The 55,253-nt window shown below is 62.6% G+C and carries 54 protein-coding genes and 2 tRNA genes (2 of these 56 cut by a window edge); 29 read left to right on the forward strand and 27 right to left on the reverse strand.

What is annotated here, in order from left to right; genetic code table 11:
• On the reverse strand, positions 1-357 hold the start of the coding sequence (locus ACT2BZ_RS03790; protein ID WP_457939398.1) for a hypothetical protein. It extends 849 nt beyond the left edge of the window; the window shows 357 of its 1,206 coding nt (coding positions 1-357); the start codon lies at positions 355-357; the stop codon falls past the left edge of the window.
• Positions 358-619: 262 nt separating this feature from the next.
• On the opposite strand from ACT2BZ_RS03790, the gene ACT2BZ_RS03795 reads away from it, so the two are divergent.
• From ACT2BZ_RS03795 to ACT2BZ_RS03810, 4 genes are all read left to right on the forward strand, one after another.
• Complete coding sequence (locus tag ACT2BZ_RS03795; RefSeq protein WP_457939399.1) at positions 620-1,162, forward strand: hypothetical protein; 543 nt, start codon at positions 620-622, stop codon at positions 1,160-1,162.
• A 499-nt stretch (positions 1,163-1,661) separates the two neighbouring features.
• Positions 1,662-3,128 carry a pilus assembly protein TadG-related protein gene (locus ACT2BZ_RS03800; RefSeq protein ID WP_457939400.1) on the forward strand — a complete coding sequence of 489 codons (1,467 nt, stop codon included), beginning with the start codon at positions 1,662-1,664 and terminating at the stop codon, positions 3,126-3,128.
• A 131-nt stretch (positions 3,129-3,259) separates the two neighbouring features.
• Positions 3,260-4,453 (forward strand): EAL domain-containing response regulator, encoded by a 1,194-nt coding sequence (locus ACT2BZ_RS03805; protein WP_457939401.1) that lies wholly within the window; start codon positions 3,260-3,262, stop codon positions 4,451-4,453.
• 1 nt (position 4,454) lies between these two features.
• Positions 4,455-5,798 (forward strand): TadE/TadG family type IV pilus assembly protein, encoded by a 1,344-nt coding sequence (locus tag ACT2BZ_RS03810; protein WP_457939402.1) that lies wholly within the window; start codon positions 4,455-4,457, stop codon positions 5,796-5,798.
• A 91-nt stretch (positions 5,799-5,889) separates the two neighbouring features.
• Here the strand turns inward: ACT2BZ_RS03810 and ACT2BZ_RS03815 are convergent, their stop codons facing one another.
• Positions 5,890-7,212, reverse strand: a complete 1,323-nt coding sequence (locus tag ACT2BZ_RS03815; RefSeq protein WP_457939404.1) for an outer membrane protein — start codon at positions 7,210-7,212, stop codon at positions 5,890-5,892.
• A gap of 879 nt (positions 7,213-8,091) precedes the next feature.
• On the opposite strand from ACT2BZ_RS03815, the gene ACT2BZ_RS03820 reads away from it, so the two are divergent.
• The 3 genes from ACT2BZ_RS03820 to ACT2BZ_RS03830 are packed head-to-tail and all read left to right on the forward strand — an operon-like array spanning position 8,092 to position 10,642.
• Positions 8,092-8,412, forward strand: coding sequence for a DUF3489 domain-containing protein (locus tag ACT2BZ_RS03820; protein ID WP_457939405.1), 321 nt, complete (start codon positions 8,092-8,094; stop codon positions 8,410-8,412).
• Entirely contained in the window at positions 8,409-8,894 is a 486-nt protein-coding gene (locus ACT2BZ_RS03825; RefSeq protein WP_457939407.1) for a DUF2924 domain-containing protein, read from the forward strand. The genes ACT2BZ_RS03820 and ACT2BZ_RS03825 overlap by 4 nt, the downstream gene beginning before the upstream one ends.
• Positions 8,891-10,642: a recombinase family protein gene (locus ACT2BZ_RS03830; RefSeq protein ID WP_457939409.1), complete on the forward strand. Its 1,752-nt coding sequence runs from the start codon at positions 8,891-8,893 to the stop codon at positions 10,640-10,642. The genes ACT2BZ_RS03825 and ACT2BZ_RS03830 overlap by 4 nt, the downstream gene beginning before the upstream one ends.
• A gap of 281 nt (positions 10,643-10,923) precedes the next feature.
• Here the strand turns inward: ACT2BZ_RS03830 and ACT2BZ_RS03835 are convergent.
• Positions 10,924-10,999, reverse strand: a tRNA-Ala gene (locus ACT2BZ_RS03835).
• 118 nt (positions 11,000-11,117) lie between these two features.
• Between ACT2BZ_RS03835 and ACT2BZ_RS03840 the strand changes: the two genes are divergently transcribed.
• Genes ACT2BZ_RS03840 through ACT2BZ_RS03850 form a run of 3 tightly spaced genes read left to right on the forward strand, consistent with a single transcriptional unit; the run spans position 11,118 to position 12,388 of the window.
• On the forward strand, positions 11,118-11,411 hold the full coding sequence (locus ACT2BZ_RS03840) for a YggT family protein (protein ID WP_457939411.1): 294 nt from the start codon (positions 11,118-11,120) through the stop codon (positions 11,409-11,411).
• A gap of 5 nt (positions 11,412-11,416) precedes the next feature.
• Positions 11,417-11,758 carry a DUF167 family protein gene (locus ACT2BZ_RS03845; protein ID WP_457939412.1) on the forward strand — a complete coding sequence of 114 codons (342 nt, stop codon included), beginning with the start codon at positions 11,417-11,419 and terminating at the stop codon, positions 11,756-11,758.
• Positions 11,759-11,791: 33 nt separating this feature from the next.
• Complete coding sequence (locus tag ACT2BZ_RS03850) at positions 11,792-12,388, forward strand: hypothetical protein (protein ID WP_457939413.1); 597 nt, start codon at positions 11,792-11,794, stop codon at positions 12,386-12,388.
• 10 nt (positions 12,389-12,398) lie between these two features.
• Here ACT2BZ_RS03850 and ppa read toward each other — a convergent pair whose 3' ends face one another.
• The 5 genes from ppa to ACT2BZ_RS03875 all read right to left on the reverse strand — a co-directional run bounded on the left by ppa (position 12,399) and on the right by ACT2BZ_RS03875 (position 15,732).
• Positions 12,399-12,932, reverse strand: coding sequence for an inorganic diphosphatase (gene ppa / locus ACT2BZ_RS03855; RefSeq protein WP_457939415.1), 534 nt, complete (start codon positions 12,930-12,932; stop codon positions 12,399-12,401).
• Between the two features lie 72 nt (positions 12,933-13,004).
• The gene (locus ACT2BZ_RS03860; RefSeq protein ID WP_457939417.1) at positions 13,005-13,511 is read right to left on the reverse strand and encodes an N-acetyltransferase family protein; all 507 of its coding nucleotides are present in this window, start codon (positions 13,509-13,511) and stop codon (positions 13,005-13,007) included.
• Positions 13,512-13,598: 87 nt separating this feature from the next.
• The gene (locus ACT2BZ_RS03865) at positions 13,599-14,234 is read right to left on the reverse strand and encodes a TPM domain-containing protein (protein ID WP_457939418.1); all 636 of its coding nucleotides are present in this window, start codon (positions 14,232-14,234) and stop codon (positions 13,599-13,601) included.
• The gene (locus ACT2BZ_RS03870) at positions 14,235-15,026 is read right to left on the reverse strand and encodes a TPM domain-containing protein (RefSeq protein ID WP_457941212.1); all 792 of its coding nucleotides are present in this window, start codon (positions 15,024-15,026) and stop codon (positions 14,235-14,237) included.
• Positions 15,027-15,108: 82 nt separating this feature from the next.
• Positions 15,109-15,732: a LemA family protein gene (locus ACT2BZ_RS03875; protein ID WP_457939420.1), complete on the reverse strand. Its 624-nt coding sequence runs from the start codon at positions 15,730-15,732 to the stop codon at positions 15,109-15,111.
• Positions 15,733-15,896: 164 nt separating this feature from the next.
• Here ACT2BZ_RS03875 and ACT2BZ_RS03880 point away from each other — a divergent pair, with 164 nt between their 5' ends.
• Both ACT2BZ_RS03880 and pdxY read left to right on the forward strand, forming a co-directional pair.
• Positions 15,897-16,154 carry a hypothetical protein gene (locus ACT2BZ_RS03880; RefSeq protein ID WP_457939422.1) on the forward strand — a complete coding sequence of 86 codons (258 nt, stop codon included), beginning with the start codon at positions 15,897-15,899 and terminating at the stop codon, positions 16,152-16,154.
• Between the two features lie 3 nt (positions 16,155-16,157).
• Complete coding sequence (gene pdxY / locus ACT2BZ_RS03885) at positions 16,158-17,042, forward strand: pyridoxal kinase PdxY (protein ID WP_457939424.1); 885 nt, start codon at positions 16,158-16,160, stop codon at positions 17,040-17,042.
• Positions 17,043-17,049: 7 nt separating this feature from the next.
• On the opposite strand, the gene ACT2BZ_RS03890 is transcribed toward pdxY, so the two are convergent.
• The 4 genes from ACT2BZ_RS03890 to ACT2BZ_RS03905 form a co-directional block, all read right to left on the reverse strand.
• Entirely contained in the window at positions 17,050-18,654 is a 1,605-nt protein-coding gene (locus tag ACT2BZ_RS03890; RefSeq protein WP_457939425.1) for a CHASE domain-containing protein, read from the reverse strand.
• Positions 18,655-18,862: 208 nt separating this feature from the next.
• A complete protein-coding gene (locus ACT2BZ_RS03895; protein ID WP_457939426.1) occupies positions 18,863-19,642 on the reverse strand; it encodes an ATP-binding cassette domain-containing protein in 780 nt (259 codons plus the stop codon).
• A 10-nt stretch (positions 19,643-19,652) separates the two neighbouring features.
• Entirely contained in the window at positions 19,653-21,053 is a 1,401-nt protein-coding gene (locus ACT2BZ_RS03900; RefSeq protein ID WP_457939428.1) for a sugar ABC transporter permease, read from the reverse strand.
• Between the two features lie 142 nt (positions 21,054-21,195).
• Positions 21,196-22,239, reverse strand: a complete 1,044-nt coding sequence (locus ACT2BZ_RS03905) for a substrate-binding domain-containing protein (RefSeq protein ID WP_457939429.1) — start codon at positions 22,237-22,239, stop codon at positions 21,196-21,198.
• A 254-nt stretch (positions 22,240-22,493) separates the two neighbouring features.
• Between ACT2BZ_RS03905 and ACT2BZ_RS03910 the strand changes: the two genes are divergently transcribed.
• The 3 genes from ACT2BZ_RS03910 to ACT2BZ_RS03920 are packed head-to-tail and all read left to right on the forward strand — an operon-like array spanning position 22,494 to position 26,832.
• Positions 22,494-23,741 carry an ROK family protein gene (locus tag ACT2BZ_RS03910; RefSeq protein WP_457939430.1) on the forward strand — a complete coding sequence of 416 codons (1,248 nt, stop codon included), beginning with the start codon at positions 22,494-22,496 and terminating at the stop codon, positions 23,739-23,741.
• Positions 23,742-23,767: 26 nt separating this feature from the next.
• The gene (locus tag ACT2BZ_RS03915) at positions 23,768-25,180 is read left to right on the forward strand and encodes a di-heme oxidoredictase family protein (RefSeq protein ID WP_457939432.1); all 1,413 of its coding nucleotides are present in this window, start codon (positions 23,768-23,770) and stop codon (positions 25,178-25,180) included.
• 14 nt (positions 25,181-25,194) lie between these two features.
• On the forward strand, positions 25,195-26,832 hold the full coding sequence (locus ACT2BZ_RS03920) for an FG-GAP repeat domain-containing protein (RefSeq protein WP_457941213.1): 1,638 nt from the start codon (positions 25,195-25,197) through the stop codon (positions 26,830-26,832).
• A 5-nt stretch (positions 26,833-26,837) separates the two neighbouring features.
• Here ACT2BZ_RS03920 and phoB read toward each other — a convergent pair whose 3' ends face one another.
• From phoB to ACT2BZ_RS03960, 8 genes are all read right to left on the reverse strand, one after another.
• Complete coding sequence (gene phoB / locus ACT2BZ_RS03925) at positions 26,838-27,527, reverse strand: phosphate regulon transcriptional regulator PhoB (RefSeq protein WP_457939433.1); 690 nt, start codon at positions 27,525-27,527, stop codon at positions 26,838-26,840.
• Between the two features lie 24 nt (positions 27,528-27,551).
• Entirely contained in the window at positions 27,552-28,259 is a 708-nt protein-coding gene (phoU, locus tag ACT2BZ_RS03930) for a phosphate signaling complex protein PhoU (protein ID WP_457939434.1), read from the reverse strand.
• Positions 28,260-28,299: 40 nt separating this feature from the next.
• Positions 28,300-29,115 carry a phosphate ABC transporter ATP-binding protein PstB gene (gene pstB, locus ACT2BZ_RS03935; RefSeq protein ID WP_457939436.1) on the reverse strand — a complete coding sequence of 272 codons (816 nt, stop codon included), beginning with the start codon at positions 29,113-29,115 and terminating at the stop codon, positions 28,300-28,302.
• 14 nt (positions 29,116-29,129) lie between these two features.
• On the reverse strand, positions 29,130-30,443 hold the full coding sequence (gene pstA, locus ACT2BZ_RS03940; protein ID WP_457939437.1) for a phosphate ABC transporter permease PstA: 1,314 nt from the start codon (positions 30,441-30,443) through the stop codon (positions 29,130-29,132).
• The gene (gene pstC / locus ACT2BZ_RS03945; RefSeq protein WP_457939439.1) at positions 30,440-31,906 is read right to left on the reverse strand and encodes a phosphate ABC transporter permease subunit PstC; all 1,467 of its coding nucleotides are present in this window, start codon (positions 31,904-31,906) and stop codon (positions 30,440-30,442) included. The genes pstA and pstC overlap by 4 nt, the downstream gene beginning before the upstream one ends.
• 96 nt (positions 31,907-32,002) lie before the next feature.
• Entirely contained in the window at positions 32,003-33,040 is a 1,038-nt protein-coding gene (locus ACT2BZ_RS03950) for a PstS family phosphate ABC transporter substrate-binding protein (protein ID WP_457939441.1), read from the reverse strand.
• Between the two features lie 296 nt (positions 33,041-33,336).
• A complete protein-coding gene (locus ACT2BZ_RS03955; protein WP_457939442.1) occupies positions 33,337-37,161 on the reverse strand; it encodes a PAS-domain containing protein in 3,825 nt (1,274 codons plus the stop codon).
• 33 nt (positions 37,162-37,194) lie between these two features.
• Entirely contained in the window at positions 37,195-37,494 is a 300-nt protein-coding gene (locus tag ACT2BZ_RS03960) for a hypothetical protein (RefSeq protein ID WP_457939443.1), read from the reverse strand.
• Positions 37,495-37,707: 213 nt separating this feature from the next.
• Here ACT2BZ_RS03960 and ACT2BZ_RS03965 point away from each other — a divergent pair, with 213 nt between their 5' ends.
• On the forward strand, positions 37,708-38,007 hold the full coding sequence (locus tag ACT2BZ_RS03965; protein ID WP_457939445.1) for a hypothetical protein: 300 nt from the start codon (positions 37,708-37,710) through the stop codon (positions 38,005-38,007).
• Positions 38,008-38,056: 49 nt separating this feature from the next.
• On the forward strand, positions 38,057-38,458 hold the full coding sequence (locus tag ACT2BZ_RS03970; RefSeq protein WP_457939446.1) for a hypothetical protein: 402 nt from the start codon (positions 38,057-38,059) through the stop codon (positions 38,456-38,458).
• Positions 38,459-38,538: 80 nt separating this feature from the next.
• Here ACT2BZ_RS03970 and ACT2BZ_RS03975 read toward each other — a convergent pair whose 3' ends face one another.
• The gene (locus ACT2BZ_RS03975; protein ID WP_457939448.1) at positions 38,539-38,835 is read right to left on the reverse strand and encodes a hypothetical protein; all 297 of its coding nucleotides are present in this window, start codon (positions 38,833-38,835) and stop codon (positions 38,539-38,541) included.
• Between the two features lie 225 nt (positions 38,836-39,060).
• Between ACT2BZ_RS03975 and ACT2BZ_RS03980 the strand changes: the two genes are divergently transcribed.
• On the forward strand, positions 39,061-39,684 hold the full coding sequence (locus tag ACT2BZ_RS03980) for a hypothetical protein (RefSeq protein WP_457939449.1): 624 nt from the start codon (positions 39,061-39,063) through the stop codon (positions 39,682-39,684).
• Positions 39,685-39,699: 15 nt separating this feature from the next.
• On the opposite strand, the gene ACT2BZ_RS03985 is transcribed toward ACT2BZ_RS03980, so the two are convergent.
• Both ACT2BZ_RS03985 and ACT2BZ_RS03990 read right to left on the reverse strand, forming a co-directional pair.
• On the reverse strand, positions 39,700-40,977 hold the full coding sequence (locus ACT2BZ_RS03985) for a glycosyltransferase (protein ID WP_457939450.1): 1,278 nt from the start codon (positions 40,975-40,977) through the stop codon (positions 39,700-39,702).
• 10 nt (positions 40,978-40,987) lie between these two features.
• Positions 40,988-41,929, reverse strand: a complete 942-nt coding sequence (locus tag ACT2BZ_RS03990) for a GntR family transcriptional regulator (RefSeq protein ID WP_457939451.1) — start codon at positions 41,927-41,929, stop codon at positions 40,988-40,990.
• On the opposite strand from ACT2BZ_RS03990, the gene ACT2BZ_RS03995 reads away from it, so the two are divergent.
• From ACT2BZ_RS03995 to ACT2BZ_RS04035, 9 genes are all read left to right on the forward strand, one after another.
• On the forward strand, positions 41,879-43,195 hold the full coding sequence (locus tag ACT2BZ_RS03995) for a polyamine ABC transporter substrate-binding protein (RefSeq protein WP_457939453.1): 1,317 nt from the start codon (positions 41,879-41,881) through the stop codon (positions 43,193-43,195). The two genes, ACT2BZ_RS03990 and ACT2BZ_RS03995, sit on opposite strands and share 51 nt — an antisense overlap.
• Positions 43,196-43,291: 96 nt before the next feature.
• On the forward strand, positions 43,292-44,137 hold the full coding sequence (locus tag ACT2BZ_RS04000) for an ABC transporter permease (RefSeq protein WP_457941214.1): 846 nt from the start codon (positions 43,292-43,294) through the stop codon (positions 44,135-44,137).
• Positions 44,130-44,921 (forward strand): ABC transporter permease, encoded by a 792-nt coding sequence (locus ACT2BZ_RS04005; protein WP_457939454.1) that lies wholly within the window; start codon positions 44,130-44,132, stop codon positions 44,919-44,921. The genes ACT2BZ_RS04000 and ACT2BZ_RS04005 overlap by 8 nt, the downstream gene beginning before the upstream one ends.
• Positions 44,918-45,991, forward strand: coding sequence for an ABC transporter ATP-binding protein (locus tag ACT2BZ_RS04010; RefSeq protein ID WP_457939456.1), 1,074 nt, complete (start codon positions 44,918-44,920; stop codon positions 45,989-45,991). Before ACT2BZ_RS04005 ends, ACT2BZ_RS04010 begins: the two co-directional genes overlap by 4 nt.
• A gap of 11 nt (positions 45,992-46,002) precedes the next feature.
• A complete protein-coding gene (locus tag ACT2BZ_RS04015; protein WP_457939457.1) occupies positions 46,003-47,283 on the forward strand; it encodes a nucleotide disphospho-sugar-binding domain-containing protein in 1,281 nt (426 codons plus the stop codon).
• Positions 47,280-47,636 (forward strand): cupin domain-containing protein, encoded by a 357-nt coding sequence (locus ACT2BZ_RS04020; protein ID WP_457939459.1) that lies wholly within the window; start codon positions 47,280-47,282, stop codon positions 47,634-47,636. The genes ACT2BZ_RS04015 and ACT2BZ_RS04020 overlap by 4 nt, the downstream gene beginning before the upstream one ends.
• Positions 47,637-47,665: 29 nt before the next feature.
• The gene (locus tag ACT2BZ_RS04025) at positions 47,666-48,010 is read left to right on the forward strand and encodes a cupin domain-containing protein (RefSeq protein ID WP_457939460.1); all 345 of its coding nucleotides are present in this window, start codon (positions 47,666-47,668) and stop codon (positions 48,008-48,010) included.
• 41 nt (positions 48,011-48,051) lie between these two features.
• The gene (locus tag ACT2BZ_RS04030; RefSeq protein ID WP_457939461.1) at positions 48,052-49,560 is read left to right on the forward strand and encodes an aldehyde dehydrogenase family protein; all 1,509 of its coding nucleotides are present in this window, start codon (positions 48,052-48,054) and stop codon (positions 49,558-49,560) included.
• Positions 49,561-49,577: 17 nt separating this feature from the next.
• Positions 49,578-50,921 (forward strand): glutamine synthetase family protein, encoded by a 1,344-nt coding sequence (locus ACT2BZ_RS04035; protein WP_457939463.1) that lies wholly within the window; start codon positions 49,578-49,580, stop codon positions 50,919-50,921.
• A 175-nt stretch (positions 50,922-51,096) separates the two neighbouring features.
• Here ACT2BZ_RS04035 and ACT2BZ_RS04040 read toward each other — a convergent pair.
• From ACT2BZ_RS04040 to ACT2BZ_RS04050, 3 genes are all read right to left on the reverse strand, one after another.
• A tRNA-Glu gene (locus ACT2BZ_RS04040) sits at positions 51,097-51,171 on the reverse strand.
• A 174-nt stretch (positions 51,172-51,345) separates the two neighbouring features.
• A complete protein-coding gene (locus tag ACT2BZ_RS04045; protein ID WP_457939465.1) occupies positions 51,346-51,771 on the reverse strand; it encodes a VOC family protein in 426 nt (141 codons plus the stop codon).
• On the reverse strand, positions 51,768-52,145 hold the full coding sequence (locus ACT2BZ_RS04050; RefSeq protein ID WP_457941215.1) for a fimbrial protein: 378 nt from the start codon (positions 52,143-52,145) through the stop codon (positions 51,768-51,770). The genes ACT2BZ_RS04045 and ACT2BZ_RS04050 overlap by 4 nt, the downstream gene beginning before the upstream one ends.
• A gap of 23 nt (positions 52,146-52,168) precedes the next feature.
• On the opposite strand from ACT2BZ_RS04050, the gene ACT2BZ_RS04055 reads away from it, so the two are divergent.
• The gene (locus tag ACT2BZ_RS04055; protein WP_457939467.1) at positions 52,169-53,197 is read left to right on the forward strand and encodes an RluA family pseudouridine synthase; all 1,029 of its coding nucleotides are present in this window, start codon (positions 52,169-52,171) and stop codon (positions 53,195-53,197) included.
• A gap of 186 nt (positions 53,198-53,383) precedes the next feature.
• A complete protein-coding gene (rpoH, locus tag ACT2BZ_RS04060; RefSeq protein WP_457939468.1) occupies positions 53,384-54,295 on the forward strand; it encodes an RNA polymerase sigma factor RpoH in 912 nt (303 codons plus the stop codon).
• Between the two features lie 76 nt (positions 54,296-54,371).
• Here rpoH and ACT2BZ_RS04065 read toward each other — a convergent pair whose 3' ends face one another.
• Positions 54,372-55,253, reverse strand: partial view of a glycosyltransferase gene (locus tag ACT2BZ_RS04065; RefSeq protein ID WP_457939469.1) — the 3' portion only. Its footprint extends 699 nt past the window's final position; the window shows 882 of its 1,581 coding nt (coding positions 700-1,581); its start codon lies off the right edge, out of view; it ends in the stop codon at positions 54,372-54,374.

The raw sequence follows: 55,253 nt of genomic DNA on the forward strand, positions 1-55,253 counted from the left end.
GGCCTGCCAGACATCGCGATTGCCGTAGACGGCGCGCGTCTCATGGATGTCGCGTGTCTCGATCACGTCCCGGTCCTCGTAGATGTCCTCGGTGCCGACAACCTCGCGCTCCTCAAAAGTATCCTCGGTGCGGGAGAGCGCGCGTGCCTCATAGACGTCCCGCTCGACGGAGCGGGACTGCGTCTCGTAAATCGGCCTGTATTGCCCGCTGATTGTGCCTGGCCGGATGCCGAGCCGGGAACTCGCCTGCTGATTGGACAGGCTGGCGAGGCTGGCGCCGGCCGAGGGCTGGTCCTTTGTGTCGCCGCGGCTGCCGAGAATGTTCAGTATGGCTGAACCGGTCTTATCGATCTGCATATGCCCGAGGCTCCTGCATTCAAGTCGGTCGATTCCGTTGGGAAGACAGTAACAACGCGATCTTGAGACGGGTCTAAGCGCCTTCGCGGCATTTGCCGAGCCGGCTTAACGAGTGGTCAAGCATGCTTGGACCGCCAGCAAGAGACGAAGGCTCCTATCGGCGCCCAAAAATCTCCTTGAAAAGACCCCGATCAAGGCAGGAACGGACGTGGAGCCGGGGTGTTGTCGGTGCCGAGGGACAACTCTGAAAGGGAATACCCCTATGAAACGCAATAGCCTTATCACCACGACCGCACTCATCGCTGGCCTGATTTCCGCTCCTGCATTTGCACTCGACATAAACGCCGGCGGTAACGTCGACGCCGGTGCTCAGTTGGGTGGAGCCGGAGCCAACATCGACGCTGGCGCCAACGTTGATGCCGGCGCAAACGCTGGAACCGGCGCTGGCACTGGAGCCCAGTTCAACACTGACCTCGGCACGACCGCCAGCACGTCTTCGGACGCCAATTTCGGCATGCTGATCTCGTCGCTGAACGCGAGCGCGAAGACTGCTGCTGACATCAAGGCGATGACTGATGTCTCCGAAGTGACGGTGGTAAAGGTCAGCGACCTGGAAGCCGGCGCGAATGCTGCCGCCATCGGCAATGCCATGTCCAAGAACGCAGAGGCGCGGGCTGATCTTCAGGCGGCTATCGAAGCCAACACTGACCTGAAAGCCGAGCTGGAAAACCAGTCGGTCGACGTGTCGTCGGTCGTCGCAGCCAACATCGGAGCCGGTGGTTCGCTGACCGTCTTCGTTCAGTAATGCATACCGGCGTCACACAGCGCCCCCCGCCCCACGTGACGCCAGAAGGAGAGGTTGGCCCCCACCGACCTCTCCTTCACTCATATGGTTCTGCGGCCTACAACGTAGAATGCCTGACCCAGCGTCCACTATGGAGCGAGGCGATCTAGCACTCGGACCAACCCGTCCGCGTTAGCCCGACGCCGCTGACAGAGTCGGATGCTGCGGATGGAAACAAAGCAAGTGTGACCATCCGCTAATGGTGGGGGTGTCCACCCTCACCATGCTTGAGTTGCCCAGGATCAACAGCAGACAGGCTTCCGACACGGGGCGCTGTAGTTCGGATGCCGCATAAGGAGTGGCATTTGGCCGCGGAAATATCGGTCCAGTCGTCAAAGGAAGATGGTCGGGATCCCGCATATAAATCAGTTATTTACCCTCCTTCAGAACTGACCCGCTCGGCAAGGAACTAGCAATCAATCGAGAGGCTTATTGAGTTGGCTAATGTGGAGTGATCTCAATGCGCATCTTCGGTCGTTTCCTGCATGACGCGGCGGGGAATATTGGCGTTCTCATGGGAATCCTGGCCCTCCCACTGCTGCTCTCGATCGGCCTTGCAAGTGACTACGCTCGAGGGGTGTCGGCCAGATCCCACCTACAGGAACTGGCCGATGCCACGGCGCTAGCCTTGGCTGCGTCTGGAGAAAAGGAACACCAGAAGCTTAAGGAACTGGCTGAGAAGTTCGTTCCCTCCAATCAGTCGCAGAGCCGTGTCGATACCGTTTCGATAGCCGACCTGAAAACCTCCGACAAATCGATCGATATTCTGCTGAAAGGTCAGATCGCGACAAACTTCATGGGACTGGCCGGCATCAAGCACGTAGACGTCAGAGCTTCGGCATTGGCAGAGCGGGCGGTAACCGGCAGCGTCGAGGTTGTTCTGGTGCTGGACAACACCTGGTCGATGTCGGCTCCGGGTTCGACGGGATTGCCCAAGATTGCGACACTCAAGACAGCGGCTGCTTCCCTCGCCACGGAACTGCTCCTTAACAAGGACGCCTCTGTTCGGATTGGGTTGGTCCCCTATGCCGACTATGTCAACGTCGGGACCAAGTACCGAAACGCCAGCTGGCTCGATATCCCGGACGATTACACTATTCCGGCGACGGCTCAGACGTGCACAACCTCCACGACAAAAAGCGTCTGCGTCCAGACAGCGCCGACCTATGCCTGCACGAAGACCGTTGATGGAGTGGTGGAGCCGGCCACTTGCGGTGGCGGCTGTACGAAGTCGGTGACCCAAACCGTGCCACCTTATCAGTCCTGCTCCGGCGGCAGCAGCAAGCAGACCTACAAGTGGTATGGTTGTGTCGGATCACGAAAGAACAGTAATTCGCGTCTTCATGACGAGAAGCCTGCGGACAGATACCCGGGTTACGTGGAGACGAGCCAAAAGTGTCTCAACCCGATCGTTCCACTTACCGATGATCTGAAAGCGCTGCTTGCCGGCATCAATGGGATGATCATCAACATTGGCTCGTACAAGCCCTACACCTATATCCCGGCCGGATTGATATGGGGGCAGAACCTGCTCTCACCCGCTGAACCATTCAGCCAGGGTGCGGCTTATGATCCGAGCAACAAGAAGCCGCGCAAAGTGGCGGTACTGATGACCGACGGGGAGAACACGCTGCGCTTCCGCAACAGTGACGGACGTCACGTGCTGCCAAGTTCCAATGCGACGACGGCGAAGGGCGAGCTCAAGAAGACCGACGAGGACACCAAGGCGATCTGTGACTACATGAAATCGCACGAGATCGAGCTTTATACCGTCGCCTTCATGGTCACCAACCCTGATGCCAAGAAGCTTCTGGAAGACTGCGCGACAGATTCGGCGCATTATTTTGACGCGTCAGACCCGGCAAAGCTTCTCGCCGCCTTCTCCGGAATTGCCCAGTCGCTCGCTCAGGTCCGACTGGCTAGGTAGCTAAACATTGGCAATCAGCGCCCTCGAGCGAGGAATGGGCCGGTGAAAGCGGGGTTACCGACAAGTTTTCCGCCGAGGTGCACCCTTCCTTGAGACATTTCAGGGAAAGATTCGGCTTTAAGGAGCAAGCTATGAGCAAGGCGCTTCGGTTCTTATTGGTCGATGATGACCAGATCTGCCTAGCGGTGACGCAGAGCATCTTGGCTTTCCTTGGCTATGATCACGTTGCAGTCGCCGCCGACGGCGATGAGGGATTATCCGCGCTCGAAGAGTCTTCGGAAGCATTTGACGTCATCATTTTGGACCTCAACATGCCGAAGTTGGATGGGCTCGCCTTCTTGAGGCTGGCCGCCGGGCTTGGCTTCCAGGGTTGCATCGTTCTGTTGAGCGGTGAGGATCAGAAAATAATTCGCACCGCCGAAATGATGGGCCAGTTGCTTGGGATCAGGCTGCTTGGCGCCCTCCGCAAACCGCTTGACATCGCCAAGTTAACCGAAGTCCTGGTGGCAGTATCTAGTCCCAACCCAGCGAGTTCGGTGGCCGCCTCTCCGCAAAGCCCTAGTCTCGATCGCTTGAAACTCATTCCATACTATCAGCCTCAGCACCATGCAGTAGACGGGACAATTGCCGGACTGGAGGCATTGATTAGAGTGCGAACCCCTTCGGGCGAGATTCTAGGTCCGGGCAAGTTCTTCAGCATGATTCCCGATTACGAGCAGTTCCGTTCTTACACATTGGCAATGACCGCAAAGGTGCTGGACGATGTCGAGAACTGGCAACGTGAAGGCATCGCTTGTCGGACATCAATCAATCTGGATTCCAAGGTTCTTGAAGATCCAATTGTGGCTCCGGCCATTTTAGATATGCTCAAAGCCCGTGGCATATCTTCCCAGTTGATATGCCTAGAACTGACAGAGACGACATTACCTCAAGACATGACATGTCTGATGGAGGTGCTTGCCCGCCTGCGGATGTCCGGGTTTCACATTTCCCTGGACGACTACGGCACAGGGAGTTCGAACTTCGAACTGCTACGCTTGTGCCCCTTCACTGAAGTCAAGATCGACGGCTCCATCATTCGCTCCGCGGCCAGCGAACCGATCGCCTCCAACTTCCTGAGTTCAACAGCATCGATGGCGACCCAGCTTTCAATCGATGTAATCGCCGAAGGTGTTGAGAACGCTTCGGAGCTGGCTTTGTGTCGGCGTGTAGGCATTGAGGTCATTCAGGGCTTTTTGTTTTCGATCCCTGTTTCAGGTGAAGATATTGTGCCGCAACTCCGAGATCGACCGACGACAGCACCGGGGGGCAGAACGGCGGCATAGCATGACAGCGATCCCGTCTGTTTTCAAAGCATTTGCGATAAGCAGGCAAGGGAACTTTGCCCTGATCACTGCACTGCTGGCTCCAGTGTTGATTGGGCTGGTCGGGGGCGCGATCGATCTGCTTCTGCTTCAAAACCACCGTAGTGAACTGCAGGAGGTTGCAGATTCCGCTGTACTAGCGGCCGCATCGGAATCGACCATCAAGGGTTGGTCGTCCAAGGCCGCTAAGGAGGCGACTGAAGCATTCGTAGCCGTCAATCTCAAGAACCGGTTCAGTGACGTGACCTTCTCCTACAAAATTGACGTTGTGGAAAAGGAACGAATGATCAAGCTTAGCCTGTCTCAGGACCACTATGCATACTTCGTTGCAGGTTATTTTACCGGCCATCCCCAGATTCAAGTGACGGCGGCTGCTCGAGCAGTCGGACAGTCAACTCTGTGCGTTGTCGTTCTATCTCCGAAAAAAAAGGAGGCCTTCAAAGTCAGTGGAAAATCGAGGGTCACTGCCTCGGAATGTTCAGCGTATTCAAACTCCGTTACCAGACAAGGCATATCGGTGAGGGATGAATCTCGGCTGACAACGGAATTGTCCTGTAGCGCGGGTGGATACAACGGAGGTTCTTGGAACTATTCACCAATCCCCATTACGGACTGTCCTCAGATCGTGGATCCGTTGAAGGCGCGGGGCCAACTGATCGTCGAAACTGTGCCTAGCAGTCGTTGTGATTTCACTGACCTTGAGATCAAGGTTGCAAACAGGGTGCTCCGGCCTGGGACGTATTGCGGCGACCTTGAAATCACCGATGCAGCGACGGTGCTACTTCGTCCCGGCATCTACGTGATAAAGGATGGAACCCTGAAGGTTGACAAGAATGCCATGCTGATAGGCAAGAACGTCGGCTTGGTATTCGTCGGTTCCAAGGCAGAACTGGAACTCAAGAACGATTCTACGCTTTCTTTGTCCGCACCCGAGACCGGTCTTATGGCGGGAATCTTGATGTACGCGCCACCCGTGGCCGGAAAAGAGCGCGAGTTCAAGATCGAGAGCAGACACGCCGAGGAACTGATCGGGACGGTATACATGCCGGCCGACAAGCTGACAGTAGGCGGTGATAAGAACGGCAACGGGATATGTGATGATCTCGAATTGCCCGGTCCCATTGGCGTTGGCAGCGGATGCATCACGGATGTAGGAACGTCATCCGAATGGACCGCCATAGTCAGCAACTTGCTGGATATAACGAGCGGCGTAAATCTTGTTCTGAATGCGGATTATTCCGGGTCGAGCATTCCCGTTCCCAATGGTATCGGACCAAACAGCGTACAGATCACACTTACTAAGTGATTGTTGCCTCCGTACGGAACATGCGCGAAAGGCCGTCGTGTCTGCTCTTAGTTCGGAGCGCCGGATGTTCGACGCCTACCTCGAAACGCAGCTAGAAGTGGAAGATCGTGGAGATGCGAGCGGTCGCGACCGTTGTGTCGATGGTGCCCATTGTTTCAGGATCTCCGTAGTCCTCATAGGAGACGAGTCCGTATTCTCCGCGCAGGGTAAGCTTGTCGGTGATCCAGGTTTCCACACCCCCGCCAAATTCGACAGCGTCGATGTTCATGCTCTCGCGCATGCTATCGGCGCCCTCGGTCATTCTGACGAACATTCGCTGGCGGCTTATGCCGCCATAGCCGTAGATCAGAGTCCCAGGATTAGCGAGCACGCCGAGACGGAGTCGAGCTCCGTAGGATGACGAGGTGCCAATTTCCAGCGAACCAGAGTCGCCGCCAAGGCTGGCCGAGATCGTATTGCTGATGCTTGACGCATTGATGCCGGCTTCGACGCCGGCGACGATGTGTGAACCGAATTGCCTATTGTAGCCGCCAACGACACCAATCGCGTAGCCGTCGGATCCAAACCCGTCAAAATCGAACCCTGCCCCGCCTGCGCCGATCGGATCGCCGTCCGTCAAGGTGAACTCGCTGACGCCTACGTCCTGGCCACCGCTGATGCCGGCGTAGAAGCCACTCCAGGTGTCTGGTGCATTGACGAACTGCGCGCTTGTGGAACGCGGCTCGCCGAAACCATAGATAAGTCCGATCTTGGCTGTTCCGATGAGGGGAGTAACCTCTAGGCCAGCACCGTCAAAGTCGAGGGTTTGTGTGTTCAGATAGCTGGCAATGTATTCGAAGCGCGCGCGGACGCGACCGCTGAGAACAGTTTCGACGCCAAGCGCGCCGAAAGCGACGCCATAGAATAACTCCTTGTCTGAATCGGAATCGGAATCGCCGGAAATATCGTAAGCGTAGCTGCCCACACCATGAGCGACAGTCGCGCCAAGCGAACCGTAGACAAGCGTGTCGGGATTGACGAGATAACCGGCCCGCGCCGACACGGTTGCGAACCAGTCCGTCTTCAGTTCGCCGTATCCAAAACCGCCCGCGCCATCGGAAATCGAGACCGATGCATTGATGTCACTGACGTGACCGCCGATCTGAGCACCGATCAGAAACCCGTTGTCGTAGAGATAGTCGTAGCCAACAAACCCGCCAATCGACCCACCGCGCCCGCCAAAGCCATCGAGTGTGATGTGCTCGGGGCCCTCGCGGACAGACACCTCGCTGTTGGACATGCTGTAGGCAACTTCGGTGCCGATGTAGAAGCCACCGAAATTAGTCTCGGCGAAGGCCTCGGCGACAACGTCGTCTGCTGCCATCGCGCAGGAGGCGGAGAGGACGGCAGCAGCCGTCAGCAGAAGAACCTTCATACAATCCCCCGATCAATTCGCATTTTGCGTGTCTTACGTGGAATTGTAGTCGGTATGGTGCCGCAGGGCTGTGATTAATCGGCAACACACACTGACTATCGGGTTTTGGGGAGTCGCTAGTGCGAGGGTTTCCGGGCGCCGCCGACCATGCGCAAGCGATTGGCAATTCTTGTGCATGTGCGATCCGCTTTTCGCAGCGAACGGCTCGGTCCCTGCCGACCGCTGAAGCCTCCGACGCACGCTCCACACTAAATGTGGCCCCGTTGACCAATCCCGGTCCCTCAATCAAAATTGCAGTCTGCATAGAAGTAACAGTGGCCCGGCAGGTGTTGGGACACCGCCGGGTTGCAGCTCATCGGAACGTAAGGAGGGAACCGGGTGAGCTGACAATATTCTACCCCTGCCAACAGAACAGCACAATCACATGCCGATTGGGCAGCGAACTGCTGCCGCGCTGGATGTCCCGCTTCCGGCCCTCCTGCCCGGAACAACGAGTCGGATCGCTCAGTGTCTTGGTTTTCGGAACGCAGGAAGATGGCTTGGAAAAGAGTCGGCCCCAGCTGCCCTGAGGGATCGTCCGCTTTGAGAGCAAGGCCAAGTTTGGCTGAGTGACCGCCATGAGGCGCAAAGCCGACGGTCGCGTCGCGGCAAATGTAGGTCGGGTTTAAGTCTAAACCCGTCATCTTCGGCAAGTGGCCGGCGGCGGTTACGCGCACAGCAGACAACTTTGATTTCGGGACTGGACTTTCAAACAGAAGCACGCATTGGTGCGTTCGTTGCCGCGTTTGGCAGCTCATGTTCCCTGCCTGCCTCAACTGAGTGTGGGCTCTCCTCAGTACAAGGTTACGGATTGTCCGCAGCCATGCTGAGGAACGCGATATGACCAACATCTCAAAATCAGAATCCGCCAACCGGAGCCTGGATTGCGCTGGGCTTTCTGCTTCCGGCAAGGCTGCTCGCTCGAAGCCGGATGCCGCTGGGCCATCCAAGACCGATCTGGTGCTGAAGAAGCTGCGCTCGGCAAAGGGCGCGACAATCGCGCAGCTCACTGAGGTGACAGCCTGGCAGGCTCACTCGGTCCGCGGGTTTCTGTCAGCGACAGTGAAGAAGAAGCTCGGGCTCAACCTGGTCAGCGAGGTCGGCAAGGTTGGCGTCCGTCGCTACCGGGTGACCGCCGACGCGGATGGCGCCGCATCATGAGGCGGTCGCACCTCGATGTCGCCGACCAGGTCACGGCCTTGGCGTCATTGGCTCGTGATGAACTTCTGGTCCGGTGGCAGAAGGCTCATGGCAGCCCGCAACCTAAGGGCATCCGGCACGAGCTCCTGGTGCGCTCGGCTGCCTGGCATCTGCAGGCCAAGCACTTCGGCGGGCTGTCGCCTGCCACGCGGCGGGCATTAAAGGCGGCAATGGCCGAGGTCGAGCGAGGGATGGCCAAACCACCCTCCCCGTCGGTCAGCCATTGCGGTTTAACAGCTTCTGCTGAGGTGCCTGGCCATCGTCGCCGCAGTCAATGTTCGCCCGGAGCAAGGCTGCTGCGCGACTGGAATGGCAAAACCCATGTGGTGGACGTGATCGAGGAGGGCTTCGTCTTCCAGGCCAAGGTCTACAGGTCCCTCACAGCCATCGCGCTCCAGATCACCTGCGCACATTGGTCAGGCCCGAAATTCTTTGGGCTATGAGTGTCGGCGCAAAACTCCGATGTGCCGTCTACACCCGCAAATCGAGCGAGGAGGGGCTGGATCAGGAGTTCAACTCGCTCGATGCGCAGCGCGAGGCATGTGCCGCATTCATCGCATCGCAGGTCGGACTTGGCTGGAAACTGGTCAACGAGCACTATGATGATGGCGGCATATCGGGCGGCACGATGGAACGTCCGGCACTGCAGCGGCTGTTGCAGGATATCCGTGATCGCAAGATCGATGTGGTCGTCGTCTACAAGATTGACCGTCTGACACGATCGCTGACCGACTTTGCCAGGATCGTCGAGGTGTTCGACAAGAGTGACATCTCCTTCGTCTCAGTCACCCAGCAGTTCAACACCACAACTTCCATGGGCCGGTTGACTCTCAACGTCCTGCTCTCCTTCGCCCAGTTCGAGCGAGAGGTCACGGCAGAGCGTATACGGGACAAGATCGCTGCATCGAAGAAGAAGGGAATGTGGATGGGCGGGACTGTACCACTCGGCTACCGGGTCGAGAGCCGCAAGCTGCTCGTCAAGGAACCCGAAGCCGGCTTTGTACGCGGCCTTTTTGACCGATACCTTGAACTGCGCTCTGTCCCGGCACTTGCCGCTGAAGTGACAAGGCAAGCCGTCGCAGCCGAGCAACACGAACACCTGCCCGACGAGCCCGATGCCAACTCCGTTGCCCCTACCCGATATGTCCGTCGTGTCGGGAGCGGCATGCTCTACAAGCTGCTCGCCAATCCGCTCTACATCGGCAAGTTGAAGCACCGTCAGAACGTCTACGATGGTGAACACCAGGCAATCGTCAATCCCGATCGGTTTGCTCAGGTTCAGGAGTTGCTTGTCGCGCAAGCTGCAACCCCACGTGGATCATGCACACATCCGGATGCGCAGTTGCTGACCGGCCTTCTCTACGATGACAGCGGCGACCGTATGAGTCCGACGCATGCCAGGGCACGCGGCAAACGCTTCCACTATTACATCTCCAGTCGCATCAAGGGCACGAAACGAACAGACAGCACGGCCTGGCGCATCCCGGCACCAGCGATTGATGCCCTCGTCGTGAAGTTCATGATCCGTCTTCTCGGCGATCGTGTTCAGCTATCGGAGTGGATCAGGACCTATGCGCCAGCATCAAGCGTCCAGGCCGCGATTGACAGAGCCAAGTCTGTTGCTAGCACGCTTGCGGACGTCACGATGTCAGAGCGGCGCAACATCATTGAAACGCTATTTCCTAAGATCGTTCTCGGGATCGAAACGATTACCTTCAAAGTCGATGCTGCAGCGCTGGCCCGATTGCTATCGCCGGCGGAGGGCACACCGATCTCAGCATGCCAGCCCGCCATGCAAGAAGAACAGCATCACCAGGACGGCCCGCATCAACCAATCGTCGAAATCAATCTTCCGATCAGATTGAAACGGCGCGGCAATGAGATGCGCCTGGTGATCGAGGGTGAGAACCAGAGCCATAATCCCGATCCGCATCTGGTCAGGATGGTCGCAAGTGCGCATATCTATCTCGAACGAATGATCGAGAATCCCGAACTCGGGACCAGCGGTGTCGCCGAACAGTTCGGCATCCATCGCGTTGATGTCGGACGGGTGTTGCCCCTGGCATTCCTGGCACCGCGCCTGATCGATCAGATCCTGAGTGGTAATCAATCCGCCGATCTATCGGCCCGCCAGCTTGCTCGTCAGGACCTTCCGCTTCTGTGGTCGGAGCAACTCGCCGCCCTGTCCTGAAACCAGTCGATGATAGGTCAATCGAGTCGACCGCTCGATCTTGCCGGCACCCAGGTATCGAACCCACCATCTCGCTAGCATCAGCCCGATCATCCAAGCATCGTTCGTCCGAAACTGTGGTCTTCGTGGACAGCGGCTAGAGACGCTCTGGTCCGAATGGCCCCAAAGCCGGCATTGTGCGTCTCTCACTGCGGAATTGGCCACACCGCAATCCGCTAAGCCACGGAAATGACAACAGTATTCCGAGTACTTCTTGTGGTGAGGTGTTTGGCGAATTCCGCTGGTGGAGCTGAGGAGGATCGAACTCCTGACCTCGTCATTGCGAACGACGCGCTCTCCCAGCTGAGCTACAGCCCCGTCCAGCGGATGGCGCATTTATCGGCGGCTGGCTCTGCCTGTCAAGCTTCCGGAACGGCCCGGCACTTGCCGCATCGCCTGCCAGTGGCTACATGTCGCGAACAACACGGAGAACGGCATGCTAGCCCTCATTCAGACCGTCGTCCTGGCGCTCGACCTCTACTGGTGGATCATCATCGCGTCGGCCATCTTCTCCTGGCTCTACGCCTTCAACGTGGTCAACCCGCGCAACCAGTTCGTCGGCACGATCGGCAACATGCTGTTTCGCCTGACCGAGCCGGCCCTGCGGCCCATCCGGCGCCTGATGCCCGACCTCGGCGGCATCGATATCTCGCCGATCATCCTGCTGCTGCTGCTGTTCTTCGTGCGCCAGTTCATCGTCACCACCGTGGCGCCTGCACTGCTCGCCTGACCGGCTTGCCGACCGGCTGCTGCTTCAGGACACGGTCTGACGGCCTGGACCTTTTCGTCAGGCTGACGCCAAGATCGTCGCGCGACGCCATTGAAGGCGTCGGGCAAGCATCGGACGGCAGCACCCATCTCGTTGCGCGCGTTCGCGCCCTGCCGGAAAGCGGCGCCGCCAACGCGGCGCTGGAAAAGCTGTTGTCGAAATGGCTGAACGTTCCAAAGCAGAGCATCTCGATTGTCTCCGGCTCGACCGCCCGCATGAAGACGGTTCGCCTTACGGGTGAGCCGGGGATCCTCTCGCACGCCATCGAAAGCGCCCTCGGCCTAGGCTCATCCCCGAAATCGCGCTAGGCTGGCATACTTCGAGAAGGCAGGAGTGTTGCGATGAACCGGTTCATTCCGTCCGCATTCGTCTTTGCCGCTTTGAGTGCCCCGTCAATTGCCGGCGAAATCTCAAGCGCCTATTCCGATCTCGACACGGGGAAGGATTGCACGGTCTTTGCCGCGGCCGAGGAAGGTGACGGCGAATGGGCCAATCTGGTCTGCTCCGGCCTTCGCGGCTACCCTGTGTTTCTGTATGCCGGAGACCTCAGGGAAACGCTGTTCTACGGCTTTCCGCCCGCAGGCGACATGGCGCCGGCCTGGGAGAGTTTTTCAGCCTTCAACGCGGCCGGCACCAAGATCGAGTGGCGGTTGGAAACGTCGAGCGGGCGGGCAATTCCCTTCGCGACGATCCATCGACGTAAGGTCTCCAACAGCGTCGAGAGCGACAGTTCCACCGAGGTCCTCGTCGTCTCGAAGGTAGGCCAGCCGCATGCCCGCGATGGTTGCGTTGTCGGGCTCGTCCTGGCAAGCGGCAATCCCGATGCCAACCGGCAAGCCCGCGAGGTCGCCGACGCAAAGGCGCGGGGATTTGCCTGCGGTGCCGACCGGCCCGTCTCGGTCGGCGGGCCGATGCCGGATTTCCGGCGCGGCAACTAGAGGCTGGGAGCTAGCTGGCCTTAGCCGCACGCTCGATTGCTTCGAAAATCATCCGCTTGGCGGTCGCGGCATCGTACCAGCCGCCGATCTTGACCCACTTGCCGGGCTCCAGATCCTTGTAGTGCTCGAAGAAGTGCTGCACCTGCTGGCGGGTGATGTCGGGAAGCTGCGTGTATTCCGTCACCGATTCATAGCGCAGCGTCAGCTTTGGCGATGGCACTGCGATGATCTTCTCGTCCTCTCCGGCATTGTCTTCCATGACCAGCACGCCGATCGGCCGTACGTTGATCACGCAGCCCGGCACGAGGGCGCGCGTGTTGCACACCAGAACGTCGATCGGGTCGCCATCGCCCGACAGCGTGTGCGGCACGAAGCCGTAATTGCCCGGATAGCGCATCGAGGTGTGCAGGAAGCGGTCGACGAAGAGCGTGCCGGCGTCCTTGTCCATCTCGTACTTGATCGGCTCGCCGCCGATCGGCACCTCGACGATGACATTGACGTCTTCTGGCGGGTTCTTGCCGACGGGAATGGCTTCAATGCGCATGGGCTGGACGTCCTCTGATTGTCCCCGAGCGATAGCGGCAGGAGACGCCGGGCGCAATGCGTCAGTTAGCGCTCAATCCCAAACGAAGGCGACTTTCTTGACGGCCTTGTGGTCGAAAATCTCGACCCCCTCGGCGATGTCGCGCCCGCCCGCGCCCTCGTAGAAGGACAGCGCGCCGACATTTTCTTCAAGCGCCCAGACGACGAGGCCGGCCAGTCCGGACTCTGCGAGGCGTTGACGTGCAGCGGCAAACAGCCGGCTGCCGAGACCGATGCCCTGGTATTCGGGCCGTAGGTAGAGTTCGTAGATTTCGCCCTGCTGGCTGAGCTCGCGGGCGCGATTCCGGCCAATCGTGGCATAGCCGGCAACGCTCCCGCCAATCTCCACCACCAGAACTGTGGCGGCACGGCGTATGGCGTTTGCCCACCACTGCGTACCGCGGCGGTTGATCATGCCATTAAGCGCGCGATGCGGGATGATGCCGCTGTATGCGCCGCGCCAGGCCTGCTGATGGACGTCGGCTATCGCCTCCGCATCCTGCGGTTCAGCCTTCCTGATGCCGATCGTCATTGTGTTCATGATTTGTTAACCATACCCGCCAGTCTGACTCTCTGGCAAGCATGTATTGGCAGACTTGGCCGGTGGCCCACAGGCTGCCGGAAACTGTCAGATCTCTACGAGATGGTCGTCCAGTTCGTTGACATTGCCCGGCCGTGGCGGAAAATGCGCCGCCAGCAGGGTCCCGGCGCGCTCGATCGCCAGCACCAGGCCGTCGGCGAGTTCGTCGCTGCGCGCTTTCGCGATAAGTCCGGCCACCAGTTCGTCCCATTCCGCCTGTGGTACCTTGGCGTTGATCCCCGCATCGGCGACGATTTCGGCATATCGCTCGGCGAGCGAGACGAAGATGAGCACGCCGGTTCGTTCACTCGTAAGGTGAACGTTTCGGGCAAGAAACTGCCGCAGCGCATTGTCGTGCGCCTGCATGAACTGCCAGCGGCGCGGCGCAAGTCTTAGCCGGAGGGCCGGTACAAAGTAGAGCAGGCCGAGCGCCGCGCCCGTGGCGACGAGTTGCGCAGCGACGAAGGCCGGCACACCGATGGCGAACCACCAGGCGTCGAGCAGAAACGCGACGCCGAGGCTGACGACGAGGATGGCAGCCAGAACGCTGAGTGCCGCCGAAAAGAAGTAGGTGTCGCTGGCACGTGCGACGACGCAGAAGATCTCGCCGGCCGTGCCCGTCTCGGCCTTGCGGATCGCATCGGTGATACGCTGGTGTTCCTGATCCGTAACCCTTTTAGCCATCTACCAGCTTCCCGAAGAACCGCCGCCGCCAGACGAACCGCCGCCGCCCGAGAAGCCGCCGCCTGACGACCCGCCGGACCATCCGGACGAGCTGCCCGAAGACCAGCCCCTGCCTGACGAGCCCGATCCGTTGTTATAGCGGAATGTCATGCCCAGCCACTCATAGCGCCCCGGCCCCAGCTTTCGGCCAAAGATGCGCGGCAGGATCGCGAAGGCGAAGCCGCCGAAGAACAGCAGCGCCCAGACGGTGATGAACAGCACCACGGCGATGTCGTCGCCCGTCACGCCCGTATCCTGGTTGCGTCGCGCGCGCGCCTCGAGTTCCGCAGCGTTGCCCTCGAGCACGAGGATGATGTCGTCCACGGCCCGCGTGATGCCGCCGGCGTAGTCGCCGGCGCGGAAGGCCGGAACCATCGTGTTCTCGATGATCAGCTTGGAGTGCAGGTCGGTCAGCGTGCCTTCGAGGCCGTAGCCCACCTCGATGCGCATCCTGCGGTCGTTCGGCGCGACAATCAGCAGGATGCCGTTGTCCTCGCCGGCCTGTCCAAGACCCCAGGCGCGGAACAGCCGGTTCGCATAGGGTTCGATCGCCTCGCCCTCGAGGCTCGGGATCGTGGCGACGACGATCTGGTCCGATGATTTTTTCTCGAAAGCCTCGAGCTTCTGCACCAGCGCTGCCTCGCTGGCCGCATCGATCACGCCGGCAGTGTCGACCATCCTGCCTGTCAGTGTGGGCAGCGAAGCGGCGAGGGCAATGAGCGGGAGGAGAAGAAACACCATGCCCGCGAGCATGAGTGCCACTCGCGCTGGGCCCGGCGCGCAGTCCGCTCGGCCTATGCTTGGACGCTTTGCCATGGTCCGCCGGGGCGCGGCATCAGTTGAAGTTGACCTTCGGCGGCTCGCTCGCCCCTTCCGACGCCGTGAAGTTCTCGAACGGCTTGTTGCCGGTGAACCAGAGCGTCGCCCACAGCACCGAGGGGAAGGTCCGAAGCGCAGTGTTGTAGACGCGAACCGCCTCGATGTAGTCGCGACGCGCTACCGCAATCCGGTTCTCGGTTCCTTCGAGCTGCGCCTGCAGCGCCAGGAAATTCTGGTTTGCCTTCAGGTCGGGATAGTTCTCGACCACCGCGAGCAGTCGCGAAAGTGCGCTCGTCAGCCCCGCCTGCCCCTCCTGGAAGGCCTTGAAAGCCTCCGGGTTGGTGAGCGCGTCGGCCGGCAAGGTCACCTGCGTCGCCTTGGCCCTCGCCTCGACGACGCCCTCGAGCACTTCCTTCTCGTGCGCGGCATAGCCCTTCACGGTCTCCACCAGGTTGGGGATCAGGTCGGCGCGCCGCTGGTACTGGTTCAGAACCTCGCTCCACGCGGCCTTTGCCTGCTCCTCGGCCGTCGGTATCGTGTTGTAGCCGCATGCCGAAAGCAGCGGCAGCGCCAGCAAGAGAGCAGCGAAAGCGCGAATCAGACGGGCTGTGGATGGCTGGATGAGGCGCAGGGCAGTCATTGAAAATCCCTCAATTTGCGTGCGAAGCGACGCAATGCTTACCATATTCCGCGAATGGGGGAACGGCGATCCCCCGAAAGCGGTGGGAGATCACAGGGCGGCCTTGTTTGCGGCCCGGCGAAGCCGTTAGATTTGCCGTCGAGACTTGGGAAACCCCACTGGACATGCCGGACGACAGGCAGGACGCAAGACAGCGCGAATCGCGGCGCATTATCGAGCGCGTGGCGCGCGAAGCCGAAAGCGGTTCTCGCTCGGTGGTCGACCGCGTCGCACGGCGGGCGCACGATCACGTCACTGCCGCGGATGTGGACCCTGAGGACGGGATAGAATATTGGGGCACGCGGATCGGCCGCATCCTTGGTGTCTTCCTGGCAGTCGGCCTGATCATCTGGCTGATCATTTTCGTCGTACGGGACGCGTAGCGCATGAACATAGCGAACGGTGAAACGCCGAGGGCGGTTATCGTCATTTCAAGCCACGTTGCGCGCGGCTCCGTCGGCAACCGCGCCGCGGTTTTCGCGCTTGAGACGCTTGGGCATCCGGTATGGGCCGTGCCGACCGTGATCCTCCCCTGGCATCCCGGACATGGTCCGGCCACCCGCATCGTTCCGGAGCCGGAACAGTTCTGGTCCTTCATGCAGGATTTGCAGCGGGCGCCATGGCTCGGCGAGGTCGCCGCCGTCTTGTCGGGCTATCTCGGCGATGCCGCGCAGGCGGCCGACGTCGCAGCGCTGGTCGGCGCCGTAAAGGCCCGCAATCCCGACGCCCTCTACGTCTGCGATCCTGTCATGGGCGATGCCGGTGGGCTCTACGTGCCCCAGCCCGTGGCCGAGGCGATGCGCGACACGCTGCTGCCGGTCGCCGATATCGCGACGCCCAACCGATATGAGCTCGAATGGATGACCGGCGAGAAGCTTGTCGACCTGGAGGCCACGATTTCCGCGGCGCGCAATGCAGGCCCCGCTCGCATGCTCGTCACCTCTGCCCCGGCAATGATCGCCGGAGGCATCGGCAATCTTCTGGTCACCCCCTTCGAAGTGATGCTGGCAGAACACCGCGCGATCGCCGGGCCGCCGAACGGCCTTGGCGATCTCACTGCGGCGGTTTTCCTCGCCCGGTTGCTGGCTGGCCAGACGGACGCCAAGGCGTTGCAGTCGACGACGGCTTCCGTCTACGAGATTCTGGCGCGCACAGCAAAGCGGGGCGCCGACGAGTTGCAGCTCGAAACCGATGCGCGCAGCCTGTCCCAGCCGATGGCGATGGTGCAGTTCCGCAACCTGACGCCACCCGGAAAAGACAAGCGGGCGTGAGGCCGGCTCAGGCTTCGCCGCGCAGCGGAATCGAGATCTCGATCTCCAGGCCGTCTTCGCGGTAGCCGCGCTCGATCGTCCCGCCAAGCTCGCGCGTGATGTTCATGTCGATCAGCTTGGTGCCGAAGCCGGTCTTCTCAGGCACTGCGATCGGCGTTGAACTGGCTTCCCGCCAATGCAGCACGAGCCGCTTCTCGCGCCCGTTGCGCAGCACCTTCCAGTCGACCTTCAGCGTTTCCGTCGAGTTGCCAACCTCGCCGTATTTCAGCGCGTTGGTGGCCAGCTCATGGAAGGTCAGACCCAATGCCTGCGTCATCGCTTCCGAAAGCAATACCCTCGGACCATCGAGCATACCTTCGGGCAGTTCCTTTCCGAACGCCTGGGCAAGCTCAATCTGCAGCAACTCGCCAAGATCGGCCTTCTGCCAGCGCGACCGGGTCAGCATGTCCTGCGAGGCGGCCATAGCCTGCAGGCGCGCGGAAAAGGATTTCGAGAACGTGTCGATGTCCTCTGCCGTTCCGGCGGTCTGGCGTGCGATGGCAAGCACGCGCGAAATCGAATTCTTGATCCGGTGCTTCATCTCCTGAAGCATCAGGTCCTTTTCCTGCAGGCTTGTTTCGGAAGCTTCCCTGAGCTGCGACATCGCATCGTAGGCCCGCCCCTGGTAGCGCTGGACCAGCGCGATGGCGACGGCGAGCAGGAGGCCGAAGATGCCGAGCAGGATCGGAACGGCGCGCGAAGACGGGCGAGAGAAATCGGCTGTCGGGTGGAACTGGATGGTCCAGGGCACGCCGGCGACTAGCATCTGGCGTGTCGCCACCAGATCGCCGCCCGCCGCGGCCGGTTCCTTCGACGCAAACAGCCGGTTCGAAAGCGTCGGCTCGCCGTGGAACACTTCGGCATGGACCGGCAGGACCGGGAATTTTTCGAGGGCGGCCTTGAAGAGGTCCTGTGTCCTGAACGACGCAAACAGGATGCCTGCCGGGGTGCCGTCGCCCGATTGCACCGTTTCGACGCTCGAAAACAGCAGAAACCCGGGCCTCACCTCGGCGCCAACCGGCGCGCCAAGCTCGACCCGCCCGGTCGCCCTAGGCTCGCCCGTTTCCAGCGCCGCGAGAATGGCATCGCGACGCAGCGGGTCGGAAAACATGTCGTAACCAATGCCCTTGGTGTCGCCGCCGTCATTGACTTCGTACAGCAGGACGGGCGTCCGCCAGTCGCCCTCCGAAGCGGTCGGGAATATCGGTTTGGGCGCGCCCTGCAGTTCGGTCAGCCGGGCCTCGAGGCGCGCGTCCTGGCCGGCGCGGGCCAGCCCCAGGAAGCCGAGCCCGCGCAGGCCCTCGAACTTCTTGGGGACATCGAGCGCCTCGAAATATGCCCGGAACTCGGCGGCGGAAACGTCGGCCGACTGGCTGACGAACATCGCATGCGTGGTGTGCAGCAGCGAAACATGCAGGTCGATGCGACCCTCGATCCGGTTGATCGCATCGTCGGCTATAGCCTCGAACTTGATGCGCGTCGCATCCTCGGCCGCGACATAGGCGAAAGTGGCCATTGCAACGCTTGCGATGGCAACGGCAACGAAGGCGACGAGGGGAAAATGCTTCTTCAACTGGCGGTCCGGCTTGCGGCGCTACCCGCTTCGGGTACCGGATCAAGCCCGGATTTGCGCAACGACAGGGAAGAAGCGGCCTGCATGCCTCAAGGCACGGGCCGCTCCGGGGAGGCCCTTTATCGACGCTCCTACGAGGGCATTCAATTCAATTCGGCGTCCGTGCGCCACATGCCGCCACAAGATGTGTTTTTTGTGGTCGCCCCCTTCAGGCGGCCATGTCCATCGCGCCCGGACCCGGTACCGCGCCCGGCGGGCACTTGCCCAGGATGATCATGCCGAGCACCTCATCCTTGGTCACGTCGCTCGTCCTGGCGGTACCCACCACCTGGCCATTCTTCATCACGCAGACACGGTCAGCGAGATCGAAAACGTCATGGATGTCGTGGCTGATCAGGAAGATTCCGATACCATCGGCCTTCAGTTGCTTGATCAGTTCGCCAACCTGCGCCGTCTCCTGCGGCCCAAGCGCTGCTGTCGGCTCGTCCATGATCAGGATGCGCGCCTCGAACAGGATCGCGCGCGCGATCGCCACCGATTGCCGCTGGCCGCCGGACAGCGACTTCACCGGCTCCTTGAAGCGCCGGAAGTTCGGGTTCAGCCGGCCCATCACCTCGCGGGCCTTCGCCTCCATGGCCGCATCGTCGAGCGTTCCCCAGCCCGTCATGATCTCGCGACCGAGGAACAGGTTGGCCGCCGCATCCACATTGTCGGCAAGCGCCAGCGTCTGGTAGATCGTCTCGATGCCGTAGTCCTTGGCGTCGCGCGGGTTCTGGATATCGGCTTCCTCGCCGTTGACGAAGATCTTGCCCTGGTCGCGACGATAGGCTCCCGACAGGATCTTGATCAGCGTCGACTTGCCGGCGCCATTGTGGCCCAGCAGGCCCATCACCTCGCCCGGGTGGACTTCCACGGAGGCATGATCGACCGCCTTGATGCCACCGAAGGCGATGGAGATGTCGCGCATTTCAACGAGTGGAGTTGTCATTTCTGTCTCCTCACTTCACGCGGCGGCGATAGAACTGGTCTACGAACACGGCAAAGACCAGCACGGTGCCGACGACGATGTTCTGGAAGGCGGCCGGCAGGTTCAGGAGCGCCATGCCGGACTGAATCGACTGCATCATCAGCGCGCCGATAAGGGCGCCGTAGATGGTTCCGATGCCGCCGGCCAGCGACGTGCCGCCGATGACGGCCGCTGCAATCACGAAGAGCTCGTTCAACTGTCCAAGCGCATTGGTTGCCGCGTCGAGGCGCGCCGAGGCGATGACCGACGAAATGCCGACGAGGAAACCCATCAGCGCGAAGACCTTCACCGTCATCATCTTGGTGTTGATGCCGGCAAGCTCCGCCGCCTCCGGATTGCCGCCGATGGCGTAGACGTAGCGGCCGAACTTGGTCCGCGTTGCGATGAACGTCATTGCAACGCCGACAGCGATTGCGACCAGCACCGGCGCGGCGTATCCGGTGTAGTAGATCAGGCCCTCGGTGCACCGGACGATCTTTTCGCCGGCCATGCAGATGGCATCGCCGTCCGCATTCTCCACCCCGGCCGGGATCGGTATATTGTTGTCGGCGGCATACTGCCGGATCAGGCCGAACGGCCACGGATAGGCAGTGAGCACGGCGGTCGCGCCCAGGACCGCGGCACTGCCAAGCGCCGCAAGCGCAGCTTCCGCCCAGATTGGCCGGAGCTGGAACCCGAACCGCTTTCTCTGCCTTCGGCCGAAAGCGACCGCCAGGACGATGAGAACGCAGGCTGCAATCGCAAGCGCCCAGCTCCATGTCGGGCCGAGCCAGGATTCCGGAATGCCGCCGCCGATGATCTTGTAGGTCTTGTCCATCGGCGCAACGGTCACGCCGCTGGCTAGCAGGAAGGCCACGCCGCTATAGGCGATGAGACCGCCGAGCGTGACGATGAAGGCGGGAATCTTTGCATAGGCGGTCAGGAAGCCGTTCAGCGCGCCGATGAGCGTGCCCAGAACCAGGCAGGCCGCGATGGCTGCAATCCAGATCACCGGGTGACCGACACCGATTGCCGGGCCGAGGATGAATACCTGAAGCACCGCTCCGGCGACAGCGACGAGGCTGAGCATCGAGCCGACAGAAAGGTCGATGTGGCGCATGACGATGATCAGGACCATGCCGGTCGTCATCACCGCGATCGATGAGGTCTGGACAAGAAGTGTCCAGAGGTTGCGGGGCGTCAGGAAGGCCCCTCCGAACAGGCCCGTGTTCGGGCGCTGGAAGCCGCTGTAGATGTCGAATGCGCACCAGATGGCAAACAGCGCGGCGACCATCCCGAGCATGCGGGTGTCGAGCTCCGTGGCAGAGAGAAAGCGCTTCAGGAATGATGGTGGCGGCGCCGCAGTGGGCACGCTGGCATTCTGCTTGGACATGTCCCCTCCCAGTCAACATGCGCGGCGGATGCTATGCGCTCGCCACTTATCATTATCGTGCAAATCAAGCGGAAAGAGAACCGCGCCACCGACGGGCGATGGCGCGGTTCCGGTCAGTCTAGCCTTGTCCGCTGCAAGCGTATTAGTCGCAGGCGGCCACGGTGCCGGCCTTCACGCCAGCGCAGGCCTCTTCCTTGGTGATGTGGCCAGCTTCGATGGCAACATTGATGTTGTCCTTGGTGATCGGGGTCGGTGCGAGCAGGATGGAATCCATCTCGACGCCGTTCTTGCCGCCGCTGAACTTGGCGACACCCTCGATGCTGGAAACTTCATCGCCATTGGCAAGCGCGATAGCGGCAGCAGCCGCCACGTTGCCGAGGTCGGTGGAGTTCTTCCAGACAGACACCGTCTGCGTGCCAAGCGCCACGCGGTTGATGGCGGCCTTGTCGCCATCCTGGCCTGTCACCGGCACGGAACCGGCAAGGCCCTGTGCTTCGAGCGCGGCAACCACGCCTGATGCCATGCCGTCATTTTCCGACAGGACGGCATCGACCTTGTTGTCGGTGGACGTCAGGCACTGCTCCATGTTCCGCTGGGCATTGTCCGGCTTCCAGCCATCAGTGAAGGTCTCGCAGACATTCTTGATCTTGCCGGAATCCAGCGACGGCTTCAGAACTTCCATCATGCCCTGGAACAGGAAGGTCGCGTTCGGATCGCCCTTGTCGCCCTTGATGAAGGCATAGCTGCCTTCCGGCTGAACCTTGAGGATCTCCTGCGCCATGATGCGGCCGACGCCGATATTGTCGAAGGTGATGTAGAGCGCGTTCGGATCCTCGAACTGCACGTCATATGCGATGGCCTTGATGCCGGCGTCGTTGATCGCCTTGATCGAGGGCAGGATCGCGTCCGAGTCGAAAGCAACGACGAGGATGACGTCGACCTTCTGCGAGATCAGCCCTTCGATGTCGGCGGCCTGCTTCTGGGCCGAACCCTGGGCATCGGTTGCGATGTACGTGTCGCCGGCGGCTTCGACTGCCGATTTGATGGCGGCTTCGTCGGTCTTCCAGCGTTCTTCCTGGAATGTCTTCCACGATACTGCGATCGTCTTGCCGGCAGCTTCGGCGACAGTGCTCAGTGCCATAGACATGGCTACGCCCGCCAAAATGGCGGTTGCAAACTTCTTCATGATTTCCTCCCATGCGCCGCAAGTGGCGCAACTGCTCCAACCCGTGACGAAACTCTTTTTTTCGAGCTTCGAAAAAAAGAGTGGCCCAACCCGGCACCGCTGTCAACATCGATTCAGCCGCCGACTCATTTTTTCGATCTCCGAAAAAATGCATGACTCACCTATCGGCTTCTGGCACTATTTGGCCAGATGCCGCCGAAGGTCCCGCCACAAGACGGATCGATAGCGGTGTCCGGGAGGAAGTATCTGGAATCATGTCGGTCGGAATCCGCCACGACGATTTGCGGCGCCGCAACCGCGCGATGGTCATCGCTGCGGTGCGCCGTACGGGTCAGCCCTCCCGCACCGAGATTGCCGCGACGACGGGGCTCAGCCACTCGACCATTTCGGCGATTTCCTCGGACCTGATCGCCGAGGGGTACCTGGTTCAGGACAAGGGCGGCGAAACGCCGTCCCTGAAGCGCGGGCGTCCGCAAGTCGCGCTCACCCTCAATCCTGATGCCGCCACCATCATTGTCGCGGGACTGTCGCTCAATTTTCTGTCCGCGGCGATCGTCGATTATACCGGCAGCGTCGTCGCCGAGCAGCGTCGCAAGCCGTGCACCGCCAATCTGTCCCAGGCGGATCTCGTTGGCGAACTCATCGCCACCATCCGTCAGCTGATGGCCGGCCAGGCCGGCACCCGGCGCCCGCTGCGCATCATCCTGTCTGTTCAGGGCACCACCGATGCCGGCGCGCGCACCATGCTCTGGTCGCCGATCACCCCCCATCTCGACATTCCCTTCGCCGACGTGCTCGAACGCGAGTTCGCGATACCGGCGACGGTCGAGAACGACTGCAACATGATGGCCGTGGCGCTTCGCTGGCGCGACCCGCAGCGCTACCGCGACAATTTCATCGCCATCCTGCTCTCGCACGGCATCGGCATGGGCCTCGTCCTGAAGGGCGAACTGTTCACCGGCACGCGCTCTTCCGGCGGCGAATTCGGCCACATGACGCACCAGCCCGACGGCGCCCTGTGCCGCTGCGGACAGCGCGGCTGCGTCGAGGCCTATGCCGGCAACTATGCGATCTGGCGCAATGCCCGTCGCAATCCCGAGGATTCCGCACCGCAGGACGGCATCGAGGAGACCGACATGCGGGCCCTGGCGGCACGCGCGCGCGCAGCAGACGGGCCGGAGCGCGAAGCCTATCGGCAAGCTGGTTCGGCGATTGGCTTCGGACTGGGCAGCCTGTTCGCGCTGATCGATCCGGCCCCGGTGGCTTTTGTCGGCGGCGGCGCGGCGGCCTTCGACATTCTCGAGCCGGATATCCGTGCCGCGATCGCGCGCACCGCTGGCGGGCGGCATGCGGACGCCATTTCCTTCGACACCGTGTCCGATGAGCTGCCGCTCATCCGCCAGGGTTGCACGATGCGCGCCCTGACTTTCGTGGATCAGGAGATTTTCGCCTCGGGAACTGCCTCCGCACAGGGAGAATCCATCGGAAAGGATGTCGCATGAAAGCGCGTTGCTGCAGTCGCGCAAGTTTGGCGGCCCTCATCGCCGCCATCCTCGCCAGCCCCGTCCTCGCGGTCGCCAGCCCCTGGTCGGAAAAGGTCATCCACGAACATGTCGATCAGTCGACGATCAACGGCACCCTGTCGCTTGAGGCCCTTGAGGCGCTCCGCAGCAAGGGTGAGATTCTGTTCACCGGCCGCTTCACCGAAGCCGATGGCGTGGGCCGGCCGTTCGCCACCCAGGCGATCATTCCGACGAAACGCAAGCGGGCTCCCGAAAGCCCCTTCTTCCGCACCGCGGGCATGGATTCCAATGCCTGTTCAGGCTGTCACAACCAGCCGGTGGTCGGCGGAGCAGGCGATTTCGTCACCAATGTCTTCGTCTCCGAGGGTTTTGAGAGCGCCGACTTCGACAGCCTCGACCCGCAGTTCTCGAACGAGCGCGGGTCGAACCATCTTTTCGGCGCCGGCCTGATAGAACTCCTGGCGCGAGAAATGACGGCAGAGCTGCGCACCATCCGCAGCCAGGCTGCAGCAGAGGCACGCAGGACCGGCGAACCGGTCACGGCATCTCTCGCAGCAAAAGGCGTCGACTTCGGCACGATCGTCGCTGCACCGGACGGCGTCATCGACCTCGGCGGCGTCGAGGGCGTCGACGCCGACCTCGTCATCCGCCCCTTCAGCCAGAAGGGCGTCATGACATCGCTGCGCCAGTTCACCGACAATGCACTCAATCACCACCACGGCATGCAGGCATCGGAACGCTTCGGCGAGCGCTGGACAGGCACGCGCGACCATGACGGCGACGGCCACGAGGACGAGATCTCGGTAGGCGACATCTCGGCACTGGTGGCCTGGCAGGCGACGCTGCCGCCGCCGACGGTCCTGCGGCCGACTGATCCTGCATGGCAGGCCGCCGCGACAAACGGCAGCGCGACCTTCGAGGCCATCGGTTGCGCCGAATGCCACAGGTCGTCCCTGCCGCTCGCCTCGCTGAAATTCGTCGATCCCGGCCCCTCGGACATGGCGGGCACGCTGCGCACCGCCGAAGTAGCGGATCCTGCAGTCTACGATCTCTCGCTCTATGCCTGGGCCAGGGCCCTGCCCCGCAACGAGAAAGGTGACGTCCTGGTGCCGCTGTTTGGCGACCTGAAACGCCACGTGATCGCCGACGAACAGGTGGCGGCGCTCGGCAACGAACTGCTGGCCCAGCGTTTCGTCGAGCGCAACGTCTTCATGACCAGCGAACTATGGGGCGTCGGCTCGACCGATCCCTACGGACACCGCAACGACCTTCCCACGCTCGACGGGGTCATACGGGCTCATGGCGGCGAAGGAAGGAAAGCCCGCGACGGCTACATCGCGCTTTCCGATGCAGAGCGCGACGGCTTGATTGCCTTCCTGAGGACGCTGGTCATCGACCCGGCGGCGGTGGCCCGGTGAGCGCGCGCCGCAACATGCTGGCGACCCTCCTTACCGCGCTGGCCGCAGCCGTGCCGGCATGGGCCGAGGACACTGCGCCGCGCAAGCCCGTCAATGACATCCCGCAGATGCACGAGGAGGCGCTGGCGGCAGGCATCGATCATTCCTACACCGGCCCATGGGAGTTCTTCGTCGGTGGCGGCGGCGCTTCGCTCGATTGCAACGGCGACAGGCGCCCGGACGTCTTCCTGGCCGGCGGCAAGGGCGCATCGGGCCTCTATGTCAACGAGAGCGCGGCGGGCGGCGACCTGCGCTTTGCCGAAAAGTCGCTCGACCTCGACGCCAAGGATCTCGCCAACGTGCTCGGCGCCTATGCACTCGACATCGACAATGACGGCCACCGCGACCTTGTTCTCCTGCGGCTCGGCGAGAACATTGTTCTGAGGGGCGGTCCGGGCTGTAGCTTCACCAAGGCCAACAGGCAGCTCTCGCTCGATGGCGGCCGCACCTGGACGACGGCCTTCGCCGCGACCTGGGAAGCAGGCCTGAAATACCCGACCCTTGCCTTCGGCAACTATGTCGACCGTGCCGCTCCCGGTTCGCCCTGGGGCACCTGCGAGGAAAATGTTCTCGCCCGCCCGCAACCGGGCGACAGACCCGACTACTCGCAGCCTTCCGCGCTGACCCCCGGCTACTGCGCGCTGTCGATGCTGTTTACCGACTGGAACCGCTCTGGCACGCCCTCGCTGAGGGTCACCAACGACCGCCAGTATTATCGCGGTGGCGAGGAGCAACTGTGGAAGGTCGAGCCGGAGAATCCGCCCCGGCTCTACGGCAAGGCGGACGGCTGGCAGCATTTGACGATCTGGGGCATGGGCATCGCCGAGGGCGACATCGACGGCGACGGCACGCCCGAGTACGCATTGACGTCGATGGGCGACACCAAGCTGCAGAAGCTCGACGACGAGTCGGACGAGAACCGGCCGGTCTATACGGACGTTGCCTGGGACAAGGGCGCCACCGCGCATCGCCCCTACACCGGCGGCGACCTGAAGCCGTCGACCGGATGGCATTCCGAGTTCGCCGACTTCAACAATGATGGCCTGCTCGACCTGTTCATTGCCAAGGGCAATGTCGAGCAGATGCCCGATTTCGCCGCCAACGATCCGGACAACCTCCTGATCGGCCAATGGGACGGCAGCTTCGCCGAAGCCGGCGATGTCGCCGGCATCGCATTGCCCACCAAGGGACGCGGAGCCATCGTCGAGGATTTCAACATGGACGGCATGCTCGACCTGCTCGTCGTCAACCGCGGCCAGAAGGCCAGCCTGTTCCGCAACTGCGGTGCGGTGGCCGGTGACCTGGCTCGGCCCATGGGCAACTTCGTCGGCATCGAACTGCGACAGAAGGACGTCAATCGCGACGCCGTGGGCGCCCTCATTTACGTCAAATCGGGCACCCAGACCTATGTGCGCAGCGTTCAGGTCGGCGGCGGCCACGCGGCCGGACATGCAGGCTTTATCCACGTCGGCGTCGGCACGGCGGAGCGCGCCGAGATCCGGGTCAAATGGCCGGATGGGGAATGGAGCGCGCCCTACCGGGTCTTCGCCAACAATTTCGTCATCATCGGACGCGACGCGCCCGGCGCTAAATACTGGTACCCGGCCGAGTAGCAGGCCTAGTCTTCGCGGATGGCGTAGCCGGCACCACGGATCGTGCGGATCACGTCTGGCATGCGGCCATTGTTGACTGCCTTGCGCAGGCGCCCGACATGCACGTCGACAGTGCGCTCGTCGATGTAGATCGTCTCGCCCCAGACATTGTCGAGCAGCTGGCTGCGCGAGAACACGCGTCCCGGATGGCGCATCATGAACTCCAGCAGACGGAACTCCGTCGGCCCGAGCTTGATCTCGTTCTTCTTGCGGTAGACCCGGTGCGCCTCACGGTCGAGCATGATGTCGCCGACCTTGAGCACGCTGGACAGCACTTCCGGCTTGGCCCGGCGCAGCAGGGCGCGCACGCGCGCCATGAATTCCGGCGTCGAGAACGGCTTCACCAGGTAATCGTCGGCGCCTGTCGAAAGCCCGCGCACCCTGTCGCTTTCCTCGCCGCGCGCCGTCAGCATGATGATCGGCAGCCGCTGCGTTTCAGGTCGCATGCGCAAGCGGCGGCAAAGTTCGATGCCCGAGATGGCAGGCACCATCCAGTCGAGCACAAGAAGGTCCGGTGCATTTTCCTGCAGGCGGATTTCGGCCTCGTCGCCGCGCGTCACGATCTCGACCTGGTAGCCTTCGGCCTCGAGGTTGTATCGGAGCAGCACGCCGAGCGGCTCCTCGTCCTCGACGACCATGATCTTGGGCGCAATCATTGGCTTGATGCTCTTTCCAGCGCGCTATTCCGCCAAGACCGACAGCGACGTTTCGTCGAGCTTGGGACGGGATACCGGCAATTGTTGTCCTGTAACCACGAAATAGGCGTTCTCGGCGATGTTGGTGACGTGGTCGCCGATGCGCTCGAGGTTCTTGGCACAGAACAGGAGGTGCGTGCAGGAGGTGATGTTGCGCGGATCTTCCATCATGTAGGTCAGAAGCTCGCGAAAGACCGACGTGTACTTGACGTCGATCTTCTCATCGTCGATGCGCAGGTCACGCAGGGCGTCGGCGTCGCGGGCCAGGTAGTGCTTGATGACACCGTCGACCTGGCTGAGCACCATTTCGGACATTCCCTCGATGCCATGCGCGAGGCTGCGCGGCGCCGGGCTCTGCCCGACTGCGCTGACGCGCTTGGCGATATTCTTGGCCAGGTCGCCGATCCGCTCGAGATCGCCGGCCATGCGGATGGCACCAACGACTGCACGCAGGTCCTGGGCCATCGGCTGCCGTTTGGCGATCAGGGTGATTGCCCGGTCGTCGAGTTCGCGCTGCCGCGCATCCATGATCACGTCGTCCGAGACGACCCGCTGCGCCAGCGCCCCATCGGATTGCAGCAATGCGCGGATCGCACCTCTGACCATGGTCCCCGAAAGGTCCCCCATGTCGTTGATCAGCTTCTGGATGCCGGAGAGGTCGTCGTCGAAAGAAGTGACGGTATGTTCGCCCATGATCTAGGTCCTCGTGGTCTGCCGCTTGGGAGGATGCGGCTTAGCCGAACCGGCCGGTGATATAATCCTGGGTGCGCTTGTCGTCGGGGTTGGTGAACATCTTCTCCGTCGCGCCCTCTTCGACGAGGTAGCCGATATGGAACATCGCCGTGCGCTGCGACACGCGGGCAGCCTGCTGCATGGAATGCGTCACGATGACGATCGTGTAGTTCTGCCGCAATTCGTCGATCAGCTCCTCGACCTTGGCGGTCGCGATCGGATCGAGCGCCGAGCACGGCTCATCCATCAGGATGACTTCCGGCGACACGGCGATGGCGCGCGCGATGCAGAGACGTTGCTGCTGTCCGCCCGACAGGCCGGTGCCGGACTCGTGCAGCCGGTCCTTTACCTCGTTCCAGATTGCCGCCTTCTTCAGGCTTGATTCCACCACCGCGTCCATATCGCTCTTGGATTTGACGAGGCCGTGGATGCGGGGGCCGTAGGCAACGTTCTCGTAAATCGACTTCGGAAACGGGTTCGGCTTCTGGAAGACCATTCCGACCCTGGCGCGCAGTTCGACCACGTCGATCGATGGATCGTAGATATCCTCGCCGTCGAGCGTCAGCGACCCGGCGACCGTGCAGCCGTCGATCGTGTCGTTCATCCGGTTCAGGCAGCGCAGAAAGGTCGACTTGCCGCAGCCCGACGGGCCGATGAGCGCAGTGACCTGCTTCTCGCGCACGTCGAGATCGATGCCGAACAGGGCCTGCTTACCGCTGTAGTGAACGGTAACGTCCTTGCCCTTCATCTTGATGGGAGGTTCGGTCAGCATAGGCGTCAGCTTGTCCTCGATGGCCGCTTCGGTCAGCATGTTCATGTCTTTCTACTCCATCACCAGCGACGCTCAAAACGCCTGCGCAGGAAGATTGCCCCAACGTTCATCACGGCCAGAAAGATCAACAGGATGATGATCGCCCCGGAGGTGCGCTCGACGAAAGCGCGCTCTGCCTCGTTTGCCCACATGTAGATCTGCACGGGCAATGCGGTTGCCGGGTCGAAAGGCGTCGTCGGATAGTCGGCCACGAAGGCGACCATGCCGATCAGGATCAGCGGCGCCGTTTCGCCGAGCGCCTGTGCAAGGCCAAGGATCGTGCCCGTCAGGATGCCGGGCGAGGCCAGCGGCAGGACGTGGTGGAACACCATCTGCATCTTGGAGGCGCCAAGCCCGAGCGCTGCCGAGCGGATCGACGGCGGCACGGCACGCAACGCGGCGCGGGTCGCGATGATGATGGTCGGCAGCGTCATCAGGGTCAGCACCAGGCCGCCGACGATCGACGCCGAGCGCGGCAGCTGCATGAAATTGATGAAGATAGCCAGGCCCAGCAAGCCGAACACGATAGACGGGACCGCAGCCAGATTGTTGATGTTCACCTCGATGAGGTCGGTTAGCCTGTTCTTGGGCGCGAACTCCTCGAGATAGATCGATGCGGCGACACCGATCGGCAGTGCCAGCACCAGCACAATCAGCATCATGTAGATCGAGCCGATCATCGCGACGCCGACACCGGCAGTCTCCGGGCGGCTCGATGCGCCGAAGGTGAATAGCCCGGTGTTGAAGCGTTCCTTCATGACGCCGTCCTTCTGCAGCGTCCGCATCCACTCGACCTGCTCGTCCGACACCTTGCGCCGTGCTTCCGCGACGGCCAGGTCGACCTGCCCCTTTGCCGCGGAATCGACGTCAGCCGTTGCCAGAACCCAGACAGTCTGCGTCGTGCCGATGATCGACGGATCGGAAAGGACCATGTCGCGCAACTGCGTCCGCACGCCGTTCGAGATCATGCGTCCAACATCGCGCGTCTTGCTTCGATCCTCTGGATCCACCCCGAGCTTTGCGACCAGGGCATCCTGCGCCAGGCGCGGATAATTCGCCTTCAGCAGGACATTGATATCGGTCGCCCGCTTGTCGCTGGGATCGATCACGCTCTCCTCGAAATTGATCGGCAGCTCGATCGAGGTCTGCCAGAAGGCGGTGTAGCCGTTCGAGAAAACCGTCCACAGGAGCGCGATCAGGAAGAATATGCCGGTCGCTATCGCGGCGATGCCATAGGCGCGAAACCGCTTCTCAGCCGCCTTCCTGCGCTTGATGCCGATGTCGCGCCGCACAGGTACGGCAGCGGTTCCGACGTGCGTTGCAGCGTCCGTCATTCGTACTGCTCCCGATACTTGCGCACGATATAGAGCGCGAACACGTTCATGCCGAGCGTCAGGACGAACAGCGTCATGCCGAGTGCGAAGGCAACCAGCGTCTGCGGCGAGGTGAACTCGAGATCGCCCGTCAGCTGGTTGACGATCTTCACGGTGATCGTGGTCATCGCCTCGAAGGGATTGATGGTCAGGTTGGCCGCCACGCCGGCCGCCAACACCACGATCATCGTTTCGCCGATGGCGCGCGATGCGGTGAGCAGCAGCGCGCCGACAATGCCTGGCAGCGCCGCCGGCAGGATCACCCGACGCACCGTTTCGGACTTCGTCGCGCCCAGGCCGAGCGATCCGTCGCGCATGGCGCGCGGCACCGCGGTGATGATGTCGTCCGACAGCGACGAGACGAAGGGAATGAGCATGATTCCCATCACCAGGCCGGCGGTCAGGACGCTTTGCGCCTGGATGAAGGTGAAACCCGCGATCGCCGTCGAGATATCGCGCAGGAACGGGCCGACCGTCACCAGCGCGAAGAAGCCGTAGACAATCGTGGGGATGCCAGCCAGCACCTCGAGCATCGGTTTGACGATCGAGCGCACACGCGGGGTGGCGTATTCGGCCATGTAGATCGCTGCCATGAGCCCGATCGGCACGGCAAACAGCATCGCCACGAAGGCAATGTAGAGCGTGCCGGCCAGCAACGGGATCAGGCCGAACTGGCCTTCGGCGCCTGAAGAGTCCGCAGCGGCAAAGCGCGGATCCCACACTGTCCCGAAGAAGAAGTTCGACAGCGATACGGAATGGAAGAACTGCAGCGTCTCGAACAGCATCGAGAACACGATGCCGACCGTCGTCAGGATGGCGATGGTCGATGCCGCCATCAGCATGCCGAGAACGATGCGCTCGACATTGTTGCGGGCTCGGGCGCGCACCTTGACGCCTGCGATAGCGAAATAGGCCCCGGCGAGCGCCAGGACCAGGGCAGCCAGACCGCCGATCCATGCAGCCGTAGCCATGGCCGCATTCAGCTCGATCGCCATGGGGATCATGTAGTCTTGCGTGTCGGAAGCCAGTGCCACGCCCTGCTCCGCCAGGAGCGGCCGAAGCGCTTCGAACGTCATCGGGATTTCAGTCGGTCCCGCGGCTTCCAGCTTGCGGATGCCGTCAGCCAGCCCCTTGACCATGCCGAGCGCCAGACCGCGGCTTGCAACAGCGCTTTCATCGGTCTGCGGCGGCAGATTCGCAACGGTCGAGCTTTCGATCCAGGCATTGCTGCCGATCGACCAGACGACCAGGAAAGCCAGGGCGGGCAGCACGGTAAGAAGGAAGGCCCACCAGCCGTGATAATGCACGCGCGAATGCGGCTTCTCGGACGACGAGCGCTGCTGCCCGGCGGCACGCTGGCGGCCGAGGAAGAAAGCGACGGCGCCGATGGCAACGACGATGAAGAGAACAATGGAAAACGACATTCCGGCCCACCCTTCGCGAACGCCGATGGATCGGCGCCGCTAATGTCCCAGGAAAACGCGGGCGCCAGGCGCCCGCGTTTCTGTAGCGTGAGTGGATTACATGGTCTGTCCGTCTTCGAACGCTGCGCGCTGGGCGTCGCGTTCTGCGTCCGGAGCCGGAACCAGGCCGTACTCGGCCAGCGGGCTGTCGGGACCGACCATCTGGTCGTCGAGGAAGAACTCGACATAATCCTTCAGGCCGGGAACCACGCCGAGATGCGCCTTCTTGACGTAGAAGAAGAGCGGACGCGAAACCGGATACTCGCCGGTGGAGATGGTATCGACGCTCGGCACGATGCCGCTCATCGTTGCGACCTTCAGCTTGTCGGCGTTGTTCTCGTAGAACGACAGGCCGAAGACGCCGACGCCGGACTTGTTGGAGTCGATGCGGGCCAGCGTCTCGGTGTAGTCACCGTCGATGTCGACCGAACCGCCATCCTTGCGGACAGCCTTGCATGCCGACTCGGAAGCCTTCTCGTCGAGGCCGGCAGCTGCGCCGGCTTCCATTCCGCCGAGCTCCTTGCAGCCGGCGATGAGGACCTTCTCCTCGAAGACTTCACGGGTGCCGTGCTTTTCGCCGGGGATGTAGGCAACGATGTCCCAGTCCGGCAGCGCCGGATTGACTTCGTTCCACTTCTTGTAGGGGTTGGCGACGAGCTTGCCGTCGACGACAACCTGAGCGGCAACCGCCTTGTAGACGTCGGCCGGGGTCAGCGCCCAGTCCGGACCGGCAATGTCGGTTGCGAAGACGATGCCGTCATAACCGAAGCGCACTTCCTGGATTTCCTTGACGCCGGCTTCGGCGCAGGCTGCAACTTCCTTTTCGCGGATGGCGCGCGAGGAATTGGCAATGTCGATCGTGTCTTCGCCGACGCCCTTGCAGAACTCCTTCAGGCCGGCCGAAGAGCCGCCCGATTCGACGATCGGCGTCTTGAAGTTGGGGAAGGTCTCGCCGAAGTTTTCGGCAACGATCTTGGCATAGGGCAGCACGGTGGACGATCCGGCGATCTGGATCTGGTCGCGGGCTGCGGCGTAGCCAACCGTCGCGGCGAGTGCGACGGCTGCGGCCGACGCCGTAAGGACTGATTTCTTCATTGGGCCTGCTCCTGTCGGAATTATTTCTCGGCGCCCGGTTTCGACGCCCGGGGAGGGATTAGACTCCGTTTATTACAGCTGGATGACAGATTGATGTCAGTCCGGTTACGAGTCACCGGTAACCGGCCAACCCGACTGTGCAGCCGCGCCAGCGGGCAAAACTCCGACCCGGATATGCCCGATGGAATCAAGCGCTTGGCTAGTTGCGGTGGAACCATGTCCACCCGCTCCGCATCAGAAGCTGTTACCTGAGGAAAACTCTTGCGATCCTGCCGGCCAGTTCCGGAAGCGGTTCCTCAACCGGTTTCACGAGCGGCCTCGCCGCCCTGCAAGGCCCAGCGTTCGATCTTGGCAACCAGAGCCTTGGGGCTGATCGGCTTGGGCAGATAATCGTCCATGCCGGCCTCGAGACAGCGCTCACGGTCGCCCTTCAGCGCATGGGCGGTGACCCCGATGATCGGCACGTGCCCGCCGCTCTCCGCCTCGGCGCGGCGGATTGCCCCGGTCGCTTCCAGACCGTTCATCTCGGGCATCGAGACATCCATGAGGATCATCCTCGGTTTCATCTCGCCATAAGCCGCCAGGGCCAGCTTGCCGTTGCCGACGATTTCGAAACTGTATCCCGTCTCGCCAAGGATCTGGGTGAAGACGAGCTGGTTCACCTCGTTATCTTCGGCAACGAGAATGTCGATGCTGTGGTCGCCCGTTCCGGTGCTCGCCCTTTTCTCCTGGCGCGCTGCGACAAGCGCCGTCATTGGCTCGGCTTCGGCCCCCTCGGCCTCCGCCGTTTCCGGCAGTCTGCCGCGATTCGCCTGTATGGTGGACACCAGCGTCTCGAGCAGCACCGACGATCGCGCCGGCTTGGTCAGTTGCGCGTTGATCGCCACGTTGCGGTAGAGTGGGCCGGACAGCGACTGATCGACCGATGTCAGCATCACGATCGGCGTATCCGCGATCGCCGCGGTTTGGCGCACAATCCTCGCCATCTCGGCACCGTTCATCTCAGGCATCTGGTAGTCGAGCACGATGCAGTCGACCGAGACCCCCCTCGCCTGCGCGGCCTCCAGAACCCGCAGTCCCTCCTCGCCGCTCGACGCCGCACAGGCATCGAAAGACCAGGCCGCCATCTGTTCGGCGAGGATGGCACGGTTCACCTTGTTGTCGTCGACGATCAGCACGCGCGCGCCGGTGACATCGGACGGTGTTATCTTGCGCGCCGTCTGCCGGGCGTTGGGAAGGCTGACCTCGAACCAGAAGGTCGAGCCCGCGCCCTCGGTGCTCTCCGCGCCGATCTCGCCGCCCATCAGCGCGACCAGGCGCGACGTGATCGCAAGTCCCAGCCCCGTTCCCTCGTGCCGCCGCGTCGAGGACGAGTCGACCTGGCTGAATTTTTCGAAGATGACGCCGAGCTTTTCGGCCGGGATGCCGATGCCGGTATCGGTGACGGAGATGCGAATCCTTGTCTCGGCGCCCTCCGCCTCGCCACCGACATCGACGAGCACGTAGCCGGCGTCGGTGAACTTGATGGCGTTGCCGATCAGGTTGGTGATGATCTGCCGGATGCGGCCGGCGTCGCCGACATAGGCTTCGCCGAGCTCCGGGGCGATGCGCACGACGAGCTCGATGTCCTTTTCCTTCGCCCGCGTCGATACCAGCGTGGCGACGTCCTCGATCGCTTCGGCAAGGTTGAAGGGCGCCGGATCGAGCACCAGCTGACCTGCGTCGATCTTCGAGAAGTCGAGAATGTCGTTGATGATCGTCAGCAGAGCGTTGCCCGACTTCACGATGATCTCGGTAAAAGTCTTCTGCTTGGGGTCGAGATCCGACTTAGCCAGCAACTCTGCCATGCCGAGCACGCCGTTCATGGGTGTGCGAATCTCGTGGCTCATATTGGCGAGGAATTCAGACTTCGCCCGGTCCGCCAGCACGGCTCTCTGTCGCGCCTCCTGCAGGCTGCGCTCATGCGACTTCAGCTCTGATATGTCGATGCTCGAGCCGATCAGATGGACCGTGCCGTCGCTTGCGATCAGGCGGCTCTTCCTGGCAATCAGCTGTCGCTGCGTGCCATCGCGATGGGTCAGCGTCTCTTCGGTCTCGATTGTCTCGCCGGAGCGGATGACTTCCTCGTCGCGACCGGCAAAGCCCTCGCCCTCCTCGCCAAAGAAATCGCGGTCGGTATGACCGATCGCATCATCCTTGCTGACGCCGGTCATGTAGGACCAGGCCTTGTTGATGAACTCGAAGGCCAAGTCGTCGGACTTCACGTAGGTGGCGACCGGCAGTTCGTCGAGCACGTGGCGGTAGAGCTCGATCTTGCGCATGCTCCTGCGCAGTTCCCGCTCGCGTTCCTTCTGCTCCGTGATGTCGACGCGAACACCGATGAAGGTGCCGTCCGCCGTCCGCATGTCGAAGACCTTGTACCACCGGCCGTCGGGATTGCGCCGCTCGAACACGCTGCTCGGTCGACGGTAATGCGCAAGCATCCCCTCGACCCAGGCCTCCTCGTCGGTATCGTAGAGCGCGTCGACCTCCGGCTCGCCGCTTTCGCGAAAATATCCGATCGAGTGCCCGAGGACGATTGCGTCGCGGAAGCTCGACTCCCGCTTCCATGCCGGTTTGAGGCCGGGCAAGGCCTCATGAATAATCTTGTTGGCCATCAGGAAGCGATCGTCGCTGTCATACATGACGACACCGGCAGGCAACGCATCCAGCACGTCGGCCAGGCGCTTCCGGGCTTCCTCGGCCTCGGTCTCGCGCCGCTTCAGTTCGCTGACGTCGAAGACGACGCAGGCGATATAGCTGCGGCCGCTTTTCATGCGCACCCGGTTCCGCTGCACGACGCGTGACCGTCCTATGCCCTGGAATTCGAAGTCTTCCTCGACTTCCAGACGTTCACCGGTTTTCAGCACCTGCCTCTCGTCGCGTTCGAATTCGGTAACTTCCTCGGCAGGCAGGAAGTCGCTTCCAGGCTTGCCGAGCATGTCCTCGGGACGTTTGTCGAACATCGCCGCAAACGCGTCGTTGACGAGCACGAAGCGCAGATTGTCGTCCTTGACGAAGATCGGGTCCTTGACGGAATTGATGACCGACTGGGCGAGATGGGAGCGCTCCAGCGCTGCCGCCAGTTCGGCCTCGCGGTCCTTCATCTCGGTGATGTCGTAATAGCAGACCAGGCGTTTGCCGCCCGAAAGTGCGGTCACCGAGTAGACCATCGTGCAGCCGTCCGCGCGCGAGAATTCGCGCGGCGCGACGGCGCCATCCCTGAGTTCCGCGAGGCGGGCTGAGACGTACTCCTCCCACTGGTCTGCCTCGATGTCGTAGACGCCATTGTAGCGGTTGACGTCCATCAGCGCCCTGAACGGACTGCCGACAGCTACCTCGCCCGGTTCGAGATTCCAGATGTCGTAGAATGCCCGATTGATGATGCGCGCATTGAGGTCGGCGTCGAGCAGGACCACACCCATCTTCATCGAATCGAGCGTTCGCTCCAAGTCGGAGAGCAGGCGCCCGGATTCCTCGCTGGCCCGGGCGAGTGCTGCCTGCCGGTTCTCCAGTTCCGTGATGTCGGTGCAGGTGGCGATGGTGCCGCCATCGGCGGTCCTGACTTCGCGATGCACATAGCCGCGCCCGTCTGCAAGCCGCACCATCGACCGCGAGCTTGCCGTAGCCTTGCGCCCAGCGAGCAGCGCCGCGCGCCAGTCTTCCGGCCGGTGTCCCTCCAGATCCCAGAAGCCTCGCTCCAGTCCGGCGTCGATGAACTCCTCGAAGCTGAGACCTGGCCGGATCACGTCGCCGAGGCCGCTATACATCGAGATCAGCGCTTCGTTGTAGAGCACGATCCGGTCGTCCGCGTCGTAGTAGCAGAAGGCATCGCTCATCACGTCGAGCGCTTCCATCATGCGCTCGACATGGCTTTCGCCCGCCCGCTCGTCATTGAGCATCCTGTCGCGTTCCGCGGTACCGGCAAGCTGGCCGTGCAACCTTTGCAGTTCCTCGAACGAGGCTGCTAGTCCGGTGACGTTGTGTCCGACGCCGCGATAGCCGAGGAAGTTGCCGTCTTCGTCGAAGCGCGGCGTGCCGCTGACGGACACCCAGCGGCACTCTTCGCGGCTGCCCTTCATCCTGTAGACGAAGTCCCTGAAGGGACGGCGCGCCTACAGCGCATCGAGATGGGCGGCCGCGCTCTTGGACCCACGCGCTACCTGGACAAGGAAATCGAACCGCCTGCGACCGAGAACCTCGCTGGCATCCATGCCGGTGACCTGCGCAAACTCGTCCGACAGCCACGAAAAGCGCAGTTCGGAGTCCGTTTCCCACAGCCAGTCGGAAGCGAGCGCAGCGAGTTCGCCCAGTTCGGCGTTTGAAAACTCTCGCGACGGGCCAGCCGCCAGCCGCACGCCATGCGTACTTCTGTCAGTGCCATGCGGCAAATCCGCATTCTTCTGGTCGCTCATCGGCTCAGTCCGCATCCGCAGGGCGGATTCCCCCCGCGGAATCCTTCGTCGGAATTTGCCAAACAGGCGTTAAGGATTGACTAACCATAAGGACGGTGACGCCGCCGGCGCCTGGCTGCCGACCGGGCATCTGATCCTGACGGCGCAATCGACTTCCCGGCTCCGTTCTGTTTCAATGGAACATCAACGCACGATCACCGCCGGGAGTAAGCCATGCTAAGGTTCTCGCTCGCTGTTCCCCTGCTTCTGGCTGCCCTGCCAGCCGCAGCCGACCCGTCATATACGATCGTCGGCATGACCTGTGCCCGCGTCCAGGCTCTGGTCAGGGACAATGGCTCGGTCATCCTGCACTATCGGTCCAGGCGTGATCCCAACCTGCCGCTCTATGGTCGCTACGTCTCCGATCGCCGCTACTGCCGCTCGGGCGAGATCATCACCTTTTCCAGCGTCCCGGCAGCCGACAAGTCGTGCACGGTGAAGAAGTGCGTCTGGAAGGTGCCGAGCAACCGGTAGGCGAGGCGCCCTTGCGCAGCGGCCGGTCTGGCGAGAGGAGGAGCACGCGATGAAGCGATCGATAGCACCTGTCATGGCGGGGTTACTGGTTCTTTCGCTGGCAGGCTGCACGAGCACGCCGCATGCAAACAAGGCCGCCCGTTCGGCTCCACCGGGTCCGGTGACGCTGTCCGACGCCGAGAGATCGGCCGTTGAGCGCGACACGATCGCGGCGCTACCCGATGTCAGCGCCGGTACCTTCCGGACGATTTCGGCAGCGCGCAGCGCAGACGGCAGGGTGACGGTGTGCGGCTACATAAACGTCACCAGCGGCTCGGGCACACGTTCCGGCGACACGCCTTTCATCGGTGTGCTTGCAGGCGGGGAGTTCCAGATGTCTGCCATCGGCGGCACGAGCGAAGAGACGGTCGCGGTGCAGTCCGAGTGCATCCAGAACCGGGTCTACATCTAGTTCAAGAAGCACCTGTCACCAATGGAGGTCCGGCTGCCCGCCCGGTTGGCTGCCCGGTCATTGTCGAGCCCGCCCTCTGCTCAGTGTAGCTGCGGTCCTTCCGCATGGCCATTCATCCGCTCGATCTCGTCGATGATGCCGATGGCGCGGCGCTTCAAGGCCTCTGCCACCTTGGGTTCGAGCCAATATCCGACCGCGACGTTGCCGAGCGTTACGACCAGTTCCTGCTGCAGCAACCTCGCCTTCCTTGCGTCCATGACGTCGCGGGTTGCGATATGCGCGAACTGCTCGGCGGCAGCGCCATTCAGAGTCTTGTTGCGGACGATTGTCTTCAGCTGATCGTAATTCATGGCGTTGCGGTACTCCGATGCACTCATGGCCGGGAACGCCCGAGGCGTCGGCGGGTTCCGCCAAACAGCCAAGGGACGCCCATGCTCGAGCTTCCGTGCACGTGTCTCGCGCGCTCATCCCGCTGAGGCGGCAGCTTGCTTCAAACATTCAGGGTGTTAGGCTTTCGTACGCAATTGCCGGGCGCCTCGCATCTGCCTGCAGTCGATGTGGCCGCTCACCTTCAGCGCAGGCTGCACCGCGGGAGATCCAAAATGACCCAGAAGAACACCTCAGGCGACGGCGAATTCACCTATCGCGAACGCGAGGCCGTGGCGGTTTTCGATACCGAGGCCGCGCTCAACGATGCCGTCGACGAGTTGATGCAGCTTGGGCTCCGGCAGGCCGACATGAGTGTGCTCGCGCAGGCCGAAACGCTGGCCGGAGCGCATGCCGCGGAGAAACTGGCTGACGAGTCCTCCGCCGGGCGCGGCAACTTCGTCACGCAGGATTCGCGCACCGAGGGCATGGCCTCGCTCGTCGGTGGCCCGGCCTTTCTTGCGGGTCTTGGCGCCGCGCTCGTGATGAGCATGGTAGGTGTCGCCCTTGTCCCGGTCATCGCGGTGGCAGCCGGCGGCACTCTTGCCGGGGGAGGCGTGGGAGCGCTGCTCGCGCGCGCTTATGGCAGGAAGCATGCCGCCTACATCGAACGGCAGATTGCGGCCGGCGGCCTGCTCTTGTGGGTGCACGCGCCAGACGAAAAGCGGGACGACGCGATACTCGATATCATGAAGCGCAATGGCGGCCGCGACGCGCACGTCCACGTCGTCGAGCGGTCCTGGGGCATCGACGAGGTCCCCTTCCACGCTGCCGAACCCGATCCGCTACTGCGCAACTAGCCGCCGTCGCGCCTGTTACAGCAGCCCGAGAATTGCATCTGCCGCCCGCTCGTTGCCTGGCGCGTCGGCCATCCGGCTTGCATTGGCGCGAAGCCTGTCGCGCATGGCAGTGTCGGAAAGCAGCGCATTGATAGCGCTGCCCAGCATTTCGGGTGTCCAATCGTTCCGGTCGAGCCTGCGGCCGACCTGACATTCTTCCGCTCGCAGGGCGTTGTCATGGCCATCCCAGCAATAGGGCATGACGAGCGACGGGACGCCGAAACGAAGCGCCTCGCAAAAGCTGTTGTTGCCGCCGTGGTGGATGAAAAGATCGGCCTTGGCCACGACCGAGGGCTGTGGAAACCAGCTGTCGAGATAGACATTGTCGGGCACTGCCCGATAGGTGTCGCGGAAGCCCCCGACATTGACGAGGAAGCGCGCCGGCAGGGTCGCGAAGACTGCGAGCATCCGCTCGATCAGGCCGACATCCATGGCGCCGAGGCTGCCGAAGCTCATATAGACCAGCGGGCCATCGCTCTTTGGAAAGACCGGCGGATCGAAGGGCCCCTCGGAACGTACGCAGCCCTCGAGATAGACAAATTTGCCGGGCTCAAGAGGTTCGGCACGCTGCCGGCGGACGATTTCGGGCGTCAGCAGCAGGTTGAGCGATGGCGACGCCTCGAGGAACTGCGTCGCCGGCAGCGGCGCGAGCCCGAGTGCCGTTCGAAAACCATTGTAGCGTTCATGTGCCGGCGTCATGGCGGCACGGTAGCGCGCATCGAAATCTGCGCGGCCAGCGCTATTCTCGGCCGCCAGACCCGACAGATAGGGTGGCACTTCCGCATCGGGCAATTCAGTCTCGGCGCAGGAAACGACGCGGATCCATGGCACGCCCGCCGCGGCAATGGCCGGGAACATGACGACATTGTCGAGCACGATGGCGTCCGGCTTCAGCCGCGGCAGCAACTGCCTGAGCGGCGCCTCGGCCTTGATGGCGGTGTCGACGATCGCCTCCCATGTCGGCGCGACATAGGTTTCGATCTGGTCGATCGGCGACAGGCGGAAATGCGGCAGGTGGCGATTGACGAAGCTCTGCCAGTAGGTCTGCCGCTCGCTTTCGGTCAAAGCCTCGTCGGTCGGCAGAGGATATTCCTGGAATCCATAGTCTGCAAACACGCCCGAAAAGCCCGGGTGGCAGATGAAGACCGGTCGTGCGCCGCGCGCGGCCAGGCCCTGAGCAATGGCGACGCAGTTCAGAGCCGCGCCGAAGCTCGCCTCGGGAAACAGCGCAATGGTTGGACGGCTTCTCGGCATCAGGACACCGTCACCGCACCGGACGGCGGATCTTGCCGAACAGCGCCGGCGCGCCACGGTTGGCAGCCCGCGGCCGCTGGCTTCTGGAAAGCCGGAGATGCACGCGCATGAGATCAGCGGCGATCTCGAACTGCCGGGCCTCGAGCTGCTCGATGATCTCCACGTGCTCCCGCATCGACTGGCGAAGCCGGAACACGCTTGCGCCAGGAATGGTGCCGGGCAGCCGGCGCAGACGGTGGTGACCGGCCAGGGCCTCGGCGAGGAACCGATTGGCGGAACCCTCGGCAACCATCGCGTGAAACTCCAGGTCGAGGCGCTGGAACTCGCGGGTATCGAAGGAAGGATCGGGCAGGGCGAGCAGGGCCTCCATGGCGTCTCGCAGCGCCGACGCCCTGTCGCCATCAAGCTGGAACCCGGGCGCAAGGATCGCCGCCGGCTCGAGCACAAGTCGGAAATCATAGCTCTCCGCCAGCGCATCGGGAGCGTCAGGCGCGGGACGGAACAGCCAGGACTGCCCCGGCGCGCGCTCGATGAAGCTCTCGTCGGCCAGTCTTTTTAATGCTTTTAGTACCGTGCCGCGGGAAAAGCCGTACCGTCGGACCAATCCGCTGACGGTGACGGTCTCGTCCAGCCGGCGGGCAGCGCGGTCGCGCAGGACGGCCTCTGCGAGATCGTCCTCCTCGGCCGTCGGCAGGTCGGGCAACGCGGCCTGCTGCGACGACAGGTCGGCTGCCAGACGGTATCCGGCTTCCGGATCGCGTTCAACCAGGCCGCGATCGGCAAGCAGGCGAAGCGCGGCGCGAACGGGCGTTCGCGACACCTTGCAAAGCGATGCGATCTGCTGCTCAGGCAGCCGCGCGCCCTGTTTGAACCCCCGCTGGCGCGCGACATCGAGGATGCTTTGCGCCAGATCGAGATGGTTGGTGCGGGGTTTTCGCGCGGCGGCTTGCATTCGATCTCCAAGGTTGGCCAACAGCCCGGCCCATTTGCGTGGCCCGGCGCAGCGTTCTTCAAATTATGGATTGACGTACTTTTTTCCGCAATAGTACTGTCCAAACAAACGGCAGGGAAAAAGCCGGGGAACAGGGCGGGCGAGTGTCGGAACTCCGGCAGCGGCAGCCTCAACGCATTGCATCCGACGATCAACAAATGGGAGTCCGTCATGACAGCACCGCGCCATTCGTGGAAAACGCATACCTTCGTTCTTGGTGCAGCACTGGCATTCGCCGCGCCTGCCGCCGCCCAGAACCTCGTCATCTCCAACTGGGACGGCTACATGGCGCCTGATGCGATGGATGCGTTCAAGGCCGCCACCGGGGCCTCTGGGGAACTGGTGGTGCACGCGACCAATGAGGAGATCATGGGCAAGCTGATCGCTTCCGGCGGCAAGGGCTATGACGTCGTCTTTGTCTCGTCGCCCTTTGCGGAAGTGTTGAACAATCTCGGACTCGCCGAAACCATCGACCACGCCAAGGTGCCCAACCTGGCCAATCTTTACCCGGAAGCGACGACGCTTTCCTACGATTCAGGCAACACCTTCTCGGTTCCCTATACGTGGGGCACTACCGGGCTTTGCTACCGCTCCGACCTTGTCGATGCTGAGCCTACCTCGTGGTACGATCTTCTGGCGCCGAATGACACCATCAAGGGCAAGACCACGATGCTGGCGACGGACCGCTGGCTGCTCGCGGCCGGTCAGCTGGCCAAGGGTTACTCGGTGAATGAGACCGACCTGGCCAAAATGGCCGAGGTGAAGGACCTGCTTATTTCGGCGAAGGGCACGCTGCTCGCCTATGACGACACTACATTCTATTCCAAGCTGGTTTCCGGAGAAGCGGTGCTGGTGCATGCTTGGGACGGCTGGTGCAACTACGGCATCGGCGAAAACGCCGACATCAAATACGTCATCCCCAAGGAAGGTTCGGACCTCTGGCTCGACACGATGGTGGTGATGAAAGCGTCGGAGAACAAGGACGCCGCATTCCAGTTCATCAACTTCATGCTCGACGCGAAGAACCATGCATGGGCGGCGGAAAACATTCTCTACAAAGTGCCGAACAAGGCGGCCATGGACAGCCTGCCCGCCAGCCTTGCCGAGCAGTATCCCAACATGGGGATGCCGGTCGAGGAGCTGGTCAAATTCGAACTGCTGCGCGATGTCGGGGAATCGCAGCGTAACTATTCACGCATCGTGAGCGAGATCAAGGCCGCCCAGTAACGGTCGCAATTTCAGCTCCGCCGGCGGCGCCAATCGTCGCCGGCAACCTGCACGGTGCCCAGCTTGTCCCAGACAAACACCCGTTCATCCCTGCTGATGGCGCCGGCGCTCGCGTGGTTGACCGCGCTAATGGTGGTGCCGTGCGGGCTGGTGTTGGCACTGGCCTTCTTTCGGCGCGGCATCTACGGCGGCATCGAGTACACCTTCACACTCGAAAACTTCGGTCTGGCATTCGACCCGCTCTATGCGGGAATCTTCCTCAACTCGGCGCGCATCGCCGGCACGGCGACACTGATCGCCGTCGTGATCGGCTATGCCGCAGCCTATGCGATTGCCGCCGCGCCGCGCCGCCTGCAGCCGGTGTTCCTCTTCTTCGCCGTACTGCCCTTCTGGTCGAACTACCTGATCCGGACCTATGCCTGGATCGTTCTTCTCAACCGCGAGGGGCTGCTGACTCAGTTGCTGCGCTGGTTCGGCTATGAGGGTGAGCCGCCGTCACTACTCTATACCGAGGGCGCGGTGATCACGGGGCTTGTCTACAATTACCTGCCCTTCGTGATCCTCGCCTGCTACGCGCCGCTGGCGCGCCTCAATCCGGAGCTTGCCGAAGCCTCGCGCGACCTCGGCGCCTCGGCCATGACGACGTTCCGGCGCGTGATCCTGCCGCTGACGCTGCCCGGCATCGCCGCCGGCGCAGTCTTCGTGTTCGTGCTGTCGATCGGCAATTTCGTGACACCCGCCCTGCTCGGCGGCGGCCGATTCCAGATGATCGGCAACCTCGTCTACGACCAGTTTCTGACCGCCAACGACTGGCCCTTCGGGGCGGCCCTCTCGATGGCGCTCATCGCCATCATGATGCTGCTCCTGACCGTTCAGGCGATGGCTGCCGAGCGTGCATCCGGCCGCGCACGCACAGCCGAGGGAGATGCGGCCCATGGCTGACCGCTCAAAGCCCGGCAGGAGCCCGCTCTGGCTGGTTCTGGCGCTGATCTACGGCTTTCTCTACATCCCGATCGCGGTGCTGGTCGCCCTGTCTTTCAATGAGGGTGGCCTGCCGACCGTGTGGTCCGGTTTTTCGCTGAAATGGTACGGATCGCTCGCCGGCAATAACGAAATCCTGTCGGCCGCTCTCAACACGCTGATTGTGGCGCTGGTCTCCACGGCTATCGCCACGCTGCTCGGCACGCTGCTGGCGCTGGGTATCGAGATGCGTCGCCGTCACGGTCGCGCACTTGAGGCATTGATCTTCGCGCCGATGATCATTCCCGACATCGTGCTTGCCATCGCGCTATTGTCATTCTTCTCGATGCTCAAAATCACCATGGGACTGCACACGATCGTGCTGGCGCATGTGGTGTTCAATCTCGCCTTCGTCTGCTCGGTCGTGCGGGCGCGCCTGAAGAGCTTCGACTGGTCGATCGTGGAAGCGTCCAGCGATCTCGGGGCTTCGGCCACCACCACGTTCCGGCGCGTGACACTGCCGGTCATCCTGCCCGCGGTGATCGCCGGCGCGCTGCTTGCCTTCACCCTGTCGGTCGACGAATTCATCATCGCCTATTTCACAGCCGGCGCCGGCCGCGCCTCGACGACGCTGCCGATGCAGATTTACTCGATGATCCGCTTCGGCATCACGCCTGAGATCAACGCGCTGGCGACCATCGTTATGGCGGTGAGCATCGCCGCGCTGACGCTGTCGCAGCGGCTCAACCGGACGGTTGCGCCATGAGCGATCCGAAAACGCTTCTGTCGATAGACAGCGTCAGCAAGAATTTCGGCAGCGTCGTCGCCGTGGACGGAGTTTCTCTCGACATTCGCGAGAACGAGTTCTTCGCCCTGCTCGGCCCTTCGGGCTGCGGCAAGACCACGCTGCTGCGCGTGCTCGCCGGCTTCGAGGCGCCAAGCGGCGGCAGGCTGCTCCTCGACGGCAAGGATATCGCCAAGATTCCGCCCAACCGGCGGCCGGTCAACCTGATGTTCCAGTCCTATGCGCTGTTTCCGCACATGACGGTGCGCGCCAACATCTCCTACGGCCTGGAAATGGAAAAGCTGCCGGCTGCCGAGATCTGCGGACGGGTGGACGAAATGCTCGCCACCACGCAACTTTCCGAACTCGCGGATCGCAAGCCCGAGCAGCTCTCCGGGGGCCAGAAGCAACGCGTGGCACTGGCTCGCGCGCTGGTAAAGAAGCCACGCCTTCTGCTGCTCGACGAACCGCTCGGCGCGCTCGACAAGAAGTTGCGCGGCGCCATGCAACTGGAACTGAAGCGGCTGCAGGACGAAGTTGGCATCACCTTCGTCATCGTGACCCACGACCAGGAAGAAGCACTGGTGATGGCCGACCGCATGGCGGTGCTGAAGGACGGCCGGCTACTGCAATGCGACACGCCGCACGAAATCTACGAGCACCCGGCAGACCGTTTTGTCGCCGACTTCATCGGCGTGATGAATTTCTGCCCCGGGAAGGCGGGCGCAGATGGCGCGATGAGCACCGAGGGAACACTGCTGAAGGGGACCATGCCCCAGGGCTTGGCCACCGGCGACGCGGCAGTCGCCGCAGTGCGCCCGGAGCGCATCCATATCTTCCCGGCTGAAGGGATCGAGAACCGGACTGGCGGAAAGGTCGCCGCCCTGGCTTATCATGGGCTCGACCTGCAGTTGCACATCCAGACGTCGCTGACCGACAAGCCGTTCCTCGTCCGGGTGACCGCCGATGCCGCCGACCGTCGCCCGATCGGCGTCGGCGACGCGGTCGAGATCGGCTGGTCGGCGGCCGACACGCGCATTTTCAAGGATTGAAGGAGGTATCCATGGCCCAGAAGACGATCGCATTCTTTCCCGAGGCGGCCTTTGGCCCGGCACTCAACTCGGTCGGTATCGCCCAGGCCGTCGAGGCGCGGGGGCACAAGGCAGTATTCCTTTCCGACCCCGGTTTCGTCGACGTCTACAAGGGTTACGGCTTCGAGGCCCATCCGGTGAACCTCTCCGCGCCGATGCCGCCCGAGCAGATGGCGAAATTCTGGGAGGACTTCATCAACGGCCATATCCCGAATTTCCGCAAGTCGCCCTACGATCAGGTCGACAACTACGTGAAGGACTGCTGGACGGCGATCGTCGACAGCGCAAAATGGGCACAGAAGGATCTGCCCGGCGTGCTGGCGAAGATCGACCCGGACCTGATCTGCGTCGACAACGTGATCCTGTTCCCGGCCATCAAGCAGTACGGCAAGCCGTGGGTACGCATCATCTCCTGCTCGGAAAACGAGATCGAGGATGAGGGCATCCCGCCGCATCTGTCTGGCTGCGGCGAACACGATCACGCTTGCCACGCGAAGTATCGCGAACACTTCAACGCCGTGATCAAGCCGATCCATGACGACTTCAACGCGTTCCTGATGGCAAACGGCGAAGCGGCCTACCCGGTTGGGCAGTTCTTCGAGGCGTCGCCCCATCTCAACCTGCTGCTCTATCCGGAGGCTGTGAAGTTCAGCCGCGGGAAACCGCTCGATCCGGGGCAGTTCCAGTATCTCGAGGGCTGCGTGCGCAAGGAGGCGCCCTATACGGTGCCAACCTTTGCCAAGAACAATGACGGGCCACTGCTCTATGTCTCGTTCGGCTCGCTCGGCGCCGGCGACACCGCGCTCCTGAAGCGCATCATCTCGGCGCTGGCCGGGACGCGCTACCGCGCGCTCGTCAATGTCGGGGACTACAAGGGCGAGTATTCAGACGTGCCCGGCAATGTGATCATCGACAGCTGGTTTCCGCAGCCATCGGTGATCTCGCAGATCGATGCGGTGATCCACCACGGCGGCAACAACTCCTTCACCGAGTGCCTCTATTTCGGCAAGCCGGCGATCATCATGCCCTATGTCTGGGACGGCCACGACAATGCCACCCGCGTCCAGGAAACCGGACACGGCTTCAAGATGCCGCGCTATGACTGGAGCGATGCCGAACTCGTCGCGAAGATCGAGACCTGCCTGACCGATCCGGCGATGCAGAAGAAGCTCGCCGCCACCTCGGCACAGATGCAGGCGCAGAACGGTCCTGAAAAGGCCGCCGGCCTGCTTGAAGGGCTGCTCAGGGCATGACCATGTCTTCCGCACCGCATCTCTACCAGGCGTCGACGCGCTCGGACCTGGTGGACTGGGGCGTCCAGCCCGACGCGCTGGAGGGCGCGTCGCATTCGAGCGGCAGGCTGGTGCACAAGGGGCCGGATAACCGTCCCGAATGCGGCATCTGGGTGTGCACGCCGGGCCGCTGGCGGCTGACGATACCGCGCGACGAACTCTGTCACTTCGTCGCCGGCCGGGCGAGCTACCGTTCGGATGCCGGCGAGACGGTCGAGGTGACAGCGGGAACGGTTGTCCTGTTTCCGGCCGGCTGGACGGGCGAATGCACCGTCCATGAGACAATGCGCAACATCTACATGCTGGCGGCATGAGCCGCACCAACCCAAGGAAGACATACGACATGACAACACCCGTGATGCAATCGCCGCTCGCCATCACCGACCTCGTCGACTGGGGTGTGATCCCGACGATGATCGAGGGACAGTCGCGTACCTCGGGCAAGCTGCTGCACAAGGGCCCGGACGGGCAATCCGAATGCGGGCTTTGGGTCTGCACGCCCGGCAAGTGGAAGTGTCACGTGACGCGCGACGAATTCTGCCACTTCCTCGAGGGCCGCTGCACCTACGTCCACGAGTCCGGCGAGGTAATCGAGATCGTGCCCGACACGGCGGCCTTTTTTCCGCAGGACTGGAGGGGCGTCTGCACCGTCCACGAGACGATCAAGAAGGTCTACATGATCCGCTGAGCGGGCTCCGTGGACACGCACTCACGCAAGGCGAGACCGAAATGAGCTTTTCAAGCGACCAGCCGAGCTACTTCGTCAATCCCCGCTTCATCGCCATGTCGGGCGCGCAGAGCCCGGTGATCGATCCGGCAACGCTGGAAACGGTCGGCGCCACCGCGGCCGCGAACGAGGCAGAGATCGACGCCGCGCTGACCGCCGCAACGGAGGCGCAGGCGGGCTGGAAGAAGCTCGATGCAAAGAGCCGGGCGCGGCATCTGCACGCCGTCGCCAACGCCATCGAGGCCGCCGACTTCACGCGTTGCGCCGAACTGATGGTGCGCGAGATGGGCAAACCCTATCCGGAGGCGATCGGCGAGATCGCCAATTGCGCCGCCATCTTCCGCTATTACGCGGAGATGGCGCGCGACGAGGCAGGCAAGATCGCCGGCACGACCCAGGCCGGCTCGTTCCAGTATGCGCGCTACGAGCCCTATGGCGTGTCGGTGCATATCATGCCCTACAATTTCCCGATCCTCTTGATGTGCTGGACGGTGGCTGCCTCGCTTGCGGCGGGCAATGCCTGCATCGTCAAGCCGGCGGAGGCCACGACGCTGTCAACGCTCGACTATATGAGCGTCTTTCGCAGCCTGCCGGAAGGGCTCGTCTGCTGCCTGCCGGGCGGCGCCGAAACCGGCAAGGCGCTTGTCGAGTCCGACCGCACCCACGCCGTCGCCTTTACGGGGTCAGTCGCCGCGGGCAAGGCGGTGGCGGTAGCTTGCGCCGAGCGCATGAAGCCCTGCGTCATCGAGGCCGGCGGCAGCGATCCGCTGATCGTCTCGGCGCATGCACCGCTCGAAATTGCCGCCGCCGGCAGTGTGACTGCCGCTTTTCATCTCACCGGGCAGGTCTGCACCTCGGCCGAGCGCTTTTTCGTCGTCGACTCCGTGCACGATCTTTTCGTCGAGCTGTTCGCTGAGAAGACGCGAGCCCTCAGAATCGGCAATGGTCTCGGCAAGACGGAAATCGGCCCGCTGGTCAGCGAAGCGGCGCGCGCCAAGGTGATGCGGCTGGTCGACAATGCGGTTGCCCAAGGCGCTACGGCCGTGACGGGCGGCCGCATCCCGCCGGCGCACAATGTCGGCTGGTTCTACGAGCCCACCATCCTGACCGGCGTAACGCCCGAGATGGCGATCTGCCGCGAGGAGTGCTTCGGGCCGGTGGCCGCGATCTGCAGGGTAAAGGATTTCGACGAGGCGATCCGGCTTGCCAATGACAGCCCCTTCGGGCTCGGCGCCTCGATCTTCACCACCGACCTTGCCGAGGCGCACGAGGCCGCCGAGCGGCTCGAGGCCGGCATGGTCTGGGTCAACAATCCGCTGATCGACAACGACGCGCTGCCCTTCGGGGGCTGGAAGGCCTCCGGGCTCGGCCGCGAACTCGGCCGCCAGGGTCTGGATGCTTTCCGCCGCTCGAAAATGGTGATTATTGACCACAAGCCTTCGGTGCAGGAATGGTGGTATCCCTATCCCGACGAATGGTTTCGCGAATCCGGAGGACGAAAGCATGCCTGAGACGCTGGTCCTCCATCATGAATGACGCTGCCGGCTGGCTGGCGCAACACGGCATCCGCGAGGTGGAGTGCCTCGTCCCCGACATGAACGGGTACCTGCGCGGCAAGGTCCTGCCCGTCGACAAGTTCCTGAAGGCGATCGACGGCGCGCCGCTCTACATGCCGACCAGCGTCCTGCTGGTCTGCGCCGACGGTCGCTACTCAGGTTCGCTCGACCAGGCATTTGCGTTTGGCGATCCGGACATGCAGATCGTGCTGGACCTCGACTCGCTGTGCCTGTCTCCGGGCAGCCAGCCGCGCCGAGCCCTGGTGATCGCCGATGCGTGCTATCCGGCTGACCGCTTGTGGAGCGCCCTGCCCCGGACACTTCTGAAATCGGTTCTGTCGCTCTATGCCGAAAAGGGCTGGCGGGCAGTCGTCGCGCCGGAGCTCGAATTCTACCTGACAGCGCCCAATCCCGATCCTCGCGACCCTCTCGTCGCGCCGACGTCTGCGGCCGGCCGGCAGGAGCGCTCGCAGAATCCTTACGACATGGAGGCGCTTGCGGCGTTTGGGCCCGTGACGCGCCGCATCTTTGAGCATTGCGCGATTGCCGGCGTTGACGTCGATACGCTTAGCCACGAAACCGGCTCCGCGCAGATCGAGGTCAATCTTCTGCACGGTGATCCGCTCAAGCTCGCCGACCAGGTCGTAATGTTCAAGCGCATCGCTCGCGATGCGGCACTGACGCAAGGCATGCATGCCACCTTCATGGCCAAGCCCACCGACGCTCAGCCGGGAAGCGCGATGCATCTGCATGTGTCGCTGACCGACGCGGCGGGGGACAATCTGTTTGCTGACGCCGACGGCATCGATACGCCGATGTTCCGCCACTTCATGGGCGGCCTGCAGAAATACGTGCCCGAAGCGCTGCCTCTGTTTGCCCCGAGTGTGAATTCCTACCGGCGAATTCGGCCCAATCACAGCGCACCCGCCAATGTCGAATGGTCGCACGACAATCGCTCCTGCGGCCTGCGCGTGCCGAACGCCGGGCGCGATGCACGACGCGTCGAGAACCGGCTGCCCGGCGCCGACGCCAACCCCTATCTGGCCATCGCCGCCACGCTGCTGTGCGGCTATCTCGGCGTCGAAGAGCGTCTGGAACGTTCACCCGAAGCACTTGGCAACGTCTATCTGGCGCCGAGCACCTTGCCACGGTCGATGCTGCATGGTCTGGAGCGCCTCGCCGCCTGCGAACCCGTGCGGGACTTGCTGGGGGAGGACTTCATGAAGATCTTCCTGCGCGTGAAAGACCGGGAACTCGACGCGTTCGACACTGTCGTGACGGCCTGGGAACGTGAGCATCTGCTGCTGAAGGCTTGACGGCCTTAGGTAAGGCCAACCTGCCGCCGGAATGAAGCCTGTACCGCAGCAGCGACCGCATATCCGCCCTTGATGGGAAGCCGCGATGCGGACACATCCGTCCGGAAGTAAATTGCTTCGCAGGGACGGCGCGACACCGTCCAATGGCAACATCCAACGATTTCAAAGGATTGATTGGTACGCCCAAGGGGAATCGAACCCCTGTTCCCGCCGTGAGAGGGCGGTGTCCTGACCGCTAGACGATGGGCGCGCCGGCAAGAAGTGGCGATATAGGCTGGCGGGCGTACAAATGCAACATCGCTTTTCGAGGAATTGTGCCGTCGCCGGGCTGGCGACGCAGCTACCCGGCGCGGCCGGGCCATCCGCACAATGTGCATAGCCGGCTTTGCCTCAAGGCGCGATCAGGGCGTCGATCAAGTGCGGCTCAGGTGCGCCGCTTCGGCTCGATCAGGTCCCACAGATTGCCGTAGAGGTCGCTGAACACCGCCACCGTGCCATAGGCCTCACGGCGCGGTTCCTCTTTGAAGGTCACCCCCTTGGCGAGCATGGCTGTGTGATCGCGGGAAAAATCATCGGTCTCCAGGAACAACGCCACACGTCCGCCGGCCTGGTCGCCAATGCGCGCTGCCTGTCGCTCGCCTTCGGCCTTCGCAAGCAGCAGCCGCGCTCCGCCCTCGCCTGGTTCAAGCGTCACCCAGCGTTTGCCACTGCCAAGATCGACGTCCTCGACAGGGGCAAAGCCGATCCGGTCGCAATACCAGGCGATTGCCTCGTCATAGTCGGAAACCAGCAGCGCAACCGTGGCCAGCCGTCGCGGGGCGCCTGCGTCCGACTTCTGCGCCTTCGTCATGGCTGGCTGATGGCCAGCCGGCCGATCATGCGCCGTTCGGCGAAATCGTAGACGAAGATCGCGCGGCTGCCGCCAGCAAGCGCGGCGTCGATGGCGACCCGGTTTCCCGACAGCGATTGCGAGACGATCCTGGCGCCGGCCGGCAGCGCGATCTCTGCTTCCACCATTCCCTCGGGCGAAGGAATGTCGCCGCCGGCGACGCTCGCTGGCTCCAGAGACCGCGATTTGTAGACAACCGCTCCCACCACCGCCATAAGGGCGAGAAACAGCAGGGCAAGATTGATGCCGACGAAACGAACCAGCTTCCTGCGCACCTTCTCGACCGCGGGGTCGAGCGGCTTTTCCTCTTCGTCGTCGAATTTCGGCTTTGTCATGTCCATTCCGGTTGTCCTGCCCGATGCGCGATCCTGATAGCGAAGCCGACGACGGATTGATAGTCTTCGAGGCCGGAGCCGATGCCGTCGGGCTGCGCCTCGACCAGTGGCTGACGCGCGAACTCGGCGGCGACTACTCGCGCAGTCGCATCCAGGCGCTGATCCGCCAGGGTGCAGTTTCGATCGGCGGCGTCCCCGTCACCGAGACCAAGCGCAAACTGGCGCCAGGCGACAGCGTCCAGGTCGCCCTGCCCGAAGCCGAACCGCCCGAACCCGAGGGCGAGGACATTCCGCTCGACATTCTCTACGAGGACGCCGAACTCATCGTCATCAACAAGCCGCCTGGACTGGTCGTCCATCCAGGCGCCGGCAACTGGTCGGGCACGCTGGTCAACGCACTGATCCACCATTGCGGCGACAGCCTGTCGGGCATCGGCGGCGTCAAGCGGCCGGGTATCGTCCACCGTCTCGACAAGGACACCAGCGGCGTCATGGTGGCGGCAAAGACCGACCGCGCGCACCACGCCCTGTCGCGTGCCTTTGCCGATCATGGACTGTCCGGCGAGCTCGAGCGCGCCTATGTCGCGCTCGTCTGGGGCGCACCACCCAAAAAGTCGGGAACCATCGACGCACCGCTCGGTCGTGCCGCCGACCGGGTCAGGCGCGCCGTGGTGCCGGAGGGCCGCAACGACGCCCGCCATGCGGTCACCCGCTACACCGTGCTCGAGCACTTCGAGCCGAAGCCGGACAATACCGCCACCGTCTCGCTTGTCGAATGCCGGCTGGAAACCGGACGAACGCACCAGATCCGCGTTCACATGGCGCACATCCATCATCCGGTCGTCGGTGACCAGGACTACGGCATGGCCTTCCGCACCAAGGCTAATCGCCTCCCCGAACCGTTGAAAACGATGACGAAGGATTTTCCGCGCCAGGCCCTGCACGCGAAACTTCTTGCCTTTGCCCATCCGGTCACGGGTGAGATCATGCGTTTTGAGGCGGATATGCCGGCGGACATGCAGGCGCTTGTCGTGGCCTTTCGCAAACTTTGATCTGAGATTCAGATAAGTTGACTGTTGTTGTTCACTTTGGCGTGACACACTGTTCGATATTGAACAAAACCCTGTCTTTTCCCGTTTTGTTCCTATATATATCGGTTGTTCCGGAAGCGCGTTTCAGCGGCCGGAACGGATGCCCGCCACAATTTGGGGGCAATGTTGAGAGAGGAGGGCGCTGTTATGGCCCAGTCACTACCCAGTATTGTTTCAGGCGAAGGCGGCCTCAGCCGCTACCTGGAAGAAATCCGCCGTTTCCCGATGCTTCAGCCGCAGGAAGAGTACATGCTCGCCAAGCGGTACCAGGAGCATGAGGATACAGGCGCGGCCCACAAGCTCGTCACCAGCCACCTTCGGCTCGTCGCCAAGATCGCCATGGGCTATCGCGGCTACGGACTGCCGATCGGCGAAGTGATTTCCGAGGGCAATGTCGGCCTTATGCAGGCCGTCAAGAAATTCGAGCCGGAGCGCGGTTTCCGTCTGGCTACCTATGCGATGTGGTGGATCAAGGCCTCGATCCAGGAGTATATCCTGCGCTCGTGGAGCCTTGTGAAGATGGGCACGACCGCCAACCAGAAGCGGCTGTTCTTCAATCTCCGCAAGGTCAAGGGCAAGATCCAGGCGCTGGACGACGGCGACCTGAAGCCGGACCAGATCGCCGAGATCGCCACCAGGCTGAACGTCAGCGAGGCGGAAGTCGTCTCGATGAACCGCCGCCTGTCGGGCGACGCCTCGCTCAACGCGCCGATCCGTGCGTCCGAGGGCGAGTCCGGCGAATGGCAAGACTGGCTGGTCGACGATCACGACAGTGCCGAGACCATGCTGATCGAGCAGGACGAGCTGGAAAACCGGCGCGGCATGCTGTCGGGCGCGCTCGACGTGCTCAACGAGCGCGAGCGCCGCATCTTTGAGGCGCGCCGCCTGTCCGACGACCCGATGACGCTTGAGGAATTGTCGGGCGAGTTCGACATCAGCCGCGAGCGCGTGCGCCAGATCGAGGTGCGCGCCTTCGAGAAGGTTCAGGACGCCGTCAAGGCCGCCGCCAAGCGGCAGGCACAAGCGCTGCGCACCATCGACGCGCAGCCGGCAGCCTGACGCCAGCCAAGGCATCTCCTAGAAAGTTCAACCGCGCCGGTTCATCCCGGCGCGGTTTTCGCTTGGAGCGCAGGCTTCACCACGGAACGTGCAGGATCTCGACCCGCGGCAAACCAAGCGGCCTGACGCCGAGGTCCTTTGCCAGCACGCCGAAACCTTCGGTCTCGACCAGGTCCTTGTAGGGCTCTTCGGGGAACACCAGGCCGCCCCGGTGAAGTGCCGCATCCACCAGCAGCATGGTGCCGCCAACGCCGTCGAGGTCGATGCGATCCAGGTGACGCACGTCGCTCAGTACGCGCCGGCCTTGGTAGTGGGCCGACGGCTGGTGCAGCCCGGCGCGCATGTCGCGGTAATAGCGGTGATCGCGTGGTGCCGGCACACTGACAAAACTGTTGTGATCGAAGCTGCCACCGTTGGGATACAGCACACAGTTGGGCACCACGATCCGCCGACCCGTTCCGATCAGCGTCTCGATGACATCGTCCGGGAACCGCCAGACGTCGATGTCGATCCAAAGCGCCCAGTCATCGCTGTCATCCAGCCCGTTCTCGATGATGTGATTCCGGACCTTAGCGAGACCCGTGCGCCGGACGCGCTGCAGGCCGCGCTTGTGGCGGCCCTTGCGGTCCACGCGCGTCCCGACACACTTCTGGAGCAGCACGATATCGCGGAACCGATGCCTCAGCGGCTCGACCGCAGACTGCAGCTTTTCCCAGCTCCCGTCGGAGCTGTCTCCCTCGCAGAAGACCAGCTTTATGCGCTCGCAGGGATAGTCCTGGCCCTGCAGCAGGTCGAGAAACGGTCCGATGTGCTCGCTCGCGTCACGCAGCGGCACCAGAACGGCAATGTTTCCACCCTCCGGCGGCACCCGTCCGAGCACTTCAGGGTCGACGCCAGCTCTGGCCTCCTCGAGGCTGAGTTGCGCTCCCCGGGTCGCCAGGTAGGTCGCGCGGTAGAA

The organism is Mesorhizobium sp. 10J20-29 (assembly GCF_054130485.1).

What these genes read in the sequence shown, in the direction of transcription:
- ACT2BZ_RS03810 (WP_457939402.1), top strand. Translation starts at nt 4,455, where the DNA reads ATGACAGCGATCCCGTCTGTTTTCAAAGCATTTGCGATAAGCAGGCAA.
- ACT2BZ_RS04025 (WP_457939460.1), top strand. Translation starts at nt 47,666, where the DNA reads ATGACAACACCCGTGATGCAATCGCCGCTCGCCATCACCGACCTCGTC.
- ACT2BZ_RS03920 (WP_457941213.1), top strand. Translation starts at nt 25,195, where the DNA reads ATGCTGGCGACCCTCCTTACCGCGCTGGCCGCAGCCGTGCCGGCATGG.
- ACT2BZ_RS03865 (WP_457939418.1), bottom strand. Translation starts at nt 14,234, where the DNA reads ATGGCTAAAAGGGTTACGGATCAGGAACACCAGCGTATCACCGATGCG.
- rpoH (WP_457939468.1), top strand. Translation starts at nt 53,384, where the DNA reads ATGGCCCAGTCACTACCCAGTATTGTTTCAGGCGAAGGCGGCCTCAGC.
- ACT2BZ_RS04005 (WP_457939454.1), top strand. Translation starts at nt 44,130, where the DNA reads ATGGCTGACCGCTCAAAGCCCGGCAGGAGCCCGCTCTGGCTGGTTCTG.
- ACT2BZ_RS03815 (WP_457939404.1), bottom strand. Translation starts at nt 7,212, where the DNA reads ATGAAGGTTCTTCTGCTGACGGCTGCTGCCGTCCTCTCCGCCTCCTGC.
- phoU (WP_457939434.1), bottom strand. Translation starts at nt 28,259, where the DNA reads ATGGGCGAACATACCGTCACTTCTTTCGACGACGACCTCTCCGGCATC.
- ACT2BZ_RS03985 (WP_457939450.1), bottom strand. Translation starts at nt 40,977, where the DNA reads ATGCCGAGAAGCCGTCCAACCATTGCGCTGTTTCCCGAGGCGAGCTTC.
- ACT2BZ_RS04045 (WP_457939465.1), bottom strand. Translation starts at nt 51,771, where the DNA reads ATGACGAAGGCGCAGAAGTCGGACGCAGGCGCCCCGCGACGGCTGGCC.
- ACT2BZ_RS04055 (WP_457939467.1), top strand. Translation starts at nt 52,169, where the DNA reads ATGCGCGATCCTGATAGCGAAGCCGACGACGGATTGATAGTCTTCGAG.
- pstB (WP_457939436.1), bottom strand. Translation starts at nt 29,115, where the DNA reads ATGAACATGCTGACCGAAGCGGCCATCGAGGACAAGCTGACGCCTATG.
- ACT2BZ_RS03860 (WP_457939417.1), bottom strand. Translation starts at nt 13,511, where the DNA reads ATGAACACAATGACGATCGGCATCAGGAAGGCTGAACCGCAGGATGCG.
- ACT2BZ_RS03905 (WP_457939429.1), bottom strand. Translation starts at nt 22,239, where the DNA reads ATGAAGAAGTTTGCAACCGCCATTTTGGCGGGCGTAGCCATGTCTATG.
- ACT2BZ_RS03800 (WP_457939400.1), top strand. Translation starts at nt 1,662, where the DNA reads ATGCGCATCTTCGGTCGTTTCCTGCATGACGCGGCGGGGAATATTGGC.
- ACT2BZ_RS04000 (WP_457941214.1), top strand. Translation starts at nt 43,292, where the DNA reads ATGGCGCCGGCGCTCGCGTGGTTGACCGCGCTAATGGTGGTGCCGTGC.
- ACT2BZ_RS03880 (WP_457939422.1), top strand. Translation starts at nt 15,897, where the DNA reads ATGCCGGACGACAGGCAGGACGCAAGACAGCGCGAATCGCGGCGCATT.
- ACT2BZ_RS03895 (WP_457939426.1), bottom strand. Translation starts at nt 19,642, where the DNA reads ATGACAACTCCACTCGTTGAAATGCGCGACATCTCCATCGCCTTCGGT.
- ACT2BZ_RS03955 (WP_457939442.1), bottom strand. Translation starts at nt 37,161, where the DNA reads ATGAAGGGCAGCCGCGAAGAGTGCCGCTGGGTGTCCGTCAGCGGCACG.
- ACT2BZ_RS03990 (WP_457939451.1), bottom strand. Translation starts at nt 41,929, where the DNA reads ATGCAAGCCGCCGCGCGAAAACCCCGCACCAACCATCTCGATCTGGCG.
- ACT2BZ_RS03965 (WP_457939445.1), top strand. Translation starts at nt 37,708, where the DNA reads ATGCTAAGGTTCTCGCTCGCTGTTCCCCTGCTTCTGGCTGCCCTGCCA.
- ACT2BZ_RS04010 (WP_457939456.1), top strand. Translation starts at nt 44,918, where the DNA reads ATGAGCGATCCGAAAACGCTTCTGTCGATAGACAGCGTCAGCAAGAAT.
- ACT2BZ_RS03980 (WP_457939449.1), top strand. Translation starts at nt 39,061, where the DNA reads ATGACCCAGAAGAACACCTCAGGCGACGGCGAATTCACCTATCGCGAA.
- phoB (WP_457939433.1), bottom strand. Translation starts at nt 27,527, where the DNA reads ATGATTGCGCCCAAGATCATGGTCGTCGAGGACGAGGAGCCGCTCGGC.
- ACT2BZ_RS03795 (WP_457939399.1), top strand. Translation starts at nt 620, where the DNA reads ATGAAACGCAATAGCCTTATCACCACGACCGCACTCATCGCTGGCCTG.
- ACT2BZ_RS03870 (WP_457941212.1), bottom strand. Translation starts at nt 15,026, where the DNA reads ATGCTCGCGGGCATGGTGTTTCTTCTCCTCCCGCTCATTGCCCTCGCC.
- ACT2BZ_RS04035 (WP_457939463.1), top strand. Translation starts at nt 49,578, where the DNA reads ATGAATGACGCTGCCGGCTGGCTGGCGCAACACGGCATCCGCGAGGTG.
- ACT2BZ_RS03950 (WP_457939441.1), bottom strand. Translation starts at nt 33,040, where the DNA reads ATGAAGAAATCAGTCCTTACGGCGTCGGCCGCAGCCGTCGCACTCGCC.
- ACT2BZ_RS03875 (WP_457939420.1), bottom strand. Translation starts at nt 15,732, where the DNA reads ATGACTGCCCTGCGCCTCATCCAGCCATCCACAGCCCGTCTGATTCGC.
- ACT2BZ_RS03820 (WP_457939405.1), top strand. Translation starts at nt 8,092, where the DNA reads ATGACCAACATCTCAAAATCAGAATCCGCCAACCGGAGCCTGGATTGC.
- ACT2BZ_RS03840 (WP_457939411.1), top strand. Translation starts at nt 11,118, where the DNA reads ATGCTAGCCCTCATTCAGACCGTCGTCCTGGCGCTCGACCTCTACTGG.
- ACT2BZ_RS03825 (WP_457939407.1), top strand. Translation starts at nt 8,409, where the DNA reads ATGAGGCGGTCGCACCTCGATGTCGCCGACCAGGTCACGGCCTTGGCG.
- ACT2BZ_RS03960 (WP_457939443.1), bottom strand. Translation starts at nt 37,494, where the DNA reads ATGAGCGACCAGAAGAATGCGGATTTGCCGCATGGCACTGACAGAAGT.
- ACT2BZ_RS03850 (WP_457939413.1), top strand. Translation starts at nt 11,792, where the DNA reads ATGAACCGGTTCATTCCGTCCGCATTCGTCTTTGCCGCTTTGAGTGCC.
- ACT2BZ_RS03970 (WP_457939446.1), top strand. Translation starts at nt 38,057, where the DNA reads ATGAAGCGATCGATAGCACCTGTCATGGCGGGGTTACTGGTTCTTTCG.
- pstC (WP_457939439.1), bottom strand. Translation starts at nt 31,906, where the DNA reads ATGTCGTTTTCCATTGTTCTCTTCATCGTCGTTGCCATCGGCGCCGTC.
- ACT2BZ_RS04015 (WP_457939457.1), top strand. Translation starts at nt 46,003, where the DNA reads ATGGCCCAGAAGACGATCGCATTCTTTCCCGAGGCGGCCTTTGGCCCG.
- ACT2BZ_RS04020 (WP_457939459.1), top strand. Translation starts at nt 47,280, where the DNA reads ATGACCATGTCTTCCGCACCGCATCTCTACCAGGCGTCGACGCGCTCG.
- ppa (WP_457939415.1), bottom strand. Translation starts at nt 12,932, where the DNA reads ATGCGCATTGAAGCCATTCCCGTCGGCAAGAACCCGCCAGAAGACGTC.
- pstA (WP_457939437.1), bottom strand. Translation starts at nt 30,443, where the DNA reads ATGACGGACGCTGCAACGCACGTCGGAACCGCTGCCGTACCTGTGCGG.
- ACT2BZ_RS03805 (WP_457939401.1), top strand. Translation starts at nt 3,260, where the DNA reads ATGAGCAAGGCGCTTCGGTTCTTATTGGTCGATGATGACCAGATCTGC.
- ACT2BZ_RS04050 (WP_457941215.1), bottom strand. Translation starts at nt 52,145, where the DNA reads ATGACAAAGCCGAAATTCGACGACGAAGAGGAAAAGCCGCTCGACCCC.
- ACT2BZ_RS03975 (WP_457939448.1), bottom strand. Translation starts at nt 38,835, where the DNA reads ATGAGTGCATCGGAGTACCGCAACGCCATGAATTACGATCAGCTGAAG.
- ACT2BZ_RS03910 (WP_457939430.1), top strand. Translation starts at nt 22,494, where the DNA reads ATGTCGGTCGGAATCCGCCACGACGATTTGCGGCGCCGCAACCGCGCG.
- ACT2BZ_RS04030 (WP_457939461.1), top strand. Translation starts at nt 48,052, where the DNA reads ATGAGCTTTTCAAGCGACCAGCCGAGCTACTTCGTCAATCCCCGCTTC.
- ACT2BZ_RS03830 (WP_457939409.1), top strand. Translation starts at nt 8,891, where the DNA reads ATGAGTGTCGGCGCAAAACTCCGATGTGCCGTCTACACCCGCAAATCG.
- pdxY (WP_457939424.1), top strand. Translation starts at nt 16,158, where the DNA reads ATGAACATAGCGAACGGTGAAACGCCGAGGGCGGTTATCGTCATTTCA.
- ACT2BZ_RS03900 (WP_457939428.1), bottom strand. Translation starts at nt 21,053, where the DNA reads ATGTCCAAGCAGAATGCCAGCGTGCCCACTGCGGCGCCGCCACCATCA.